General features: G+C 46.8%; 50 protein-coding genes and 7 pseudogenes (2 of these 57 running past the window's edge). 40 read left to right on the top strand and 17 right to left on the bottom strand.

What is annotated here, in order from left to right; all coding sequences use genetic code 11:
- Positions 1-650, bottom strand: the 5' portion of a protein-coding gene (locus NST99_RS33315; protein WP_341097438.1) for a DUF2252 domain-containing protein. It extends 706 nt beyond the left edge of the window; 650 of the gene's 1,356 nt are visible here — the first part of the coding sequence; the start codon lies at positions 648-650; its stop codon lies off the left edge, out of view.
- A gap of 357 nt (positions 651-1,007) precedes the next feature.
- Between NST99_RS33315 and NST99_RS33310 the strand changes: the two genes are divergently transcribed.
- Together NST99_RS33310 and NST99_RS33305 are read left to right on the top strand one after the other, a co-directional pair.
- Positions 1,008-2,816 (top strand): M3 family oligoendopeptidase, encoded by a 1,809-nt coding sequence (locus tag NST99_RS33310; RefSeq protein WP_341097437.1) that lies wholly within the window; start codon positions 1,008-1,010, stop codon positions 2,814-2,816.
- Positions 2,817-2,860: 44 nt separating this feature from the next.
- Positions 2,861-3,028: a CxxH/CxxC protein gene (locus NST99_RS33305; protein WP_063829780.1), complete on the top strand. Its 168-nt coding sequence runs from the start codon at positions 2,861-2,863 to the stop codon at positions 3,026-3,028.
- 112 nt (positions 3,029-3,140) lie between these two features.
- On the opposite strand, the gene NST99_RS33300 is transcribed toward NST99_RS33305, so the two are convergent.
- Together NST99_RS33300 and NST99_RS33830 are read right to left on the bottom strand one after the other, a co-directional pair.
- Positions 3,141-4,699, bottom strand: a protein-coding gene (locus NST99_RS33300) for an IS3 family transposase (RefSeq protein WP_341091255.1) whose coding sequence is annotated in 2 segments (ribosomal slippage) — positions 3,141-4,066 and positions 4,066-4,699 — 1,560 coding nt in all. Because the reading frame shifts where the segments join, the coding sequence is not laid out codon by codon here.
- Positions 4,700-4,830: 131 nt separating this feature from the next.
- Positions 4,831-5,364 (bottom strand): annotated as a pseudogene (locus NST99_RS33830) (transposase); the annotation flags it as partial.
- Between the two features lie 39 nt (positions 5,365-5,403).
- On the opposite strand from NST99_RS33830, the gene NST99_RS33285 reads away from it, so the two are divergent.
- The 4 genes from NST99_RS33285 (at position 5,404) to NST99_RS33270 (ending at position 9,946) form a co-directional block, all read left to right on the top strand.
- Positions 5,404-5,721: a GMC oxidoreductase gene (locus NST99_RS33285; protein ID WP_445745007.1), complete on the top strand. Its 318-nt coding sequence runs from the start codon at positions 5,404-5,406 to the stop codon at positions 5,719-5,721.
- Positions 5,722-6,103: 382 nt separating this feature from the next.
- Entirely contained in the window at positions 6,104-7,621 is a 1,518-nt protein-coding gene (locus NST99_RS33280; RefSeq protein ID WP_341097434.1) for a spore germination protein, read from the top strand.
- 9 nt (positions 7,622-7,630) lie between these two features.
- A complete protein-coding gene (locus tag NST99_RS33275; RefSeq protein WP_341097433.1) occupies positions 7,631-8,809 on the top strand; it encodes a Ger(x)C family spore germination protein in 1,179 nt (392 codons plus the stop codon).
- Between the two features lie 27 nt (positions 8,810-8,836).
- Positions 8,837-9,946, top strand: a complete 1,110-nt coding sequence (locus NST99_RS33270; RefSeq protein ID WP_341097432.1) for a GerAB/ArcD/ProY family transporter — start codon at positions 8,837-8,839, stop codon at positions 9,944-9,946.
- A 398-nt stretch (positions 9,947-10,344) separates the two neighbouring features.
- Here the strand turns inward: NST99_RS33270 and NST99_RS33265 are convergent, their stop codons facing one another.
- Positions 10,345-11,739, bottom strand: a complete 1,395-nt coding sequence (locus tag NST99_RS33265; RefSeq protein ID WP_341097431.1) for an MFS transporter — start codon at positions 11,737-11,739, stop codon at positions 10,345-10,347.
- A 136-nt stretch (positions 11,740-11,875) separates the two neighbouring features.
- Here NST99_RS33265 and NST99_RS33260 point away from each other — a divergent pair, with 136 nt between their 5' ends.
- Positions 11,876-12,226, top strand: coding sequence for an ArsR/SmtB family transcription factor (locus NST99_RS33260; RefSeq protein ID WP_341097430.1), 351 nt, complete (start codon positions 11,876-11,878; stop codon positions 12,224-12,226).
- A 120-nt stretch (positions 12,227-12,346) separates the two neighbouring features.
- Here NST99_RS33260 and NST99_RS33255 read toward each other — a convergent pair whose 3' ends face one another.
- Positions 12,347-13,396: a peptidoglycan DD-metalloendopeptidase family protein gene (locus NST99_RS33255; RefSeq protein WP_341097429.1), complete on the bottom strand. Its 1,050-nt coding sequence runs from the start codon at positions 13,394-13,396 to the stop codon at positions 12,347-12,349.
- Positions 13,397-13,819: 423 nt separating this feature from the next.
- Here NST99_RS33255 and NST99_RS33250 point away from each other — a divergent pair, with 423 nt between their 5' ends.
- Together NST99_RS33250 and NST99_RS33245 are read left to right on the top strand one after the other, a co-directional pair.
- Positions 13,820-14,617: a response regulator transcription factor gene (locus NST99_RS33250; RefSeq protein ID WP_341097427.1), complete on the top strand. Its 798-nt coding sequence runs from the start codon at positions 13,820-13,822 to the stop codon at positions 14,615-14,617.
- Positions 14,614-16,386 carry a sensor histidine kinase gene (locus tag NST99_RS33245; protein ID WP_341097426.1) on the top strand — a complete coding sequence of 591 codons (1,773 nt, stop codon included), beginning with the start codon at positions 14,614-14,616 and terminating at the stop codon, positions 16,384-16,386. Before NST99_RS33250 ends, NST99_RS33245 begins: the two co-directional genes overlap by 4 nt.
- On the opposite strand, the gene NST99_RS33240 is transcribed toward NST99_RS33245, so the two are convergent.
- From NST99_RS33240 to NST99_RS33230, 3 genes are read right to left on the bottom strand one after another with little or no spacing between them, the layout of a single operon-like run.
- A complete protein-coding gene (locus NST99_RS33240; RefSeq protein ID WP_341097425.1) occupies positions 16,373-17,065 on the bottom strand; it encodes a DUF4097 family beta strand repeat-containing protein in 693 nt (230 codons plus the stop codon). The two genes, NST99_RS33245 and NST99_RS33240, sit on opposite strands and share 14 nt — an antisense overlap.
- Positions 17,066-17,112: 47 nt before the next feature.
- Complete coding sequence (locus tag NST99_RS33235; RefSeq protein ID WP_341097424.1) at positions 17,113-18,054, bottom strand: ABC transporter permease; 942 nt, start codon at positions 18,052-18,054, stop codon at positions 17,113-17,115.
- Positions 18,051-18,962, bottom strand: a complete 912-nt coding sequence (locus NST99_RS33230) for an ABC transporter ATP-binding protein (protein ID WP_341097423.1) — start codon at positions 18,960-18,962, stop codon at positions 18,051-18,053. Before NST99_RS33230 ends, NST99_RS33235 begins: the two co-directional genes overlap by 4 nt.
- Before the next feature lie 167 nt (positions 18,963-19,129).
- Between NST99_RS33230 and NST99_RS33225 the strand changes: the two genes are divergently transcribed.
- The 3 genes from NST99_RS33225 (at position 19,130) to NST99_RS33215 (ending at position 21,707) form a co-directional block, all read left to right on the top strand.
- Positions 19,130-20,923 (top strand): hybrid sensor histidine kinase/response regulator transcription factor, encoded by a 1,794-nt coding sequence (locus tag NST99_RS33225; RefSeq protein WP_341097422.1) that lies wholly within the window; start codon positions 19,130-19,132, stop codon positions 20,921-20,923.
- 93 nt (positions 20,924-21,016) lie between these two features.
- Entirely contained in the window at positions 21,017-21,496 is a 480-nt protein-coding gene (gene rlmH, locus NST99_RS33220) for a 23S rRNA (pseudouridine(1915)-N(3))-methyltransferase RlmH (protein ID WP_076111861.1), read from the top strand.
- Positions 21,497-21,527: 31 nt separating this feature from the next.
- Entirely contained in the window at positions 21,528-21,707 is a 180-nt protein-coding gene (locus NST99_RS33215; RefSeq protein ID WP_341097421.1) for a cold-inducible protein YdjO-related protein, read from the top strand.
- 165 nt (positions 21,708-21,872) lie between these two features.
- On the opposite strand, the gene pyk is transcribed toward NST99_RS33215, so the two are convergent.
- The gene (gene pyk, locus NST99_RS33210; protein ID WP_341097420.1) at positions 21,873-23,303 is read right to left on the bottom strand and encodes a pyruvate kinase; all 1,431 of its coding nucleotides are present in this window, start codon (positions 23,301-23,303) and stop codon (positions 21,873-21,875) included.
- Positions 23,304-23,444: 141 nt separating this feature from the next.
- Here pyk and NST99_RS33205 point away from each other — a divergent pair, with 141 nt between their 5' ends.
- From NST99_RS33205 to NST99_RS33195, 3 genes are all read left to right on the top strand, one after another.
- Positions 23,445-24,347 carry a LysR family transcriptional regulator gene (locus NST99_RS33205; RefSeq protein WP_341097419.1) on the top strand — a complete coding sequence of 301 codons (903 nt, stop codon included), beginning with the start codon at positions 23,445-23,447 and terminating at the stop codon, positions 24,345-24,347.
- 463 nt (positions 24,348-24,810) lie between these two features.
- On the top strand, positions 24,811-25,098 hold the full coding sequence (locus NST99_RS33200; RefSeq protein WP_445745059.1) for a phosphoribosyltransferase-like protein: 288 nt from the start codon (positions 24,811-24,813) through the stop codon (positions 25,096-25,098).
- Between the two features lie 158 nt (positions 25,099-25,256).
- Positions 25,257-27,500: a U32 family peptidase gene (locus tag NST99_RS33195; RefSeq protein WP_341097417.1), complete on the top strand. Its 2,244-nt coding sequence runs from the start codon at positions 25,257-25,259 to the stop codon at positions 27,498-27,500.
- Between the two features lie 459 nt (positions 27,501-27,959).
- On the opposite strand, the gene NST99_RS33190 is transcribed toward NST99_RS33195, so the two are convergent.
- Positions 27,960-28,457 (bottom strand): DinB family protein, encoded by a 498-nt coding sequence (locus NST99_RS33190; protein WP_341097416.1) that lies wholly within the window; start codon positions 28,455-28,457, stop codon positions 27,960-27,962.
- Between the two features lie 183 nt (positions 28,458-28,640).
- On the opposite strand from NST99_RS33190, the gene NST99_RS33185 reads away from it, so the two are divergent.
- Positions 28,641-29,048 carry a hypothetical protein gene (locus NST99_RS33185; protein ID WP_341097415.1) on the top strand — a complete coding sequence of 136 codons (408 nt, stop codon included), beginning with the start codon at positions 28,641-28,643 and terminating at the stop codon, positions 29,046-29,048.
- A 16-nt stretch (positions 29,049-29,064) separates the two neighbouring features.
- Here the strand turns inward: NST99_RS33185 and NST99_RS33180 are convergent, their stop codons facing one another.
- Positions 29,065-30,828 carry a sensor histidine kinase gene (locus tag NST99_RS33180; RefSeq protein WP_341097414.1) on the bottom strand — a complete coding sequence of 588 codons (1,764 nt, stop codon included), beginning with the start codon at positions 30,826-30,828 and terminating at the stop codon, positions 29,065-29,067.
- 4 nt (positions 30,829-30,832) lie between these two features.
- Positions 30,833-31,540, bottom strand: coding sequence for a response regulator transcription factor (locus NST99_RS33175; protein ID WP_341097413.1), 708 nt, complete (start codon positions 31,538-31,540; stop codon positions 30,833-30,835).
- 199 nt (positions 31,541-31,739) lie between these two features.
- On the opposite strand from NST99_RS33175, the gene NST99_RS33170 reads away from it, so the two are divergent.
- Positions 31,740-32,750, top strand: coding sequence for a M23 family metallopeptidase (locus NST99_RS33170; RefSeq protein ID WP_341097412.1), 1,011 nt, complete (start codon positions 31,740-31,742; stop codon positions 32,748-32,750).
- A gap of 80 nt (positions 32,751-32,830) precedes the next feature.
- Here NST99_RS33170 and NST99_RS33165 read toward each other — a convergent pair.
- A pseudogene (locus NST99_RS33165) lies at positions 32,831-33,145 on the bottom strand (aldo/keto reductase); the annotation flags it as partial.
- Positions 33,146-33,348: 203 nt separating this feature from the next.
- Here NST99_RS33165 and NST99_RS33160 point away from each other — a divergent pair.
- The 3 genes from NST99_RS33160 (at position 33,349) to NST99_RS33150 (ending at position 35,871) form a co-directional block, all read left to right on the top strand.
- Entirely contained in the window at positions 33,349-33,915 is a 567-nt protein-coding gene (locus NST99_RS33160) for a TetR/AcrR family transcriptional regulator (protein ID WP_341097411.1), read from the top strand.
- 127 nt (positions 33,916-34,042) lie between these two features.
- Positions 34,043-35,164, top strand: a complete 1,122-nt coding sequence (locus NST99_RS33155) for an ABC transporter permease (protein ID WP_341097825.1) — start codon at positions 34,043-34,045, stop codon at positions 35,162-35,164.
- Positions 35,164-35,871: an ABC transporter ATP-binding protein gene (locus tag NST99_RS33150; RefSeq protein ID WP_341097410.1), complete on the top strand. Its 708-nt coding sequence runs from the start codon at positions 35,164-35,166 to the stop codon at positions 35,869-35,871. The genes NST99_RS33155 and NST99_RS33150 overlap by 1 nt, the downstream gene beginning before the upstream one ends.
- Before the next feature lie 204 nt (positions 35,872-36,075).
- Here NST99_RS33150 and NST99_RS33145 read toward each other — a convergent pair whose 3' ends face one another.
- Complete coding sequence (locus NST99_RS33145) at positions 36,076-37,995, bottom strand: sensor histidine kinase (protein ID WP_341097409.1); 1,920 nt, start codon at positions 37,993-37,995, stop codon at positions 36,076-36,078.
- Positions 37,988-38,701, bottom strand: coding sequence for a response regulator transcription factor (locus NST99_RS33140; protein WP_341097408.1), 714 nt, complete (start codon positions 38,699-38,701; stop codon positions 37,988-37,990). Before NST99_RS33140 ends, NST99_RS33145 begins: the two co-directional genes overlap by 8 nt.
- A 205-nt stretch (positions 38,702-38,906) precedes the next feature.
- Between NST99_RS33140 and NST99_RS33135 the strand changes: the two genes are divergently transcribed.
- From NST99_RS33135 to NST99_RS33105, 7 genes are all read left to right on the top strand, one after another.
- Positions 38,907-40,244 (top strand): ABC transporter substrate-binding protein, encoded by a 1,338-nt coding sequence (locus NST99_RS33135; protein WP_341097406.1) that lies wholly within the window; start codon positions 38,907-38,909, stop codon positions 40,242-40,244.
- A gap of 180 nt (positions 40,245-40,424) precedes the next feature.
- Entirely contained in the window at positions 40,425-41,393 is a 969-nt protein-coding gene (locus NST99_RS33130) for a helix-turn-helix transcriptional regulator (protein ID WP_341097404.1), read from the top strand.
- Positions 41,394-41,502: 109 nt separating this feature from the next.
- The gene (locus NST99_RS33125; RefSeq protein ID WP_341097402.1) at positions 41,503-41,631 is read left to right on the top strand and encodes a hypothetical protein; all 129 of its coding nucleotides are present in this window, start codon (positions 41,503-41,505) and stop codon (positions 41,629-41,631) included.
- A 166-nt stretch (positions 41,632-41,797) separates the two neighbouring features.
- Entirely contained in the window at positions 41,798-42,652 is an 855-nt protein-coding gene (locus NST99_RS33120; protein ID WP_341097400.1) for an ABC transporter ATP-binding protein, read from the top strand.
- Positions 42,645-43,301, top strand: a complete 657-nt coding sequence (locus NST99_RS33115; RefSeq protein WP_341097398.1) for an ABC-2 transporter permease — start codon at positions 42,645-42,647, stop codon at positions 43,299-43,301. Before NST99_RS33120 ends, NST99_RS33115 begins: the two co-directional genes overlap by 8 nt.
- Positions 43,298-43,663, top strand: coding sequence for a GntR family transcriptional regulator (locus NST99_RS33110; RefSeq protein ID WP_341097397.1), 366 nt, complete (start codon positions 43,298-43,300; stop codon positions 43,661-43,663). Before NST99_RS33115 ends, NST99_RS33110 begins: the two co-directional genes overlap by 4 nt.
- A 234-nt stretch (positions 43,664-43,897) precedes the next feature.
- A complete protein-coding gene (locus NST99_RS33105) occupies positions 43,898-44,278 on the top strand; it encodes a hypothetical protein (protein WP_341097396.1) in 381 nt (126 codons plus the stop codon).
- A gap of 114 nt (positions 44,279-44,392) precedes the next feature.
- On the opposite strand, the gene NST99_RS33100 is transcribed toward NST99_RS33105, so the two are convergent.
- A complete protein-coding gene (locus NST99_RS33100; RefSeq protein ID WP_341097395.1) occupies positions 44,393-45,745 on the bottom strand; it encodes an MATE family efflux transporter in 1,353 nt (450 codons plus the stop codon).
- A gap of 131 nt (positions 45,746-45,876) precedes the next feature.
- Here NST99_RS33100 and NST99_RS33095 point away from each other — a divergent pair, with 131 nt between their 5' ends.
- From NST99_RS33095 to NST99_RS33085, 3 genes are all read left to right on the top strand, one after another.
- On the top strand, positions 45,877-46,557 hold the full coding sequence (locus NST99_RS33095) for a TetR/AcrR family transcriptional regulator (RefSeq protein ID WP_341097393.1): 681 nt from the start codon (positions 45,877-45,879) through the stop codon (positions 46,555-46,557).
- A gap of 177 nt (positions 46,558-46,734) precedes the next feature.
- Positions 46,735-47,145 (top strand): contact-dependent growth inhibition system immunity protein, encoded by a 411-nt coding sequence (locus NST99_RS33090; RefSeq protein WP_341097391.1) that lies wholly within the window; start codon positions 46,735-46,737, stop codon positions 47,143-47,145.
- Between the two features lie 487 nt (positions 47,146-47,632).
- On the top strand, positions 47,633-48,427 hold the full coding sequence (locus NST99_RS33085; protein WP_341097389.1) for a class I SAM-dependent methyltransferase: 795 nt from the start codon (positions 47,633-47,635) through the stop codon (positions 48,425-48,427).
- A gap of 399 nt (positions 48,428-48,826) precedes the next feature.
- Here NST99_RS33085 and NST99_RS33080 read toward each other — a convergent pair.
- A pseudogene (locus NST99_RS33080) lies at positions 48,827-49,169 on the bottom strand (helix-turn-helix domain-containing protein).
- On the opposite strand from NST99_RS33080, the gene NST99_RS33075 reads away from it, so the two are divergent.
- From NST99_RS33075 to NST99_RS33035, 10 genes and pseudogenes are all read left to right on the top strand, one after another.
- Complete coding sequence (locus tag NST99_RS33075) at positions 49,095-49,517, top strand: hypothetical protein (protein WP_341097844.1); 423 nt, start codon at positions 49,095-49,097, stop codon at positions 49,515-49,517. The pseudogene NST99_RS33080 and the gene NST99_RS33075 sit on opposite strands and share 75 nt — an antisense overlap.
- Positions 49,518-49,659: 142 nt before the next feature.
- Complete coding sequence (locus tag NST99_RS33070; RefSeq protein ID WP_341097387.1) at positions 49,660-50,667, top strand: phosphotransferase; 1,008 nt, start codon at positions 49,660-49,662, stop codon at positions 50,665-50,667.
- Positions 50,668-50,828: 161 nt separating this feature from the next.
- On the top strand, positions 50,829-52,106 hold the full coding sequence (locus NST99_RS33065) for a discoidin domain-containing protein (protein ID WP_341097386.1): 1,278 nt from the start codon (positions 50,829-50,831) through the stop codon (positions 52,104-52,106).
- Between the two features lie 209 nt (positions 52,107-52,315).
- A pseudogene (locus tag NST99_RS33060) lies at positions 52,316-52,612 on the top strand (response regulator); the annotation flags it as partial.
- A 38-nt stretch (positions 52,613-52,650) separates the two neighbouring features.
- A pseudogene (locus NST99_RS33825) lies at positions 52,651-52,936 on the top strand (sensor histidine kinase); the annotation flags it as partial.
- 257 nt (positions 52,937-53,193) lie between these two features.
- Positions 53,194-53,388 (top strand): annotated as a pseudogene (locus tag NST99_RS33055) (macrolide family glycosyltransferase); the annotation flags it as partial.
- A gap of 273 nt (positions 53,389-53,661) precedes the next feature.
- Positions 53,662-54,468 (top strand): methyltransferase domain-containing protein, encoded by an 807-nt coding sequence (locus NST99_RS33050; protein WP_341097385.1) that lies wholly within the window; start codon positions 53,662-53,664, stop codon positions 54,466-54,468.
- 153 nt (positions 54,469-54,621) lie between these two features.
- Positions 54,622-54,831, top strand: a pseudogene (locus tag NST99_RS33045) (IS1182 family transposase); the annotation flags it as partial.
- Positions 54,832-54,957: 126 nt separating this feature from the next.
- On the top strand, positions 54,958-56,892 hold the full coding sequence (locus NST99_RS33040; protein ID WP_341097384.1) for a BglG family transcription antiterminator: 1,935 nt from the start codon (positions 54,958-54,960) through the stop codon (positions 56,890-56,892).
- A gap of 305 nt (positions 56,893-57,197) precedes the next feature.
- Positions 57,198-57,671, top strand: the 5' end (the start) of a protein-coding gene (locus NST99_RS33035) for a fructose-specific PTS transporter subunit EIIC (RefSeq protein WP_341097383.1). 1,509 nt of this gene lie beyond the right edge of the window; the window shows 474 of its 1,983 coding nt (coding positions 1-474); the start codon lies at positions 57,198-57,200; the stop codon falls past the right edge of the window.

The following is a 57,671-nucleotide window of genomic DNA, read 5'->3' as shown; positions in this document are numbered from 1 at the left end:
AGCTCGGAGTTCTCCAGAAATACTCTGCCGCTCTGCATTTGGGACGTGACCTTTTCCAGAAAATGACCCTGGCGGCGTTTCTCCAGCTTGCGGAGCAGCTTCTTCACCGGCCCTTTGGCCCGGTTCTCATTCATAACGAAGTTTCCGGGGTTGTCCTTGCCTTGACTGAACCGGCGGATTCCTCTGGAATAGGCCTGCACAAAACCTTCGATTACGTTAAGCTGCTCTGCCTCCCCGTATCCCAGCTGCCGTCCGACAAGCGCAATACTGCCTGCCATACGCAGTACATCGTACAGATAGGAGCCGACATAACCCTCATCGAAATCATTGACGTCATATACAATAGAGCCATCTTCGCTGCGGAAAGCCCCGAAATTCTCGAAATGCAGGTCCCCTTGAATCCAGGTCGGGCGCTCCACCGAAGTGTGGTAGGGAAAGTACTGTCTTGTGGCGTCAAAATAGAACAGATAAGAGCTGCCCCGGTAGAATGAAAAAGGGCTAAGCGACATCTTTAGGTACTTTTCTGCCCGCTTCGCGGGAGTCAGGCCCATAATGGTACCGTCGAATTCATCAAAAATGGAGATTAGCAGATCTTTGCGGAGTTTCGTACGGGTACGAATGACACCCTCGGTTATGGATTCATTGATCATGATAGGTACTCCTTTGCGCGAATAAATAGAATTAAGCTTATCATAACGCATTAACCCTGATATTTCCTGATGATCTTAGTGAATATCTTAGTAAAGATCGGCCATCTTCCTTTCCGCGAACCGCTGGTAGTGGGATATATCGAGTTATTTATCGCATATTTCACCATGAAGAAGCGTGATATACTTGAATGAATTTCTTGCAAAACATCGGAAGAGGTGGAAGCATGTGAGTTGCAACCGCAGGTTAGAGAGTTCTGAAAATACATTCAACTATACGCAGCCTGCTATATGTATTTATGGCTGGTTGCCGGGATACGTATAGCTTCAGCTGCGTCTATGATAAGGAGATAAATGCAGATGGACTTAACATGGGACCTGGAGAGCCTGTACCCCTCATTCCAGTCAGATCAATTTCAAGAGGACCTTAAACTTGCGGAGACCCTTGCCAACGGCCTCAAGGCATGGGCGGCTCTTCATTTAAAGGATAACGATAATGCGGCCAAACAAACGGAAGAGTTCCTGGAGCGTTACAACGCGTTTAAAAGAGTATATCTCTGCCTGTTCAGTTATGCGGAGCTGGTCTTCAGCAGTGACAGCGGTAATACAGAAGCAGTGAACAGCATGGATGAACTGGAGGATACCGCAGCCGGTGCGGGCGAAGCGTTGGTGAGCTTCAGCAAATGGCTGGCCCAAGTGAGCGCGGAGGATCTGGAGAACATCATACAATCTAGCGATTATCTTGCTGGACACGCCTTTTATCTGCGCCAGCTTCAGAAGCAGTCACAGTATTTGCTCAGTGAAGAGGCTGAGACGGTCATTGCCCGGATGCAGAATACCGGTGCCAAAGCTTGGGAAAGACTGTACATGAGAACCTTGTCTACATTGCGCGCGGATGTGGAAATGGAAGGTGCGATTCGTAGTCTGGCTCTACCGGAACTGCGAAATCTGGTCTATGACAGTGATCCACGGGTTAGAAAAGCGGCGTATGAAGCTGAGGCCGAGGCTTGCCGGAGCGTGGCGGAACAGAGTGCGGCCTGCCTCAATGCCGTGTGCGGAGAAGCGGCAGCAGTCTATGAGCTGAGAGGGTATGCTTCGCCGCTGCATAAGGTGCTGGCAGCTTCGCGCATGGATCAAGAGACGCTTGAAGTCATGCTTCAGGCTATAGAGGAAAGCCTGCCGGTCTTCGGGCAGTACTATCTCCAAAAAGCAAAGCTCCTGGGACATACGGGGCCGCTGCCATTCTATGATATCTTTGCTCCGGTTGGCGGGGAGTCTTCTGCCAGAATTACCTATCCGCAGGCGCAGGAGCTTATCGTAGCCGGATTCAGCACGTTCAGTGCAGAACTGGGAGAGTTTGCCCGCAAAGTATTCGACCGCCGCTGGATTGATGCTGAGCCAAGAGCGGGGAAGGGGAATTTCGGCCTATGCGTGGATATCTATCCGATCGGAGAGAGCCGGATTATGACGAGCTTTACGGGAAGCTATATGGATGTCAGCGTGCTGGCGCATGAGATTGGGCATGCATATCACAGCAGCTGCCTCGCCGGGGAGACGATGGTCAATACCGATTATCCGATACCGATTGCTGAGACGGCATCGATCTTTTGCGAGAGTCTGATTAATCAGAAGCTGCTTCAGTCCGCCCCGGAGGGGGAAGTCTTAGTTATCTTGGAACGAAGCCTCTCCGATGCCGGTTATTACATTGTTGATTTCTACGCCCGCTACCTGTTCGAAAGCCGGCTGTATAATAGAAGGAAATCAGGAGCGTTAACTGTTGAGGAGCTTAACAGTCTGATGCTGGAGGCAATGACTGCCGCTTATGGTGACAGTGTCGCTCCGGAGTCGATTCATCCATACCAGTGGATCAGCAAAGCCGGATATTATATGACAGGCAACGAGTTTCTGAATTTCCCTTATTCGTTCGGGCTGCTGTTCTCCAAAGGACTATATGCACAGTATAAGAAGCGGGGCGGGGATTGTGTAAACCAGTATCAATCCTTCCTGGCAGCCAGCAGCAGAACAACCATTGCGGATGCCGCGGAACTGATGGACATTGATGTGCATTCGCTGGAGTTCTGGCGGGATGCGCTGGCTCTCATTGCAGAGGATATCCTGCAGTTTGGGGCGGGTAGTTCCTTTTTGCCGGGAAGTGTGGTAGAACAATAGAAGGAGTATACGCCGCAGCGGCACAGAAAGGGATGCTTGATTGAATGTACGTAGTGTGTAAGGAACATGTGGAGCTGGCCATCGACAAGTTTGTGGACGAGTACGAGGATGCACCGGATATTGTGGATCTGAAGGAAACCGAGTTCTCGGACTGGGACCCGCCGGCGAAATGTGCGGAATGCGAGAAAAATGCGGAGTATTTGGTGGTCTAGGGACCTTCAATAAGTAATCAGGCAAGAGTAGAAAGGGGCTGTCCCAAAAAGTAGTTTTTCTACTAGTTGAACTGCACCCCGTCAAGTAGACAGCGTAAATAATAAAAGATCCTTAAGCGGCCTTAGTCCTGAATTCATTGGGACTGAGGCCGTTTAGTTTTGCCTGTAACCGTTCGTAATTGTAAAAATGTATGTAATTATCAATGTCTTTTTGGAGCTCTTCAAAGGTCCGGTAGGTATGCAAGTAATACTTCTCACATTTCAGTGTCCCCCAGAAGGATTCCATGGGTCCGTTATCAATGCAGCAGCCCACCCGGGACATGCTCTGCGTTAGTTCTGCCTCGTCCAGCATCTGCTTAAAGTGCAGAGAGGTATACTGGAAACCACGGTCGCTATGAAGTAAGGGGTGGGTCTCTGGTGCTGCCTGCAAAGCCAACTCCAGCGTCTTAAAAACCAGCGAATTATTATTAGAATGACCCAGAACGTAAGCAACAATGGACTTGTCATGCAGATCTTTTATTGCACTTAAATACGCCTTCCGCCCGTTACCATATTTAAATTCCGTTACATCGGTTACCCACTTTTGGTTTGGCATTTCCGCCTCGAATTTACGGTTCAGTACGTTCTCTGCAACCTGCTGAGGCGCAGAGCCTACGTACTTCTTCCTCTTTCTGCGGATGACGGACTGGATGCCTTGGAGCCTCATGAGACGGTACACTCGCTTCGCGTTAATGACTCTACCCATTTGTCTGCGCAAATGCAGGGTCAATTGACGATACCCAAAGATTCGTTCCACCTTCTCATACAGGAGAAGCATGGCCTGTGTAAGCTTCACGTTGTCGGTCTCCCGGGAACTGGGTTCACGATTCAACCATTTGTAGTAGCTTGACCGTGAGATCCCTGCGATGTTACACAAAAGCTGAATAGAGCAAGACTCCTCTTGCTGAATGGCCTGAATAGCCAGGTAGATGTTCTCCTGACGAACGTGACTTAGCGTCTCCTCCTTTCGAGTTCCTCTAACTTTTTTAGAAAAGCATTCTCTGCACGCAGCCGCGCATTCTCATATTCCAGCTTTTGCATCGCGAGTTTGTGGCGATCTGCTTCTGTGAGCTCTTCAGGTGCTTTGGTACGTCCTCTGCCGTCTCGTAATGCCTCTTCGCCCCCTATTTCGTACTTCTTCACCCAGCTATATATTTGTTGGTAAGAAACCTGGAAATGGTTTGCTGCCTTTGTGTAGTCTTGTCCATTCGACAGGCAGTACAGCACGATATCCATCCGTTCCTGCCAAGTGGTTACGCGTCCTTTGGTCATAGCTCTAGTTCCTCCTGAATTAGCTGTTAAGCTGCTGCTATGACCATTATACTTCTTAATCCAGTTGGCGAGTTGGGTTCGACTTGCGATCTTATACTTGTCGATGATTTGATATTGCGACAATGCCCCCTCCATATAATCTTTAACGGCCTGGCGCTTAATTTCCACAGTATATTTTCGGTTGCAGGACCGGACTTCCAGCCCCTCAAAACCGTACAATTGATAACGTCGTCGCCACTTCACTAGAGATGTTTTAGATAATCCGTACTTTCGAGCTGCAGCCTTGAGCCCGATCTGGCCGCATTCAACCTCTTGGAGAATCGTTAATTTTTCAAATGCTGTAAACTTCTTTTGTTCCATAAAAATACTCCCCATACAGTAACAGGTTTTTATTATTTCACCTGTCTACTATATGGGGAGCATATCAAGTAGAGACAGCCCTTTCTCATTTTCAAAACCACAAAAGGTCAACAAGAACAGCCATTCTCCCATCACTGGAGAATGGCTGCTCTTTGTTTTTGATCAATTGCAGCTTGCTTCAATAGATTATGAGCAAGGGAAAGCCAGCCGACCTCAAGCGTCACTTTATTCATGCCGCGAAGCAGAAATCGGCGGAAGCCCCGGTTATTTTTCAGTTATCCAAACACACTTTCCGGCTCTGTCATTCAACGTACGGCCAGGGCGTAGCCTTCCTCGCTTCGCAGGAGTTCCCGAGCCTGTTTCTGGTAACGCAGCCGTTCTAGACTAACAATGACTTCCCGATTTCCTGCTGCCTTCATGCCGCGTTCCTTCAGCGGACAGCCTTCACAGTTCTAGCTTCGGTAATGACGTTTCCGAATTTCATATCCACTCTCTAAGAGTTCCTTGCTTTCTCTACGAAAATGTAGCATGTGTCCGGCAGGGCAGGTCCACCTGTCTTCGGCCTCGTCGTACGTCCAGTTCTCAATCTTTCCGACATTTTCTTTCCAGGCTCTGCTCTTTTCTCTGTGGTAGCTGCCGTACTTCACGACCGCCTGAATCTGGTCAATCCACTCCTGAAAGACGAGAACGGTCCGATTCCGATCATGCATTATACTCCTAGCCTGAAGACACTGAAGAGGAGGGATCAACTGGCGAGATACGCTTCGGAAACGCTGAAGCAAGCCGGTGCCAGAAAGATTATCCGTTCAGATACCCCCTTTGGCTCCATGATCCATCTCGAATGCACGATGCGAATGGGATATGTCACCGATACGAACTGTGAGGCTTATCAAGTGAGGCGCCTGTTCATAGCCGACAACAGTGTGCATTTCAATGGCATCGGCGGCCCTAACCCTACTCTCACGACACAAGCGCTGGCTACCCGGACGGCAGAGAAGATTGTCACTAAGTATTTCAGCTAACCACCCATTGCGGTGGCATAATACAGGACGGCTCCTGATAAAGCGATAATAAGCAAAAAGGCGGCTGCTTTTCCGAGCACTTTCATTTTTCTTGCACCCCTTCCATATGCATTCTTTTGTTATGCATGAAGTATGCACGGCGGCAGGGAAAATATACCTCAATGGAGCCCCACCAAGGGACTATCTCAAATGCTTTGGAAAAAGCATAAGGGGATAGCCCCTTTTTCGAAATTCAATAATTTATTTCTGTATCGCTGCTTCGGAAGCATATGCTCCTTTTTAAGGACGGCATAACCGTTTCCACTTGCCTCTAACTCATGGTATTTTATTCCGAATAATCCAATAATGGATGGGGAAGATTATGTTTTGATAGGAGGAGCATATGAAAACGAAAAAAAGAGTAACTGATCCTTTCGGAAACAAACTGAAAGAATTAGATAAAACAATTGAGTTGAAGATTTCCAGCGAACTGGATGACAATGAAACGGCCCTCGCTCAATTGTTTGCCAATTGCTCCGATCTAGTCGTGCGCAAACTTCATATGTTTGGCTCCATTCCGGGTATGGTCGTTTATCTGGATGTATTAGTTGACGATCAACTTTGGGATGACGGTTTCTTGGAGCCTTTGATGCAGCCCGAAGCAGCGTCCAGCAGCAGCTCCTCCCACATCTATGAAATACTGAACTTCAAATTGGCTTCCATCGTACAACCCCGTATCGCTACCAATATGAATGAAGTCGTTCAAAGCATCGTTAGGGGAGAAGTCGTTCTATTCACCCAATCCTCCACGGAGGCGTTCTCCTTTGGGCTCAAAGACAAGCTGCATCGTCAGCTTGAGGAACCGGCAACGGAGGCAGTCATTCGCGGTCCGCGATACGGTTTTATCGAGAAACTCGACATCAACCTTGCCCTCATTCGCCATCGGCTCCGGACGCCCCGGCTAAAGACGGAGAAGCTCTGTGCAGGAAGGCTTTCCCAGACTGACGTGATAATTGTGTACATTGAAAATCTAGCAGAACAAAGCGTAGTTGAAGAGGTGAAAAAACGGATATCCAGCATTGATATGGACAGTGTGCTGGAATCCGGTTATATTGAGGAATTGATTAGCGACTATCCCTATTCACCCTTTCCCCTGATGCAGGCAACTCAACGGCCCGATTTGGTTTCAGGTTCCCTGATCGAAGGTAAAATTGCGGTCCTGATTGACGGTTCGCCGAATGTGCTCGTTCTCCCGATCACATTCTGGTTTGGTTTTCAGACAGCCGAGGACTATTATACTAATTTCATATACGTTACGATGCTACGATGGCTCAGATATCTATTTGCCTTTTTAGCGATGGCGCTCCCTGCCATATTTATTGCGATCACGACCTTCCATCAGGAAATGATCCCGACAAGCTTGGCCCTCAGCCTTGCAGCGGCGCGGGAAGTTGTCCCCTTTCCAGCAATAGCGGAAGGATTGATCATGGAAATTACCTTTGAGGCGCTGCGCGAAGCAGGAATCCGCCTTCCCCGTCCAGTAGGCCAGACGATCAGCATTGTGGGCGCACTTGTCATTGGACAGGCTGCCGTTCAGGCAGGTATTATTTCCGCTCCCCAGATCATCGTCGTATCCGTTACAGGTATTGCTTCCTTTCTCATCCCGAACCCGGGCATGAGCCAGGCGATCAGTATTATACGGTTTCCGCTTATGCTTCTCGCTGCAAGCTTCGGTCTGTATGGAGTTGGGATTGGCTTGATTTGCGTCTTGATCCATCTGGTAACCCTGAAATCCTTCGGTGTTCCCTATATGACACCAATTGCACCGTTTAACCCCACAGGACTAACGGATACTTTGATCCGTGCCCCATGGCGGGTAATGCGGAGGCGTCAAAAGCAAACACAGCGAAGAATGGAGTGAAAGGAGCAAATGACCAGAATACTCCAGACATTCAGGTTCCTGGTTATTTTCGTTATTCTCGGATTGATGACCGGCTGCTGGGACCGCAATGAAATGGACGATCTCGCTTTGGTTATGGCAAGCGGAATTGATCTTACAGATGACGGACAGCTCGAAATAACCCTTCAGATCGCCCTTCCAACGGGAATCCCCAGTGCCGTACAGTCCGGGGGGAGCGGCAAGAAATCAGTCATCGTCATCTCGGCCAGCGGGAAGAACTCATCGGAAGTGACAGGGAAACTGCAGCAGCAATTGTCTCGTGCCATCTATTTTGGGCATAGAGGCGTCATCATTTTCGGAGAACAATTCGCCCGGCATGGTATCAATCAGGTAGTGGATACATTTACCAGATTTCCTGAGAGCCGCTCCAATAGTTATGTGCTAACAACTTATGGAGAGACAGCCAAAGAAATTTTGAACACCCCCTATCAGCTTGAACTCATTCCGGGTATCGGTATCAACAAAATTCAATCCAGCAAATTAAGCTTTCCTGTCAAAATCGACGAATTCTTGAATGCTCTGTCCTCACAAGACAGATCACCGGTTACCGCTGCCATAAGGGTCATTCATAAAGGTACTGATAAGGAAACGTTCACGATTGACCGGGCTGCAGTTTACCATAGAAATCAACTATCCGGATACTTGTCATCCGACGAATTAAAACTATTGCGCTGGTGGACAGGGGGGGGACACCATTTGAGGTTTACTGTGCAAGTGGAACCTGAGAACGAACAATACGGAGGGACCGTAGGTGTTGAACTGCTGCAAAGCGGCATGAAAATGCACTTGGTAATCCAGAATGACCTCCCCGAAGTAAAGGTCTCGTTACATGCCACCGTCCGGGAGATCGATAACGATTCGAAGCTGGACCTGAGCAAAGTGAATCATATGAAACGTGTCGAAACCTTGTTGTCGAAGCAAATTCAAAGCGAGGCAGAGAGCATGTTAACGCATGTGCAAAAAGTGCTCCAGTCGGATATCCTCGGCATCGGAGAGGATGTCCACATCGAGTATCCGTATGCCTGGAAAAAAATGAAGGATGAATGGTTTGATATTTTTCCTGAGGTTCCCGTGACTGTCGATGCCCACATCAAGATTGAACGAACGGGCAAAACGCACTCCCCCGCGCATAAAGAAAAAACGGACTGACTATCAACCGGAAGAGGGCTCTTTGCGATGAAGATGAAATTGACGGGTATACAGGTTTTCTGGATCATCCTTATCATGGATCTCGGGATGACATTGGTCATGACGGTCACCCCAAGCCTACAGGCAAAACAGGATGCGTGGATTTCCGTTATCGTTGCCGGAGGTATAGCTTCGCTGATCGCACTCTTGGCGACGCAAGCCGCGAAGCTATACCCTGGGCAGACGTTTTTTGAATACAGTCATTTGATTCTTGGGAAATGGATCGGCAAAGCTGTAATCGTAATTTATTTGGTTCAATGGTATACGATTACCCCGATAATTCTCCGCCAATTCTCCGATTTGGTCCAAGTCATGCTGCTTCACGGGACACCGAAAGAAGCGGTCATGCTTCTGATGATCTTCGTGATTGTCTATGCAACCTACGCAGGCGGAATTGAAGGCATTGCCCGCTGCGGCGAGGTTCTGGGGCCGATCATCTTGCTCATGATTGGCCTTGTCCTGATCGCTAGCGCCAACAATATCCACTGGAGGAGCATCCTCCCGGTCTATGCGGATAGCGGAATGACGGGAATACTGGGTGGAGCGCTGGCACCAGCCTCCTACCTCGGTCATTCTGTTGAATACCTTATGTTTGCCGCATTTTTGACCCAGCCGCGCAAGGGGGCGTTGTACACGTTCGGGGCCGTCTTGACCTCGGTTTTCTTTGTACTGATAACAACGCTGATGGTGATCTTCACTTTAGGGGTCAATCTTTCCTCTAACATGTGGTACCCTTTTTTCGAAATGACCAAAAAAATATCACTGTTCGGCTTTATTGATAATTTCGATGCGATTCCGGTCGTCATATGGCTCGCCAGCGTATTCGTCAAATTTGCTGTGATGCTCTTCCTGATGAGCTATGGCACCGCCCAATTTTTGCATGTCCGCAACTGGAGGAACCTGATTTGGTTCATTGCCCCGGTTATGTTTGTATTTGCGTTAATTCCCCAAGATGTAACGGAGGCGACTTCAAATTATTTGCAGCGTTACTGGGTGCCGTTTGCGATGCCGGTGAATATGCTCGGCTTGCCCTTACTCTTGCTTGTAGTAGGTAAATGGAGACAAAGGAAACGGCCGGCTGCTGCGGATCATGCTTAAAACCGTATGTTCAGAGGAGATTTGGCAGGACCGCCTTACGTCCAGCCGATTCACAGCGGCGTTAACGACCCGAACGAGGTGGTTGTCTGAAATATCTTCTTCCAGATCCATAAAGAGTGGTTTCTTTTTGCGTATTTATAAGTATTGCAGTACATTTCCAATAAACAGCGGAGAGAACGAAATGATTGTGGAAAAGCGGTAGCGGTCGCCTTGGTCTCCGGATTTTCACCGCTAAGGGGAATGAAAAAAATCTGGAGAGCACAGCGATTGGAACAACGTTGCGTTCGCGGAGCGTACACCCAAGTGCTCACGGTAATCCTACTTAAAAACAGAGGGCTATCCCAAGCAGCCATTTCATGGCTTTTGGGACAGCCCCTTTTTTGTGGAAACATAGGGAATTAAGCATCCGCCAGTTCGCCGGTCCGGCTGCTACGGCGGTACATAAAGGCTGAAAGAATAGCAATTCCTGCCGCCAGTGAAAGTCCCCAGTAGATATTGGAGTAAGCCGACGAAAGCGATAATCCACGCTGCCACTCCAAGGCGCTGGCTGCCAGAGCTACGCTGAATGCCCCGCTGAAGAACTGAAGCAGCTGGAACAATCCCATACCGGAGCCGATCTGGGCAGAAGGGAGAATCCGCGAGATTTCATTGGATACACTGCTGGACAACGCCGTAAAGGACAGGCTCATGATCATATAGGTCAACATAACCGCAATCCAGGAGTGCGCGGCGAGCAAAGCAAACAGGACGGTGGCGGTTAGCACAAGAAGCGGTGCATATCGCAGAATGCCCCCATTGCCATACCGGTCAATAATCCGCCCTACCCCCCGGGAGACGATAATCGCCAGCAGTGAGCCCGGAAAGATAACCAGCCCGGCGTGGCTTGCACTGAAGCCGAAGCGGTGGGTCAGAATCTGCGGCAGCAGAAACAAGGTGGCAAAGCTGCATAAATAAGAAGCGATTCCGACCAGTGACAGGACCAGATAAGAGCGGTCACGGAACAGTGCAGGCATTACGAACGGATCGGGAGTGCTGCCAATGCGGCGGATGAACAGGGCAAGGGAGGCCACTCCGGCGATCAGCGCAATCCAGTATCCGCCGGTCAGAAACAGCAGAAGGCCGGTCGTTCCGATGCCGAGAAACAGTCCGCCGAGCGCGTCGAATGAACCGCGGCGGGGCACTTCTCTGGGCAACAGCACCAGAAACAGCGGCACCAGAAGCAGGATGGCGGCCGTAACGGCGAACAGCCAGTGCCAGCCGAGATATTCGACGATACTTCCGCCGGCCACCGGACCGAGACCCAGGCCAAGCGAAACCGCAGACATGATGGTCGCCATTGCTTTGCCGCGGCGGGCCAGCGGGACATAGCGGGTGAACAGCACGAGTGACAGGGACATCACCGCGCCTGCACCGGAGGCCTGCGCAATACGTACAATCAGCAGAAATACGAAATTCGAACTGAAGAAGCCGGCAATCGCCGCCAGGCCAAGCGTCAGCAGACCTATAGTAAGCAGCCTGCGAATCGGCAGGAAGTCGGAGAGCCGGCTGAATGTGATGGAGGCGATGGAGAACATGATCGAATACCCGGTTACGATCCAGGAAGCTGATGCAGCCGAGATGCCGAATGTTTCAGTCACATCGGGCAATGCCAGGTTGAACATAGCGGTATTCATTATAACGAGTACAATGGCGACACTGAACAGAACGGTCAGCAGCCCTTCCCGTGGAAGAGTGGCTTCCACCGAAGGGGCTGAGCTGTCCACTGCAGGTGGATATGTAGAGCTTGAGCTCATGAGAGGGCCACTCCTTTATTGTTTGATAGTTCGATTACTTACGAACAATTGAAATATAGCATGCAGTAAGGTAAAATGCAATTAGGGATTTTAAAATATTTTGCACCCATCTGCACCACAAAGGGGATATTTATCTATGAAGATACTGTATCATCCAGACCGTAAAGACATTCAACTGGCTTCCGTATTGTATGCGCTCAGCGATCCTCTTCGATTATATGTTGTTTCGGAAATCCGCAAGCATGGTGAACAGGCCTGCAACAGCTTCAATGTCCCTATCGCCAAATCGACCATGTCGCATCATGCCCGCACGCTGCGCGAGGCGGGAGTCGTCCATACCCGTGCCCAGGGAACACAGCGCCTGCTGTCGCTGCGCTCTGATGACCTGGACGAGCGTTTCCCGGGCCTGCTGGATTCCATATTGGAGGCCTATGAATCGGCTGGTGAGTCAAAGCTGCTGTTTATGGAGAAGACGGAAGAGCACTAGCGGCAAGCTTTCGAAAAGGAAAAAGAACCCTGCCATCAGCAGGGTCCAGTTCATACTATGCAGATTAAGGCGCTTGCCTCAGGCGTATCCTATCATGTTCATTCTTCTTTTCTTGAGCTGTTAGCGGTTTGCAGCGGTCTTGCCGGTTACAGTCTGGCCCTTCAGCGGATTAAGATTGTCCTTCCACCGGATATGGAGGGACCGGGAGCCGAACAGGTCGGCTCCGTTCGATACCTGGTAATGCAGATGCGGCTCGCTGGAGTTGCCGGAATTACCAAGCTTCCCGATGATATCGCCCGTTTTGACCGAATCGCCTTTTTTTACGGTTACCGAACCTTGCTTCAGATGGGCCAAAAAGCTGTATTCTCCGCCGTGGTCAATCACGACCAGATTGCCTGGGGGTTCTTTTTCATTCATCACGCCCACAGGGGTATTATCGGGGATGTCATTTATGACTTCGGTGACGATTCCGTCAGCAGGGGCGGTGACATTCTTTCCAAAGGCATGGTAGCTCTCATTGCGCAGCGGATCTCCTTCGTATGAAAGTCCATTCACTTCCTGCACGAAATCATAGGCGTAGCGCTGGCTTTCGTACTCATAATGATAATTGTTCAGCACGTTGTTGCCGCCCCAGAATACAAACCAATCCCCTTGGAACGGCAGCGTCATGGCAGTCCGGGTCAATAACTTATCCGTCTCGGGATAGGTGGTCAGCTCCGTGATGTTCAGGCCATGAATGATGCCCGCTTCATCAAAAACAGCAATAATCCCCTTATGGCCATCATCGCTTGTCCATATCCGGTGTTCGGTGCCATTCAGCCGCATCACAGTGGAAGGCTCAAAGGCAGTGACCCCTTGAATAAACGCCGAACCCATCTCTTTGACCTCCTCTTCACTGATTTGCTGCTTGAATTCAGGGCTGAACCGCTCATAAATCCCGCTGAAATTGCCGCTTAACAGGGCCCCGGCCAAATTCTCCGGCTGTACGGGCAGTTGTCCGCTTTTGCTGGTTTCAGGGGATGCGGAAGGCGTAACTTGTGCTGCCTCCTCTGTGGGGCTGGCAGATGCTGATGACTCCGGACTGTTATTCATCGAATTCTCTCCTCCACAGGCTGATAATAAGACGGCCAAGACCGTCGTACCAGCCATCATTTTGCTGATGCTTCGCATATGTTGTTCCTCCCGGCAGTGCTGTTGTCCTATCGTCTCTTTATTGTAGCTAGTCAGTATTTCTGCCAGTATAACACTGCATTAACGGTTGCTTAACTTTGAACAACAGTTTTGGCAGACGAATTAAGCTATTGTTAAGGTTATGCGTCCAGCCTGGCGGAGCCAATCATGTTATGATAGTTGCGATTACTAGATAGATTGAACTTGAGAATTACATTTAAGGAAAAGTGCGGAGGGGAATTTTGGAACTGTAGGAGCGATAGCGTCCGCCTTTAGGTTTGGATTTCTACCGCGATTCGCGGTTAAAATCAGGAAATCCAAACCTAACAGCGGCCGGAAGTCCAAATATTCTCTGTAGTCACGGCCATTCCCAAAATAGAAGAATTATAAGTTCAATTTATATAAATCGAAAGGGGAACTGGCATGAACCATGCTGCCATTCTGCTCGTCGATGACGAGGCGTCCATTGTTGAGCTGATCAAGACGGTACTTTATAAAGAAGGATTCACGGATATAGATTCGGCGGGTACGGGTGAAGCTGCTATTCTGGCCTGCCAGAGCAAGGTGTATGACCTGATTGTGCTGGATGTGATGCTGCCGGGGCGCAGCGGGATTGATATTTGCCCTTTCCTGCGGCAGACGACGAATGCGCCGGTGCTGTTTTTGTCTGCGCGTATTTCGGATTTTGACAAGCTTACCGGCTTTGCGGTCGGCGGCGATGATTATATCACCAAACCGTTTAATCCGCTGGAGCTGGTGGCCCGGATCCGTTCGCAGCTTCGCCGTTATCTTGGTGACGCGGGCGGGACGGAGCCTGTTCAAAATAAAGAGGGGCAACACGGACAGCCTCCCCAGAGAAATGCCAGGCAGGAGCGGCAGCCGGTTCAGCAGAACATTAGCTATGATTTCGGAAGATTTCAGGTGGATGAGACGGCGGGCGAACTGAGAGTGGAGGGTGAAGTGGTCACCTGTCCGGCGCTGGTGTTTCAGTTGCTGTTATTTTTCTGCAAGCATCCGAACCGGCTGTTCACCAAAAGCGAGCTGTACGAGCGGGTATGGGGCGAGGCCGCGCTTAGCGACGACAATACAGTTATGGTGCATATTCACCGGATCCGCGAACGGATTGAAACGGAGCCTGCCAATCCCGTGTATCTGGTCAACGTTAGAGGACTGGGGTATAAGCTGGTACAGCGCAGCGGGAGGGAAAAGGGACAGGCATGAAGATGAAAAGGCGTCTGACACTCCGGTTCGTGCTGCATTCGGCCATCGCCGGATTGGTTGTGCTGCTTATTGCGGCAATCACCGTTATGTGGGTGCTGCTGCGGCTTTCGGAGATTAATCTCACCGATAATTTTGTTTCCGTGGGTTTGGAAAGGCTGGTTGAGTCCTCCGAGTTCGGAGCGGACGGCGTTATCTTCGACCCGAAGCTGCTGGAGCAGGTCAAGCAAAATAAAGGCTGGCTGCAAAGCCTGGATGAGAACGGAAAAGTAGAGAAGTCCTATAACACGCCTTCTGATGTTCCCGCGCAGTATAATCCGGGGGAGCTGGCCGCCTATTGGCAGCAGCAGCAGAATTTCCCGTATGATGTCTACCTCTGGATTCAGGAGAAACACGGCAGAATATACACGCTTCTCTATGGGGTGCCTCAGGTGCTTAAGCCGCTATTGCAAGCGGTCAGCGAAGAACCTTCCTCCTATGCGGAGGGGAAGCTGCTGCTTTCAGCTAAGACAGAAAGCCGGATCCAGGCGCTTGACGGTTATGTGCAGCTGCTTAATCCGGAGGGCAGTGAGGTAGCGGCTTTTAACCGGCCGGACTCTGCTCCAGCCAAATATACTGTACAAGAGCTTGCCTTGCGCTCGAAGTATGAGGGAAGATACGGATACCGTATGGCGTTTGACTATAATGAAGATACCGGTCAGACCTGGGTGGTAAGCTTGCCCAATGATATGGCAAAGTCATCGGGCAAGGCCCCCCTGATCTCTGCAGAAATGCGCATTGTACTGACTGGAATTGCCGGGATGCTGGGGGCGACGCTGCTGATCTTTGCGCTGCTGTCCTTCTTGAACGCGCGCCGCTTCGGCGCTCCGATGTTCCATATGCTGGCCTGGCTCGATTTCCTCGGGCAGGGCTTTTATGACGAACCGGTGGACCGCAAGGGCCGTCCGCGCAGCCGATTGAAGTCAGGCAAGTGGAAGCGGCGTTATACTATCTTTGCCGATGTCATGCTGTCATTGGACCAGCTGACCGGAATTCTGCGGCGTGACGAGGACCGGCGGCAGCGGACAGAGACCCTGCGGGAAGAATGGATTACCGGCATTACCCATGATTTGAAAACCCCGCTCTCCTCCATTAAAGGTTATGCCCATTTGCTCGCAGAGGATACTTATGACTGGTCCTCTGAAGAAGTCCGCAAGTTCTCTGCAATCATGCTGGAGAAGTCGGCGCATATGGATACGCTGATCAGCGATTTGGCCATTACCTACCGGCTGAGGTCGGGTATTCATGTCCCGCAGACCGAGCCCGTGGAGATGAGAGCCTGGCTTGGCAATGCGCTGAAACAGGCCGCGGCCAACCCGGAGTATGGAGAGGGTCGGATCATTTATCAATCCCCTGACACAGAAATTACCGCCAGGATCTATCGGCCTTGGATGGAGAGGGTCGTCGGCAATTTAACGGCCAATGCGCTGCTGCATAATTCTTCGGACACGCAGCTTACCGTAACGCTGAGTGCGATGGATACCGGCGGATTGGTTATTATTTTCCGCGACAATGGCCAGGGGATGGATGAGCAGACGGCGGCGAATTTATTCGAGCGGTATTACCGCGGGGGAGATACGGCTTCCACAACGAACGGGTCCGGTCTGGGCATGGCGATCTCCAAGGGATTGGTCGAGGCGATGGGTGGACAGATCACCGTGAGTTCCGCCCCCGGCAAAGGAACGGAAATCCGGCTTATCTGGGATGGTCTGGCGGCTGTTACTTTCGGCTAACGTTTCCGCCAATGGTGCCAAGCTTAATTTCACCGTTCCCGGTCTGGGAAATCACGGCATCGCCCGTAATATGATCCATATCCAGTGACCCGTCTCCGACAGCAACCTCGGCCGAACCTGCTACTTCGGTTACCACAACATGTCCATTGATATTATCGATATCAACATCGGTACCAATATTGCGCACGGTGATATCGCCGTCTCTATTGGAGAGTGTTACCGGACCTTTGGTGTCGATAACCTCCAGATCACCGTTCACGTTGTCCACTTTCAGTGAGGCCGAGAGATCAGCAACCTTAAGTTTGCCGTCTCTATGTGAGTCCAGCTCCACAGCCAGTTCACGCGGAAGTGTAATCTCCAGATCTACGGACCCGGAGCCCATAGCCAGCATCTGGCTGCCAAAGGAAGCATCCAAATATGCAGTAGCCTCTTCTGCCCGCAGCTTCAGCTTTAATTTATCCATACTTATGCCTTTGGCGGTGACCACGGCGTTGACCTCAATCGTATCCGTGTCTGCACCGTTTACTTCAATTTCCCCGTTGCGGTTGTCTATGACCAGCTTCGTCAGCTTGGCTGCATCCAGTTCAAGCTTCTGAGTTGACGATGTTTCTTCGCCTTTGCTACAAGCGGTTACTAGCAGCAGGCAACCTACGATCATTAATCTCGATGTCCAGCGCATTTGAATTCCCCTTTTCTAAATTTAATATGGAAGAGCATTGTGTGCCGTTATGAGACATCACGTTTGACGAACAGGGTGTGCGAAAGAAGATGCATGACTGCCAGATGAAGCCCTATAAAAGCCAGAGAGAAGCCGAGCGTCATGCCTTTCACCGCCGGATCACCCAAGAAATAACCGCTAAGGTCGGAATGGGAGAAAATAAAGAAACGGGTCCACGTCCAGCCGTTCATAGCGATGGAAATAACAAATCCGGCCACGGAGACGAACAAGGGAATGACGATAGCAAAGATAGGACTGCGAAAACCCGCAGATATCATAAAAGCCAATGTAACTGAAATGAGCAGAAACGGCAGATGGAACAAGTAACTGCCAAGGATTGAAAGCAGCATGGGCGTTTGGTGCACGGTGTGATCCCGCACATACATATAGCTGTCTCCAAGACCGCCCCAGCCGAACATGATTCCCCCGAACAGCAGGGAGAGCAGAAGGCCGAGCAGCGTCAACCCCAGTCCGAACAGGATCGCAGCAATATATTTGGCGGTATAAACCTCTGTCCGGCTGGCCGAGCGGGTCAGCAGCAGCTTGATCGTGCCGGACACAAATTCGGCAGCTGCAATCTCTCCGGCAATAATGATTGAGATCAGCGAGACGGCAAATATAATGTTTCCTGAAAGATCCCCCGCAAAGCTCCAGGCATTCGTCTCAGGCGGCAAATTATGCTGCAGGGAGTACTCGTTCAGCAAAATGTTTTTCTCCGCCTGCCGTATTTCAATCTGCAGCGCATCCGGTTCGGCAGCTTCCTCTGCCAGCCGGTGATTCTCCTGTTCAAGCTGCGACCTCCAGTCTGCCGCTGCGGTGGCCCCATCTCCAGCACGCACATTGATGATCTGAAGGATGACGAAGACTGCAACGAGAGCAATGAGCACCCAGGTGCGTTTTCTTTTGTAAATCTTCATATTCTCATTTCGGATATAGTTAATCAGCTTCAATGTCCTTGCCCTCCTGTAATCTCAAGGTATTTGTCTTCAAGCGTCCGCTTCACCGTATTCACCCCGTATACGTTAATGCCTGAATCCAGCAGCTTCTGGCTGATTTCGGGAATGCGGTTCTTGGGTAGGCGTACACGAAGCTGATTGTGGCCGGCAGTAATTTCCGCGCCTGACAGGAAAGCTTGCAGCACCTGCACCGCCAGCTCCGGCCGGTCCACCTCGAACTGGACGAGCGCGTCATCCTCCTGAACCAGCTCCGATAAGCGATGCACGCCGATCAGCTTGCCTTGCTGGAGCACGGCAACGCGGTCGCACATCATCTCCATTTCGGACATCAGATGGCTGGAGATCAGGATGCCGACATTCTCCTGGCGGGCCAGATTCTTCAGATGCTCCCGCAGCTCGTGGATGCCCGCCGGGTCAAGGCCGTTGGTCGGTTCATCCAGCAGCAGTAAAGAGGGCTTATGCATCAGCGCTACGGCCAGGCCGAGACGCTGCCGCATCCCCAGCGAGTAGGTGCTGACTTTTGCAGAAATGCTCAGCTCCAGTCCTACAAGCTTGATGACCTCCTTCAGCCGGTCCTCAGTGACGCCCGGACTCATTCTTGAGAAGAGGATCAGATTGTCATATCCGGATAAATATTTGTACAGATCGGGCTGTTCCACAATAACGCCAACCTTGCCCATAGCTGCGGAGAATTGCTGCCGGGTGTCGATTCCGTCAATAATGACCTGTCCTTCCGATTTGGAGACGAGCCCCACGATCATGCGGATTGTCGTTGTTTTTCCAGCTCCGTTGGGGCCCAGCAGGCCCATGATTTCTCCTTTTTCCATTTCTAGTGATACATGGTCTACAAGAGTTTTGCGGCCAATGACCTTGGTCAGATCCCGTATTTGAAGCAGCGGCAAAGCTACCCCTCCCTTTTCCAAATGATTGTAGTAGGATATAATTCTGCATATCGCTTAGCTGAATCCCGCTGCCCTTAACCTACCAAGCGGACTGTCATATTGAACAGTTACTGCGTGTCATATGCTGGATGTGACAACAGATCAAGCTGAATTGGAGATGCTGATTGATGCGTAAAAATAAAGCCCGGCGGGCGTGGCAAGATCTAACCGTTCTGCTCTTACGCCTGTTATGGAGCATAGCGGTCATTATATTGATGTATCTGGATAAGCCGGATTTCCCGCTCAGGCTGGTGCTGCCAGCGGTATTGCTGGGCGGCTTAATTCCTGCATGGGTTGGACGGGATTTCAAGACGCGGTATGTTCTTCTGGAATTTATATTCGCAGGCGGGATCGCGCTCGCGCTGGCATATTATTTTGACTTAACGCGATTATTCCTGCCTGCCGTAATGATGCTTGCCTTCCATACCCGGGGCAAGGCGCACTTATATACGCTTCCAATCACCTTATTGCTGTACAGCTTAAGCGCCGGACCCGCGATAGGGGAAGGACTGTCGCACCCGCTGATCTGGAAGAGCCTGTCGGACGGGTTGTTTGTCTACGCAGCCGGATATGGATTGCAGATGGGAGCGAAGTCGATCAACGCGATCCGGCAAAAGCTGACGCTAGTCAACGAGCAATATGCCATTCTGGAGCAGTATTCCTCTCAGATTGAACGCATGACCCTGCTGGAGGAACGTTACCGGATGGCCGGGGAAGTACATGATACAATTGGACACAGCTATACTTCGATGATTCTGGGTCTGGAAACGCTGAGGCCGCATGTAACCACGGAGGAAGGAGAGCATAAGCTTCAGGGTGTTCTGGAGCTAGCCCGCAAGGGGCTGGAGGATGTGAGGCGGCAGGTCCATCAGATGGACCCGCTGGAGGAGCCGGTGACCTTGGACCGGGCTTTGATGCAGATTGCCGGGCAGTTCGAATCCAATACGGGGGTCGCATTGTCGTTCCGCACGATGGGCGAGCCTTATGCGGTGATTAAGCAGGCCAAACATACATTATGCCGTTCGCTGCAGGAGGCACTGACCAATGCCAGCAGGCATGGGCAGGCGAGCGCCATCCGGGTGGTCCTGCAATATGATCCGGCCCAGCTCATGCTGCAGATTCAGGATAACGGCAAGGGAACTGCACAGCTGCGCTACGGCTTCGGCCTCAACGGTATGAAGGAGCGTCTAGCGGCATTGCAGGGCAAGCTATATATTGATTCCCAGGAAAATGACGGTACATTGGTAACCTGTATGATCCCGAATCAGACGCAGGAAGGGGAGCGGCGGATTGATATCCTGCTGGCTGACGATCAGCCGCTGGTCCGCGAGAGCCTGAGGCTGCTGCTTGGAGAGGAGAAGGATTTCCGGATCCGTACTGCCGCGAATGGCAAGCAGGCGCTGGAGCAATGCGCCGCTGAGCAGCCGGATATTGTCCTGATGGATATTCACATGCCGGAAATGGACGGCCTGGAGGCTACCCGGCAGCTTAAGGAGAAGTGGCCGGAGATCCGGGTCATTATCATTACAACCTTCGAGGAGATTACCTATGCGGCGGAAGCGCTACGGCTTGGCGCTGAGGGCTATCTGCTAAAGGCACTCCATCCGAAGGAATTGGCGGCGACGATCCGCCTGGTCTACGGAGGCGGGACGATGATCTCGCAGGAGGTGGCCCAGCAGCTGTTCCAGGATCAGCAGTTGGATACTTCACTGAATCCGTATGACCTGACCGAGCGGGAGCTGGAGGTTCTGCAAGAATTAACGGAAGGGCTGCGCAATAAGCAGATTGCCCAGAAGCTGCATCTGTCAGAGGGGACCGTCCGAAACTATATTTCGGCGATTTATTTGAAGCTCCAGGTGGGCGACCGCGACGAGGCCGTAGAGAAGAGCAGGAAAGAGCAGCTGGTGCAGCCTCGGGCATAGAATTGATTTAAGACTGATGGCTGGCGGATGCCTTACTAATCATACAACGAAGAATACAGCAGCCGGCCCGGAGGCCGGTGTATGGAGGATATTATGTTAATTCAAATTATCGGCGTGGGCAAATTGAAGGAGAAATACCTGATCGACGGCATCGCGGAGTATGCCAAGCGGCTGACGCCGTACCTCAAGCTCCAGCTCATCGAAGTAGCCGATGAGAAAGCGCCCGACAACCTAAGCGCCGCAGAGGTTGTCCAGGTTAAGGCACGCGAGGGCGAACGCATCCTCGCGCACATCAAGAGCGAGGCGCATGTTATAGCGCTCGCGATCGACGGCAAGCTCTGGAGCTCCGAGGAGCTTGCCGCAGAGATCGACCGGCTCGGCACCTACGGGACGAGCCATGTCGCCTTCGTCATCGGAGGCAGCCACGGGCTCTCCGATGAGGTCCTGCGCCGCGCCCAGCAGCGCATGAGCTTCGGCCGCATGACGCTGCCCCACCAGCTCATGCGGCTGGTGCTTGTAGAGCAGGTGTACCGGGCGGTGAAGATAAATCGCGGTGAACCGTATCATAAGTAGGGGCAAGTTTTTGAGTTGCAATTAATGCTTTTTGTACTATTTACGGAAAAAGCCATTACTTGATTTACCGGGGGAACTGACAGCCATCTGGTCGTGCATCAAAGACGGCTGTAACGGGTGGACGAGGGACAACTTTGTGTTTATCGTCCAGCTACCTGTATCCAATGTGGAAACCCCACAGAAAAAAGCGAGAAGATGCAATCGAACGTAGACAATACGAGTCCCGACCAAACCAAATGGTAGAGGATCACCGACAAGCTCTGCAGGGTCCATTGCACAAATTCTTGCCGCCGAGGGAAGGTTCGATAGGGGCGCAGGGTAAACCAAAAACAACCGTAGCAGGTACGATTGGCTCCTGCCACGGTTGTTTTACTTTTTAGAGCGCTTCGCCTACTTGGTGAACCCGCAGCAGGTTGGTGGTTCCGGTGCAGCCTGCAGGGACACCGGCGGTGATGACCACCAGGTCGCCATCTTGTACGTAACCGGCCGACTTGGCCAGTTCAACGGCGGCTGCTACGGCTGCATCAGTGTTGGAAGCGAACTCGCTGCGGAGCAGCGGGGTTACACCCCAGGTTAAGGACAGGGCGTACAGCACGCTCTCCTTGGTGGATACGGCGATGACCGGTGCAGCCGGCTTGTGCTTGGCGATCATCCGGGCGGTAAAGCCGCTTTCGGTCAAGGCGAGAATGGCCTTGGCGGAGAGCACGAGGGCGGTGTGGGCAACGGCTTCACCGATGGCGCCGGTTACGTCGGTGGCAGCCTCGGCACCCTTGCAGCTGCAGCGGCCGTAGCGTCCCAGGACGGACTCTGCGCGGGCGGCGATGCGGGCCATGGTCTCGACGGACTCCAGCGGGTATTTGCCTGCGGCGGATTCACCGGACAGCATGACGGAATCGGTGCCGTCGAATATGGCGTTGGCGACGTCGCCCGCTTCCGCACGGGTCGGACGCGGGTTCATCTGCATGGACTCCAGCATGTGGGTGGCGGTGATAACCGGTTTACCGGCCAGGTTGCACTTCTTGATCATGTCTTTCTGAACCAGCGGCACGTCTTCCACCGGCAGGTCTACGCCCAGATCTCCGCGGGCAACCATCAGGCCGTCGGCTACGCTCAGGATGGCGTCCAGGTTCTCCACTCCCTCGTCATTTTCGATCTTGGCGATGACCTGGATGTGGCCGGCCTTGTGCTCGTTGAGGATATGTTTGATCTCGAGAATATCTTCGGCTTTGCGGACGAAGGATTGGGCGATGATGTCGATGTTCTGCTCAATGCCGAACTTGATGTGCCGGACGTCCTTCTCGGTTACGCCGGGAAGGCTGGTTTTGACGCCGGGAACGTTGACGCCCTTGCGCTGCTTCAGCTTGCCGCCGTTCTTGATGAGGCAGTTGATCTCGGTGCCTTCGGCCTTTACGACCTCCAGACGGACCAGACCGTCATCGATCAGGATGATGCTACCGGGCTTCACATCTTGGGGAAGCTGCTTGTAGGTGACTTGGATGCGGTCCTTGGTGCCGAGCACTTCCTCGGTGGTCAGAACCACGGTTTCACCCGGTACCAGCTCCGCGTAGTCCGAGGCCATTTTGCCGATGCGAATTTCCGGACCTTTGATGTCGAGCAGGACGGCAACGTATTGGTTCAGCTCCTTGGCTGCTTTCCGGATGCGGCGGATGCGCTCCGCGTGCTCGTCCAGCTCTCCGTGGGCGAAGTTCAGGCGGGCGATGTTCATGCCGGCTTGGATCAGCCTCCGGAGCATTTCGGGGCTTTCGCTGGAGGGACCGATGGTGCAGACGATTTTAGTTTTGCTCATGGCTTTTTTCTCTCCTTATTATTTAACGTTGAACTCTTGTGAAAATTTTCCCTAACCCATACAATAAAGCATAACGATTCATCAGAAAAATATATATATATTCGTTATTCATCAATTTTGATGTAGAAGGTAGGTCATCTTATGAATCTTCACGCCCTTAAAATATTTCATACCATCGCCGAAAAAGGCGGAGTCACCCGCGCCGCGGAGGAACTACGGATCAGCCAGCCTGCGGTTACGGCCCAGGTACGCAACCTGGAGAAGGAGCTGGGCATCCAGCTGTTGGCCTCCAAGGGGCGTGGCATTCTATTGACCGATGCGGGTCAAATGCTGGCCAGTCACGCCAAACGGCTGTTTGCGTTGGAGCGTGAGCTGGATGAAGCGGTTCGGGAATACAAGGCAGGGTTCAGCGGTATCTTGCGGATCGTCGCCACCTATCTGCCAGCCAATCTCCTGCTGCCGGAATGGCTGGCTCTCTACAAACAGGAGCATCCTTCCGTGGAGGTTGTCCTGACCACTGCCAACTCCCGGGAAGCGGTGGAAGGGCTACTGCAGTACGATGCGGAGGTCGCCGTCTATGGAGGCGGCTGGGAAGAGCAAACGGGCATCGAATGGGAGGAGCTTCTGGAGGACGAGCTCTGGTTTATCGTCCCCAAAAATCATCCATACGCCGGGAAGGAAATAACTTTAGCGGAAATGATGAAGGTTCCCTTCATTCTGCGTGAAGAGGGAAGCTCTACCCGGGAGCGTCTTTTCTCCTTGTGCCGGGCTTTGAACGTGAATCCTCCCAAGGTCGGTCTGCAATTTAACGGGGTGAACGAGATGGTTCGGGCCGTCATGGCGGGCTACGGAGCCATCTTTATCTCCTCCCTGGCCGTAAGGGACAATGTGGAGCGCGGGGATGTGGATCGTGTGATGGTCAACGGCGCTTCGCTGTTAAATCCGATTGCCGTCTGTACCCGGAAGCAGGAGACGTTGTCGCCGGCAGCGGCAGCATTCCTCTCACTGGTCCGGGAGCAGTCGAAAGGATGGGCAGGAAATTAAATGTTCTGTCACTCCCTAATTATGAAGCATGCTTTTGAACAAACTAACATTTTTCTTCTTGCAAAAGGAGAATGGCACAATAATAGGCAAAAACATGCCGTTAAAGACAACGCGGTGAACCGTATCATAAGTAGGGCGAAATTTATTTTTGGTAGGTAGAGGATAAGAATAGTCAGTTTTCGACAATTAGAGATAAAGAATATATAGGACATGACCGCTAAAACTTAGTTTTAGGGTTATTTGTCCTAATTACTACCATAATGTGGTACTATTGGGGTGTTTGACAGAACGGTTTAGCTTTATGAATAAAAGAACGGTCACGATGATTTCGAGTTGATGAAAATTGAGAGCGTAAACGAGATTATTTATGGAGGTTAATCTATGAAGTATCCTGTGAATATAAGGAATATGATATCGGAGATTGAAGAGGATACTATTACATCTTTAGACTCGAAATGACTCTATTCCTCACGATCAAAGAAAAGGAATTTTGGAACGATTGAAGCATTATGGCTCGATTTGTTCAAAGAAAATGCCAATAGGCTATGAGGGGATGGGTGCTCTATTAATATTCTATTACAACACCCCGAAAACAACACTACCAATAATATGGGGCAGCCAAAATGGTTGGATTCCATTATTCCGCAGAGTTAGTAGAATAAATGGTATTGAATCATACTATAAACAAATATCAAATAAACTTAAACCAGAAGCAAAAGAAAAAGTAATTAATTTAGATTTTTTTCTATGAAAGCCTATTAACTCAGGAGAGTCTTTATGAGAGTAGTTGGCTTTTTGCATATGAGTGTTGCAACCAAGGTTGGTTGGGTAAAAACAAGAATGAAAATTTTATAAAAAGTGACAATTTTTTTGAACAGCTCGCAATTTATGGGTCATAAGGAGGAAAAAATGACTGAATTACTAGCTCCAGCAGGAAATATGGAGGCTTTAAAAGCTGCGATTTCTAATGGTTGTGATGCAATATACTTAGGAATGCAAAAATTTGGTGCACGTGCATACTCATCTAATTTTGATTTTGAATCGTTAAAAGAGGCTGTTACGTATGCGCACCTGAGGGACGTTAAACTCTATGTTACAATGAATACCATCGTTTTTGAAAATGAAGTTGAAGAGATGAAAGAGCAGATACACGAATTAAATAAAATCGGTGTTGATGGCATTATCGTCCAGGACCTGACTGCTTTCGATTATATTGTTAATAACTTTCTTGATATGGAAGCACATTGTTCAACTCAAATGGGAATAGACGATTTAGACGGAACTTTATTATTTAAAGAACTTGGTGCTAAAAGAGTTGTTCTGTCCCGTGAGGTTGAGATTGAAAAAGTAAAAGAGATCAAAAGAATAGCTGAGATACCTTTAGAAATTTTCGTTCACGGTGCTTTATGTGTATCTTACTCGGGAAACTGTCTAATGTCAGGATTAATCGGCTATCGATGCGCAAATCGCGGAAGATGTGTTGGTTCATGCCGTAAGGAGTATGAACTAATGGATAAGACAACAGATACATCTTTAGGGAAAAACTATATTCTATCTACTAAGGACTTAAACACCATCGATTATATCCATGATTTAAAAGAAATCGATTCTTTAAAAATAGAAGGTCGAATGAAAGTGCCTACGTATGTTGCTAATGTTGTATCAAAATATCGCATGGCCTTAGATAATAAAATAACCGAAGAAGATAAAGAAAATCTGAAAAAAACATTCAATAGAACGTTTACTAAAGGATATTTGTTTCACGAAGATAAGAAAAATATTACAAACATCTTAAGACCTAATAACTTTGGTTATGAAATTGGAACAATTAGCAAGATTGTTAAAGATAGGTATGAAATAACACTTACACGTACTTTAAATCAAAACGATACAATCAGAATAAGTCACAACAATGAAGATGTTAATTTAACGGTTGCCAAACTGTACGATAAAGAGGGCGAATTAATCAACAAAGCAGATGATGTCTGCTATATCAAAATCAAAGAAAAGGTGTCTAAGGGAGATTTAGTATATAAAACGAAGGATTATTTCTATAACAAAGAATTAGAATCATCACTGGAAAAAGAATTTAAGCGGTTTAACCTGGATATTAGAGTATATGCATGTCCAGACTCAAAGCTTTTCATAGATGCGGAGGGCTTAGGCTTTAATTATTTATATGAAAGCGAGGAAATACTAGGCGAAGCCATTAATAATCCAACAACGAAAGACCAGGTAATAAAGCAATTTTCAAGATTAAATGATACTATATTCGAACTTAATCATGTAGATTTTGAGGAATGCAATGCATTTATTCCAGCTAAACTGTTAAATGCAGCAAGAAGAGATATTGTACTGGGCTTATATGACTTAAAGCTTAACAGCCAAAAGAAAAGAACCAAGGCTTTGAAAGCAAAAGAAAAAATAAGCTTTGCCCCTGAAAAACCATACCTTACGGCCTCTGTAACGACTAAGGAGCAGTACGATGCTTGCGTGAGCTGTGGAATTAAGGAAATCTATTTTAAAAACGTTGTTAGAAGAAATCAGAATGATTATAAGGAAAAAGAAGGGCAGCTGCTAATCGGAGGATATGGTGGAATTTATCACTACAGAGAAACTAATCCGTTTGTTACGGACTATTCTCTAAATGTTGTTAATGCTACTAGTTGCTATGAATTATATAAATTAGGTGCAAAACGAGTCACTTTATCTTATGAATTGAATAAGAGCCAAATTGAAGATTTAATGAATGCCTATGTTGAAGAAAATGACGGCTATCCTGCACTGGAAATGATTGTATATGGTAAGGTTCCTTTGATGTTTACAAAATATTGTCCGATGAAAAAAATGAATCAATGCAGAATTTGCAAAACGAAGAGCTATGAGTTAAAAGATGAGCACGGAACGTTCCCTATAATTTCCCATAATGATTGTACAACGACTCTCCTTAATGGGAAGACGCTTAATCTTTTAGATGAGCTACAAAACATCAAAGGAATCGAGGCGCTCAGATTAAACTTCACAGTTGAATCAAAAGAGCAGGTTGTGAAAGTCATTAATATGGCGTCAGGCAAATTAAATGGCTCAATGAATAATGCTGTCTTTAATCAGGAAACAGACACAAGAGGACATTTTAATAAAGAGATTGTGTAGGTAGCCAAAGGGATGGTTCTGGCGATATATAATGGCGAGATCGAAACCAACAGCGGCAGCGGTCAGATTATGGCGTACATAAATGCCCGGACGGCAGACTCTGCTATTGGGGTATTCCGCGTACAGAGTGTTATGGTGAAGAGTATTTCTTTGATAATGCCCCGGTTAACTTTGGTGGTTATTTTCAGGATTTTAAAGATTTGGTTATTGAACACAAAGAGTATTTGTTCTCTGGTGTTGGACTAATCGATCAACGAAATAATCAATTTTGCATGTTAGTTAATCGTGGAAATGATTTTCGTATAATTATTTTGGCGTCGAATGGTAAACTTATGCTTCGTTTATACCCTTTCGTAAAGCTGGCAGGCGCAGCAACTGTATTAAGCAATGTAAGTACGGGAACCGGATGAAAGTCTTGTGGTGGGAATTCTACCCTAACAAGGGCGTGATTCCCAATAATTAGGCCGGATAGCCGCCTCCGGGCGGTGGCCAGGCCCCATGCAGGCGACGGAGCAGAACGATTTCTCCTAGATGGTAGGAGTTATGTGAGGCGATATTGCGTAAAATGCCTCCCTTGGTCTCACCGGGAAAATTCGCGAGTGGCTCGTCGAGCTGGGCGGTCTGAGCCATAGCGACGGCCTTCTCAATTCCTTGCAGCAGATGCGCAGTGACATCCCGAAGCTGTGCCTCATCCGCCGGGGCGTCCTCATCAGGCCAGCTTTCCTGAATACTTCCAGGTTTCTGAGGTTTGCCGCCTTCCAGGTGGGTCAGCATGAAATCCTGCCAATAGCTCATATGCTTCAACAACTGGTAGATCGTATACGGGACCCCTTCCGTGTGTTGCCCGGCAAGCTCCAGTGTAATATCCGGCAAGGCTCTGGCAATCGGAATATGGCCACGTTCTCCAACTAAAGATTTCACAAGTGCTTGACTAAAAGCTGGATTGGATTCGGACATCAGTAGGCTCCTTCTTATGATATGTATTAGTTAACGAAAATACATTTTGTAAAATTTAATTTAACGAAACTAAATATACCTGTATTCAGTATAATAGTCAATCCTAAAAAATGCTGTAGTTATCCATTCTGATAGCGGGTATCTCAGTGTATTTTCCCTGACTTTTATTTATGAAAAAGCCGGATGAGTGCGGATATTTCTTCTATCACTGAGGATGATTGGTCCAACACAGAGGCCAAAATTCATCCTTATCAAAAATCCAAGACACTCGCTGAAAAAGCTGCCTGGGAATTTATTCAACAGGAAGGGAAGGGGTTAGAATATTCTGATTATGTGGATGTCCGAGATGTTGCAGAGCTGCATAACCTGGCAATGGTCCGTCCCGAAGCAAATGGAGAGCGGTTTATAGCTTCTAGTGCAGAGAATCTTTCAACACTTGAGATTGCAAATATTCTGAGGAGAAAGGAAGTTCCAATTAAGAATGATTGCAACTCTCCTGAAAGTGATCAAGGGACAGATGAAGGTATAAGTTATTATAGAATCAACTATTGGACCTGGCGAAAAAATAGACTAAATTACTTCACACCATAATTTAGGATGAATTTTATTATCTTGTCGTGCTAAAGACTAATGAAATTGTCGTACCAGTCCCCAATTGACTCTCTATTTCGATCTGCCCCCGGTGTTGGATCACAAGCTGCTTGGAAATTGCCATACCGAGTCCAGTACCTTGGATTAATTCATCCGTATTGGTGCCGCGATAGTAGCGCTCGAATAGCAATTCCTTCGTTTTTTTATCTATGCCTACTCCGTTATCTTGTATCTGGATTACAAATTGTGAAACGTTATTCTTACCTATAGAAACGTTGATCGAAGTACCTTCAGGATTGTGGAGGGCAGCATTTGCAAGCAGATTCTCCAGAGCGCGTCTGAAGTATCTGGCATCTATCGGATAGGTAATCGGTGCTTCCGAAGCCTTATAATGAATTGGAACATCGGCGAATTGAGGATGCTGTTTCCACTTTTGAATGGTTTGATCGATGAATTCATTCATGTCTGTCGGGATGAATTCAAAAGCAAAGGCTTCGTTTTTCAACCGATATGTTAAGGTTAAATCGTTGATCATTTCATCCATATAAGTGGATTTCTCACGCATAATAGCTGCAAATTCACGAATTTCTGCTTGTGACCATTCATACGTTCTCGATTCCATTATATGTGCGTACCCCATTATGGAAGAAAGCGGCGTCTTCATATCATGCGACACACCTGCAATCCACTCTTCTCTTGTGATCTCCAGCTGCTTACGAATATGCTCGTTCTTCTGTAATGTCTCTGTTAGGTGTGCTAAGGATTCTATCAATTCGGCATGTACGCGGAATCTTTCTTTTAAATGTCCAGATTGCTTACGGCTAAGAGGCATCCCATTTGAGTTAGGACTGATCGGTTCACGTAATTCGCCCTTGGCCAAAGAGTGAAGCCAATCAATCATATGCAGAATAGGTGTCCCAAACCGGTGACCGTACCAAAGAGCAAGAAGCAAGAAGAGAATAAGAATCATCACAAGCAAAGCAGCAGATTTCCAGAAGAATAAAGTAATATCTTCCTTATACGTATCGCCATTGACCCATGAAGCCACCGTTGTAGACAGGGGAGCATGAATGATCCAGGTGCTGCCTGCCGCAGAATCATAAACCGTAAATGATTGCATGCCATAACGTTCCGGATATTGGTTACGCAGCATCAAATCCTGAAGGCTATAATGATCTGGCGCTTCGCCCCTTTGTCCGTAACCTCCTAGTACCTTCCCATTATCATCGAGCAGCTCGATCCAGCCATGAATATCATCAAGCTGCTGCTTGAAGCTCCCGTTCACTTCGATCTTGCCCGCTCTCCATGTCACTTGCTGCAGCAAGTTTTTTTTGAGCATGGCAATATCATTCTTCACTCCGTATAAGAGGGTATAGGTTTGTCCATCCAGCTCTTGAATCCATGCATATAGTCCGTAAGGGAAATCCATCTCCGCTTTCCAATAGCTCATCAGCTCACCAGGAGTGTAACGTTCGGGTACATCAGCTGGAGTATTGTAAGCGGCAATAGTTTCTCCACCCTTACTTATGACCTGTAGCCAGCCCCCCTGCTCGCGTACCTCGGCAAGAAGCTTCGGATCAAATTGTATTTTACCGTCATGATGGGTAATGGAGTCTGTGAGCACAGGCAAACTGGGTTTAATGAAGTCTAATTGTTGATCAAGCCGCTCCAGCTTTACAATGCTTAAAGTAAATGTACCTAAAAACAGAACAAATAGAAGGACGCCGATAAACAGCAATTGCCTAATATATTGAAGGATAAACCTTTTCTTGATGTTCATCGCATTAACCCTCAGATTCACGAACAAGTTTGTACCCTAAGCCACGTGCCGTAATCAAATATACTGGCTCACTGGAATTGGGTTCAATGCGCTCGCGAATACGATGGATATGAACCATGACTGTATTGTCGTCACTAAGACTTTGCTCGCCCCAAACCTGCTCATACAGCTGCCTTTTACTGAATACCCGGTTGGGGTTTTGGCAAAAAAACAAGAGGAGCTGAAAGACCTGAGCCGGACAATCGACCGTGATATCATTCACGCGAAGCTCTCCGGCATATTCGTCAACTTGAAATGTTCTGTAAGTGTATATCCGGTTCATATTGGGAACATCGGCAGTTTTGAGATACCGACGCAGCTGTGCCCGGACACGCGCAATCACTTCTAGCGGATTGAACGGCTTCGTAATATAATCATCGCCCCCAACGGCAAAACCGGTCAATTTATCAAAATCGCCTATCCGAGCCGTTAAGAACAGGATAGGGGCATCCGTCGTTTGCCGAATCCATGGACAGATTTCGAAGCCGTTTTGCTTCGGCAGCATAACATCAAGTAGAATGAGATCATACTTGGTGGTTTGGCAGGCTAATATGGCCTGTTCTCCTGTTGTGGCCGTATCAATGAGCGGGAATCCCTCTTTATTTAACACTGTTTTCAATAGCTTTAGAATGGACGATTCATCATCCACAATTAGAATCTTTGATTGATTCATCTCTTCCTTAGCTCCCTATTACATAACTTGGTATCCATTTAAATATATCATTTATTTTGTTTCAGCAGCACAATATGGATATTAACAGAACCTTAATTCTCCAATCGCTGATTAATACAATCATAAGGTTTCGTTTCGCAGGTGTTAAACTTCATCGCATACACTTATCCGTGAAACCCATATAAAGGAGAGGAAATGGATGAACAATATCATTAGCAAAAGAAGCCTGATGCTGCTTAGCCTCGCTGGCACACTGACTGTGGGCTCACTCGCAGCCTCGGCGTCGGCTGAGTCCGCCAAGCCTGAGGTCGTATCAGCAAGCTCTGTCCCGAAAGTAGCAGTAGCGACTTCTTCCATCCGGCCGGACCAACTTTTAAAACTGTTGCAGCAAGAGAAATATGAACAAATTTATGGACAACTCGGAGCCGAATTCAAGAAGCAATTCTCGTTAAAGGATTTCAAGAAACAGGTCAGCATAAACCACAAGAACGTCACATCCTATAAACTGGTTAGTCATTTTCTCATAAACAATACCAGCTACTATGCTTGGAAGGACCCCAAAGGGGAAAAAACGATACAAGCTCTGTTTGACAGAAAGAACAAGATAGAGGGTCTAATATTTAGTACGATGCAGCAGTATCCTGAGACGGATGCGAAGCGTACTCAAACGACTTTTGAACTTCCTTTTCAAGGGAAATGGTTTGTCTATTGGGGGGGCACGAATGAGCTAATTAATTATCATTACGGGGCCGAGCAGCAGCGGTATGCGTATGATCTCATCGTGGTGAACAATGGGTTTAGCTATAAAGGCGACGCCACCAAAAATGAAAGCTACTTTGCTTTCGGAAAACCTATTCTGGCTGCCGCAGCGGGCAAAGTCGTGAAAATCGTCAATGACGTCCAAGACAATAAGCCTGTTGGTACGGAGAATACGGAGCAGATCGCCGGGAACCATGTCATTATCGATCATGGCAATGGAGAGTTCAGCTACTACGCTCATCTGCAAAAAGGATCGGTCAGCGTCAAAGCCGGCGACGTAGTGAAAGCCGGAGATACACTGGGTAAATGCGGCAACTCGGGTAATTCCAGCGAACCACATCTTCATTTCGAGGTTGCCAACAGCGCGGAACTGTACACTACGAAGTCACTGCGCGTTCATTGGAAGGACGCCGATGATTATGAGCAAGGTGCATATATATTAGCGCCCTAATCGGACTTCAGTACCGAAGAGTAGAAGATGATTCAATAATTAAAAATGAGTTTGTCTATGACCGAGGTTTACAGGTCGAGTCACCAGCTGCCCATCCTCTTGGCGACATCCGGATCGTGGTACGATAAGAAGAGACTTTCCCGCGTATCGAGGGTTGAAATTTGTTCCATATCGTCGGCGCGGAGCTCAAAATCGAAAATGTCGATGTTTTCGGCGATCCGCTCTTTGCACACCGATTTTGGAATGACAACGACTCCACGCTTGACCAGCCAGCGAAGCACGACTTGGGCGATGGACTTGTTGTGTTTTTCTGCGATCAAGGCCAGCACTTCGTTGCTGAACATGTTGCCCCGTCCTTCAGCGAATGACGCCCACGACTGATGCTGAACTCCCTGCTACTTCATGAGCGTACAGCGCAATCAAAACAACATTCGGATGTTCGACGGGGAATCACCTCACGCGCTATTTACCCAAGTCTACTTCCAGGAGATGAATGCCTATGGCACCAACTAAACATATGATAAACTGATAATAAATAGAATTAGAGAATAGGACAACTTTTAACACAGATCTTAAATGATAAAAAGGAAGAGATTCAATGGGAAGAAAACAGTCTTTTACGGAGACAGAGCTGCTGGATACAACAAAAAAATTAGTGCTTGAGTATGGGTACGACGGTTTTCATCTCAAGCTGCTCTCACAGCATCTGTCAGGAGCCCGAAGCACTATTTATCAATATTATTCTAATAAAGAAGAGATTGTGGCTGCTTGTATGAAGCGCGTAATGGCAACGGTATTAGCAAATGCATCAGCCATTGATGAGGCTGATTCCATGGACGCCCTCGAACAGCTACTTCTCGTTTACGTAGAAGAGTCTGCGCTACATCAGCTTTTAGGAAATGCTGCTAAAATTAATACTGCTAATTCTTCTGCAGCAGCGCGAGATCTTGAATTTATTGAGGAAGCACATAAGACTCTTAAAATACAATTGTCACGTTTGTTTGAACGCGCACAACAGGAAAAAAGCCTGAGACAGGATATCCCACTTCCTGTACTTATTGGTGTTTTTTTTAACTTAATTGATACGCCTAATATGTTGAATATCCCTGTTCCTGCTTGGGGAAAGCTGTTGTTTCAAATGTGGATCGGAGGAGCCAAGAGCTAGCCGCAGTCTTGGATTTAATTTGACACAAGTGTCATTTATATTGTTTAATTAATGTGTCGAGTGTGATAGTGTTTTTAATTTGACACAAGTGTCAAAAAAATATAGGGATAAGGAGTTGGAAAAGAAAATGTTTTTAGCTATGAAAGAATTGATGCATAGTAAAATGAGATTTTTAATGATCATCATTATTTTTGTACTAATTGCTTGGTTGGTATTTATCTTGTCAGGTTTGGGGAATGGATTATCTACGCTAGCTGCGTCAACATTCAAGACTATGAAGGCTGATTATGTCATTTTTGAAGAAGGGTCCCAGTCCTCAATGAGTAAGTCGCTGCTGTCTGATCAATTAATGGCGGAGGTGGAGCTACTACCAAATGTGAGTGCTGCCGCACCTATGGGAAGTACGATGGCAACAGCGTTGAAGGAACAAAGCACCAAGAATGAAGATAAGCTGGATATCGCGATTATAGGAATTAACCCAGGAAGCTTCTTGGAACCGGCTATCGTAGAAGGGGAAGGCCTATCTTCTGAGAACCCTACTGGTGTCGTAGTAAATTCGTCCATGAAGGATGAGGGATATAACATTGGTGACACTTTTCAATTAGATGCCACGACGGAATCATTGACGATTATCGGATTTGTCGAGAATCAGACCTATAACCACGTTGCATCAGTATTTACTCCAATGGTTGAATGGCGGAAGATTACCTTTGCGGCTCCGGGTTCGGATAAAGGAGTTGCAGGGCCCGTTAATGCGATTATGTTACAAGGCAAGGATATCGATCCAGATTTAATTAATAGTAAGCTATCAAATACGGATACGGTTAACCGAGCGGCAGCCGTTCAAGGAATGCCAGGGTACAAAGAAGAGAACGGTACTATTTTAATGATGCTTGCATTTCTGCTCGCTATCTCCGCATTCGTGCTTGGGGTGTTCTTTTATGTAATTACGATGCAGAAGACCAACCAGTTCGGCATTATGAAAGCTATAGGTGCTAGTAACAGATTCTTGGGCAAAGCCATTGTATCGCAAGTGTTTGTGCTTTCGCTGACTAGTATTGTAGTTGGAATCTTACTGACTTATGGAACAGCTGCCATTATGCCGAAGGGTATGCCGTTCAAGCTGGAAACTAGTCTTGTCGTCACGTATTCTGTTATTTTGCTAATTATCGCTATGTTAAGTTCGATGGTATCTGTTCGCAAGATTACAAAGATTGATCCGCTCAAAGCGCTCGGGAGGGTTGAATAATGACTAAGGGATTGCAATTGAGTAAAGTCACAAAGTATTATGCCGAAGGAAGCAATCGGATCGCGGCACTCGATCATGTGTCAATATCAGTGGAACCGGGCGAGTTTGTTGCTGTAGTTGGACCGTCGGGTTCAGGTAAAAGTACGTTTTTGTCTATTGCTGGAGCACTACTTAAGGCTTCAGAAGGAGAGGTTAAGCTGAATGGACATAATATTTCTACACTTACTGCCAAAGAACTAGCGAATATAAGACTACAAGAAATCGGATTTATTATGCAATCATCGAATTTGGTTCCCTATTTAAATGTTCTTGATCAATTGCTAATAGTAAAAAGGATGTCGGGAAAGGTTAACAGGGAGGATAAGGAATTCGCCACTAAGTTGCTGGAAGAGTTGGGTCTGGGCTCGAAGTTAAAAAGCCTTCCGGAAGAGTTATCAGGTGGTGAGAAGCAACGGACAGCGATTGCCCGTGCTTTAATTAATAATCCCAACATCATCTTGGCGGATGAGCCGACAGCAAGTTTGGATACCAAGCGCGCCCATGAAGTGGTCAGTCTAATTGCGCAAGAGGTGAAGTCACGCCAGAAGGCGGCGATTATGGTTACCCATGATGAGCGTATGCTTGAATATTGCGACAAGGTATACCGGATGGAAGATGGGAAATTGTCGTTGGCTGAATCGTCAAGATCAGAGGTAGCCCATGTTTGAGTTCTTTCTTTTCCTTCATCTTACAGCACTTTCCTTCTAGAAATGTAGAATATAACAGGACGGAGGCCATCCCGCAAAGGATGGCTTTTAAACTTGCCGCTACAGATAGCACGGTGAGCCTTATCATAAGTTGGGCGAAACTTGGTTGTAGGAAGCCCGAAGGGCGAATTCCCTGACGATGTCCACTACAATTTAGGTTGAATTCTACAAGGGCTCACTTTGGCCGTTGGCTTTTCGTTTATAGTTTTTCTCGACAGGAAATTGGAAGCCCCAGTCTCCGGCGAGCACACGCTGCTGAGCCGGGCCCTCGAACAGGACTAAACCTTTTACGTTGACTTTCAACATGAACTTGTCTGGAGGCGGGGTCCCGTTGAAAGAATAATTGATGGTGCCGTTCTTGGCCAACGTTACACCTGAATCCGTGGTGATGCCGGGAACTGCCTGTATCGTTGCAGAGTCCAATTGAAAAGTCGGCTTCACCGATTGTTCCACCCATTGCGACTCCGATATCTGGTTAGAATGTTTCATGGAGTATTGGATAATTAGGCTTTGACCGTCGAATAAGTAATGATGAATGAGAAGTGTATAGCCTTTGTCTGTTTTACCGGTTATTAAAACCATCTCGTTATTTCTGCTTGTTGGCATCAGCACTGAATCGCCATTTTCATCCAGCTTCACCATAAGCGAGGAGATAAATGAATTCTTAACGCTGAATACCACCACCGCACAGACGAGGAACACGATCATCGAACCTGCGGCTACCCTAGATTGGAATAAGCTTCGTTGCTGAAGTGATATTCTTTGTTTTGGCGTTAGGCCTCGCTCGGGGAGCACGGTCGGTAACCGTTTAAATTCATTATGGACTATATCCGGAGCAGCCGCATGCGCCTGATTAAGGTCGGAAATCGAGAACCTTGTCTCAAATGTAGTTGCCTTCTTGCTGCTGTGTGCGGTGATACTCCCTCCGTGTACCTCGATAATGCTTTTCGCGATGGCCAGTCCTAGACCTGTCCCCCCGGTCTGCTTCGACCTAGAGCGCTCCACCCGGTAAAAGCGTTCAAAAATAAAGGGCAAGTCCCGTTCTGGAATGGGGTCTCCATAATTTTGGATCCGCACGATCAGCACATCTCCATCCTTAGCAATATCGATATCGATATATTTTCCCGCCTGCCCGTACTGGATGGCATTGGCGATTATATTCTCGTACGCCCGTACCAACAACCCTCCGTCCGCTTGGATCTTGAATTCTCCTTCTTGCATGTTCAGCCTGATTTCCATACCTGCGTTCTCCGTAACCGGCACGAATTCCTCTTCCAGCTGAAAGATCAACCCGGCGATATCGAGCTCGCTCAGTTCCAGAGGCATGCCGTTGTTGATTCGCGTATATTCAAACAGTTCGTCGATCAAGCGCCGGAGCGACAAGGATTTCTCATAAGCGATGTTGATGTAATAACGCATTTCCAGTTCATCCTGATACCGATCCTCCTCAATCACTTCGAGAAAACCGAGAATCGAGGTCAGTGGAGTGCGCAGGTCATGCGATACACCGGTAATTAAGTCGTTTTTGGTCTTTTCCGCCTTACGCTCCTCTGCTATCGAATGCTTCAACTGTATACTCATCTGGTTGATACTGAACGCGACCTCGCCCAATTTGTTACCTGGAATTTCTGGAATTTGATGGCCGAACTGCCCGTTAGCAATCTTCTCCAAACCACAGGTGATTTCCGCCAGATAATGATTCCATTCGCTGCTGAGCTGATTCACACTCTCTGCGACAACGCTTAACTCATCCGTGCCCTTTACCGTGACCACACGCCCGAACCGGCCTGCCAATATTTCCTGTAATCCTGCGTTGATTTCGCGCAAATCCCGAACCAGACGGAGGCTGGCAAGGAAAAAAGTAATGGGAAAGAGAATGATACCGGTTATGATCATCATGCGGACGGATCCGGCATGCTCAATGCTCCAATTGACCGGGGCAGCCACGTATTTGACTTTTTGCAGCTCTCCGGCCATGAAATATCCGAAAAAAATAGCCGCGCCTGTTAAGGCCAGGCTTGCAACCATGATCAGCATTAATCTCCAACGAATCGTATACAGCCACTGTAGTTGAATCCTACTCACCCCTTGCTTTTAGATCGCTTTCGATTTTGTATCCAATCCCCCAGACGGTTTTGATTATCCTCGGTTCGCGCGGCTTAGCTTCTATCTTTTCACGAAGCTTTCGGATATGAACCATGACACTATTCTTTGACTCCATAAAGGGCTCGTTCCAGACCTCCTCGTAGATGCGATCCATGCTCAGCACCATTCCTCTATTGACTGCCAGCATGTGAAGGAGCGCGAACTCGCGGGGAGTCAGCTTGATCTCCTGCTGGTCCACTGTTACCGTATGGGACGCGATATTAATAACGACGTTTTCAATATGTATTTCGTTCACGTTAGCCGCAGCGGAGTTGAACTGGTTCATCCTTCGAAGCTGCGACTTGATGCGTGCAATCAGCTCGAGCGGGTTGAATGGTTTGGTTACGTAGTCATCGGCGCCGATACTGAGGCCTGATATTTTATCGATATCCTGGTCTTTAGCCGAGAGCATGATAATGGGAATTGGATTTGTTTCTCGTATTTTCATACAGGCTTGCAACCCGTCCATCTTGGGCATCATTAGATCCAGTACAATTAAATCGACCTGCCGGGTCTGCAGAACCTCCAGGGCCTCCAGTCCATTTGACGCTTGCAGGAGCCTGTAGCCTTCGTTATTGAAATAAATATTCATCAATTGGATAATTTCCGCTTCGTCATCTACCATCAAAATTGTGCTTTCCGCCATAGGTCCTCCCTTAGTTCTCGTATCTTTCTTAAATTAAAGAGTAGAACAATAATTATAAGCGATATTTCTTATGCAATGGATAACGCCAGCAATATTTAAGGAAATGATAAGAATTTCGGTAGCCGGCTGATAAGCTTTCTCTTCTATACTTGGTTCAGCACAAGTGAATAATCGTTTAAACAACAAATGAGTGGAGGTTATATTTTTGAAGATTAATCTATTAAAGAAGGCTTTAATCGTTAGTTTGAGTGCTATGCTATTGGTGATTTCAGCAGGTTCTAGCCTAGACCCAAAAGTTTCTGCTAATTCAAATACCCAGGTAGACACGAAACAAACGCTAAAGGTGCTCTACAAAGAGAAATATTTTTTCGATGAGGAATTGTTCAAACAGCAATTTCCCAATACTCAAATTCAGGAAGTTAAATGGGATGGGAAATCGGATTTAAAAGCTTTTATCGCCAAGCAGTCACCTGACGTTATGATGTTGAACACTCTTGAATATCAGCAGCTGTCCAAGGAGAATCAGTTAGCAGAACTCGGCCAGTTAATTAAGGCTGACAATTATGATACTACAACAATGTATTCTGGATTGCTGGACGCACTCAAAGTTAATGGAAAGCTTTACGGGTTAAGTCCAACCTTCAATACAGAGTCCATTTTCTACAATGCCGACTTATTTGAAAAATATAATGTTCCATTGCCGAAGGACGGAATAACTTGGCAGGAAATATTGGAATTAGCCGCTAAATTCCCGACTTCCGGAAATAAAGACACCCGCATCTGGGGACTTTACTATCCTCTTGATAATTACACCTATCTAATCAATGACATAGCAACTTCCGAAGGGTTAACCCGGTATAATCCTAATACTCTTAAAGCAACTATGAATACAGCGGCTTGGAAAAGGGTATTCAGTATGGCTATTACTGCAATAAAATCCAATACCATAGAAGGATCGAATACAACTGGCTATTCCAATGATCCTTTCATTATGGGACGGGCGGCGATGACGGTAAGTACTCAAAGTATGGAAACTTTAAGAGACTTAACTGCGGATAAAGCTGCTGTAGCCAATTATAAACCTTTTACTGTTAAAATAGCCGCGGGTCCTGCAGATCCTAAGAATCTGAAAACAACACGGAATATCCATCTTCCTTCGATCATGACGATTAAAACTAGTTCTGCTAATAAAGATCTTGCTTGGAATTTCATCAAGTTGTATAACGGAGCGGATTATGCTAAATCCAAATCCATATCAGATCGGTTTTTAGGTTATTCCCTAACCCGTATGGATTATAGTAAAGAGTACCATGGTTATAGCTTAGAGACCTTCTATAAATTAAAACCAAACCTGGAAACACCGCCATATGTTAATCCAATAGGGAATCTATTTAACGATTTACAGTATTCAGTTATACTGCAGAGTGAACTGAAACAGGTATTAAGCAACAAAAAGACACTAGACAAAGCGCTAGTTTCAATTCAAACACAAGTTCAAAAGAGCCTTGATGATGCTGTGAAAAAGCAGAAAGCGAAGAAATAACTCAGGAGCTAGGCGTACCCGATTCGGTCATCATGGAAGACAAACGCTTATTAGCTTAACCCGAGAAGCCACTCCTTAGTTTCGGTTCGGATTTCTCTTTTCCGCAAGTGAAATCAAGCAATGCAATTTCCATTACTCTACAATGACTATAGAGTGGTTGAAACGAGGTGAACAGGCCGATTGTACGAGTGGCACAAGCAAATCCAAATAATCGTTAATGAAATTGACGAGTGTATTAAGAATCGTAACAGTGAAGCAATAACGCTACGATTTCTTTCTCACAAGTTAGGTTATTCCGAATTTCATACTACGAGAAAATTCAAGGAAATATCGGGTATGCAATTTAGGGATTATCTGCGGCATAGAAAATTAGCCTTTGCACTAAAAGAGGTTCGGGATAGTGAAAAAAGCATTTTGGATATTGCTTTTGATTATGGTTTTTCATCACATGAAGCTTTTACCAGGGCTTTCAAGGGAACATATGGTGTAACTCCAAGTGAATACCGAAAAAAGCCTATGCCTGCAGTCCTTCGTACAAAAATAAACTCTTTCGACCGCTACTTTTTCGGAGTTGGAGAGATGGGTATGATGAAATCTACAGATGATGTTAACATTTATTTTGTAACCATTCCCGCACACAAATTTTTGCACATTAAAAACTATGAGAGTAATGGGTATTGGGATTTTTGGCAAAAGCAAAGCCTTATTCCGGGACAGGACTGCGAAACAATTTGCGGCTTACTCGATAGTATCAAGGGCAAATTGGATGATGATGGCGGGAGTGAATCTAACGGTGGCAGCGGTCAGATTATGGCTTACATTAATGACCCGGATGGCAGACTCTGCGATTGGGGGATTCCACGTATAGAGTGTTTTGGTGTACGTCTTCCTTTTGACTATAAAGGTGAAGTACCACCACAAATGCTTATGATTGATGTTCCCGAAGCCGAGTATATTGTTTTTGAACATGGGCCATTCAATTATGAGCAGGAAAATCGTAGGGTGGAGGAAAAGATGGAAAAGGTAATGGCAACTTTTGATTTTGCAGACACTGGTTACTGCTTTGATACTTCCCCTGGGAGAATCATTTACGTTTATCACGATCCGGAGCGGTTTTTGAAGTATATCAGGCCAGTACTGAAGTCATAATCAATAAAAACCACCTGCACAATACGGTTGGTGCTATGTGCTGATGAAGAAAATAAATATAAGTAAAGTGCCCCTATTGTTGTAGAAAGTCGGAGAGTGTTGTAGGGATATGAATAGCTCGACATTGGGTGTCCCAAGTCATAATGACGAAGGGACGCCCTTTTTTATTTTAATGAAGGAGCTGGAGATTGTGCTGAACGGACAAGGTTATATGACTGCTTTAGTGATTTTATTGTAAACCGTACCGTAATCCTTTTAAAAAAGGGATTATCACTATTCGGGGAAGGGATGTGTGGCGCTGGCTAGCTCTCCTGTCGTTCTGCGTCTTGAACCAATTGACTTTGTAAAAGCCTCATGATATATTGTGCATACACGGAATACACAATTTGTTGAGGAGGTATGGTATGCTGGCATTAGATATTAGAAATTTAAATAAAAAATATCCTCACTTTCAGATCAAAGACGTATCTTTTCAATTGGAGAAGGGTTATATTATGGGTTTTATCGGGGTCAATGGCGCGGGAAAAACAACCACGATAAAATCGATCTTGAACATGGTTCAAGCCGATAGTGGCGAGATCAGCATTTTTGGCAAGAACATCGCTGAACATGAAACCGAATTGAAGCAGGATATTGGATGCGCATTCGGTGATATCGATTTCTATACACGCAGCAAGATAAAGACGCTAACCAATATTACAAAGAAGTTCTATAAGAATTGGAATGATGAAACTTACTACAATTATCTAAAAAGATTCAAATTGGATGAAAATAAAAAAATAGCGGAACTGTCTACAGGAATGAAAGTAAAGTACAGCTTGACCCTTGCTTTATCGCATGGCGCAAAGCTGCTTATCCTTGATGAACCGACCAGCGGACTCGATCCTGTCTCGAGAGACGATCTTCTAGATATCTTTCAGGAGCTTATCATTGACGGCGAGATCAGTATTCTTTTCTCTACCCATATTACATCCGACTTGGAAAGATGTGCAGATTATATAACCTTCATTGAACACGGGCAAATCGTCGCCAGTTCCGAGAAAAACGAGTTTAAGGAGTCCTATCGTTTAATCAGCGGCAGCGAGGCCCAATTGAGCGAAGTAAAGGAATATTTGATTTCCTACAAAATCAACTCGTTCGGCTTTACCGGATTGATTCATGCCAATGATGTCGATCCATCCTCCAGCCTAAGGGCAACCACGCCCAGCCTCGATGAAATCATGATCTACTTTGCGAAAAAGGAGGGTGTATATGTATAATTTAGTGATGAAGGATTTGAAATTGGGAGTAAATCCCTGGTTCTTTGCATTACCCTTAATTCTGGGCGGCTTAATGCTAATTCCCGGTTGGGTCTACTTTCTTGTCCCGCTATATTTCTGCTTCATTACCGTACCGAACATGTTTGGCGGATTTAAAAGTCAGAACGATTTGATGTTTAGTACGATGATGCCAGTGACCAAAACAGACATCGTGAAGTCCAGGATAGCCGTTGTTGTCATTCTTGAACTAATGCATCTTCTTGTTGCGATGATCTTCGGTATATTTACGTTTCGCTTATACCCCCATCTGACTTACATTTTCTATGCACCACACATGGGTTTTTGGGGATTATGCTTTATCATGCTTGCGATTTTCAACATCATATTTATATCCATGTACTACAAGACGGCGTATAAGTATGGCGTGGCAACGACCACATCCACTACGGCCGCTATACTTTTTGCCGGAGTGGCCCAATGGGCCGGAATCCAAAATCCTTGGATGAACGACATTTTCTATGGCTCCGGGACGGATAATAAAGCGCTGCAGCTATCCATTCTGATCGCGGGCCTCGTAATTTTTATTTCATTCACCCTGATTGCCTATCGGATTGCGGTAAAGAGATTCCTAAGAGTGGAGATATTATGAACGTAACGATTTCGAACACATCCGAGAAGCCGATTTATCAGCAGCTTTACGAACAGATCAGCGCACAAATTCTGAAAGGTGAGCTGGAAAGCGGCTATTGTTTACCGCCCATTCGTCAGGCGGCCCTGGAACTTCATGTTAGTGTTATCACCGTAAAGAAAGCGTGGGAAGAACTTGAGCGAAGCGGTTTGATCAATACGGTAACAGGTAAAGGATGTTTTGTAGCCGAATTCTCGCCCGATGAGATGCTGCGGATACGCAACGAAATGGTCCTGAAGCAAATGGACAGCGACACATCATATTACAAGTCCTTTGGCCTCACCCTTGATGAAGTGATTGGGCTGTTGAACAAGATTTATTAACAGTATAGACAAAAACCTTCCACGATCCCTTTCGGCGTTTGTGGACTTGTTTATAATGATATATGGGTCTTTGGTATGGTCGAAACAAGCGGCCGACTGAGACTATGCGACGATTTTTATCCGATATGCGTTTGGGATGTTGTCATGGCGGGGGTGGCCGGGTAATAGACATGATTAGAACTTTAAAATTTGGCTGAATTTGGATTAGGAGCCAAGTAAACGGAGGGAAAGATCATGGCGGCACAGACAGTATCAGGCATCAGCCCGGTACAGGCCATTGCAGCTTACGGTGGCACACAAAGCGATGTCAGTTCCCTGGAGAAGCAGCGGAACCGGTTGCTGATGGAACTGGACAAGGTGAATGCAGCGCAGGGCGGAGAGATGCAGACTCCTTATCGCCGGGAGCAGCTGCAGCGGCAAATTCGACTGATGGAGGCCCAAATGGTGCAGAAAAGTGGGAGTAGCGCCCCGGTCGATTTTGTACTGGCTCCTCCGCTTCAAGACCATCTCCCGCTCTGGCGGACGGAAGGAAAGGGAGGCCTCAAGGGCATTGGTCTGACTGATCCCCGGACGGCGACAGTAAACTCAGAGGGCCATTTCAACGCGTTGATTTAGACAAAAAAGCGAAGGTGCGAAAAGCGTCCGGTGATGAACCGGCTGCTCGCACCTTCTTTTTTTTAACGAGGAGGCAGAACTCCAAGGTTGGCTGATCTGGCTGTTATATAACTTCTACTGCAGCAAACTATCCAATTCCGGCTGCAATTTGTTCCGCAGAACATACAGCATGACGGCACCGACAAGGAATGCGGCGGCATCCGCAATGACAATCGACCAGACTACCCCGTGGAAGCCGTTCATTTGATTGGCAATATAAAGTACAGGAATCAGCGTAACTCCTTGAATAATTGACATAATAAACGCGGCCGTTCCTTGCGCTGTTGCCTGGAAGACCCCGGTAAACAGAGTGGTCATTCCTGTAATGAATAAGGATAAGAACGTCACATGCAGAATGTAGCTGCCCATCTCAATTAATTGCGGGTCATTTGTAAATAGACCAATTAAATGGTCGGAAACTAAATAGACGATGATGCCGAATACGGCTGCTAACCCCACAATCACTTTGGTCGTAAATCCAATGGTATTCTTCATGCGCAATTTATCCGCTGTAAAAGAGAAGGCAATGAGCGGCACGACCCCCTCGCATAAGCCCATCAGAATAAACTCAGGAAATTGCAATAAACGTGATGAAATTCCGTAAGCCGCTACGGCCGAATCCCCGTATTCGACAAGAAAATGGTTGAAGATAAGCGACATTGCCCCCAAAAAGATGCTCATAATAAAGACGGGAACCCCGATTTTGAATACATTACCCAGAATGTCTTTGGTAGCCTTGAACCATTTTACGGAGACCGTTAAAAATTGGCTTTTATATCTCATATGGAAGGCGTAGTATACACTCGCAACCAAGTTAGAAACGACCGTAGCTGACGCAACGCCGATCACGTCCCAATGGAACACGAAGATGACGAGCGCATCGAGAATGATATTTACAACAACACTTAGAAGCATACCGATCATCGAGGTGATGGCTGCACCCTCCGAGCGCACGATATTCTCCAGCGTGAAAAATAATACGACGAATGGTGAACCCATAAGCATAATAGTGACATAGTCCTTCGTGAATCCGAAGGAGTCAGGCGTTGCCCCCAGGCCATGAACGATGGGATCGATCAACGGAAGACCCGCGGCCATCACGATAAGACCAAGAGCTAAGCTGCTGTAAAAAGCGAATGAAGACACATGCTTTACGTCATCATACTTTTTCTCTCCTAGCATACGGGAGATGTAGGTACCGCTGCCCATGCCAATCAAGTTGCCCAGCGCCATAATGACTGCGAATAGCGGCAAGGTTAGCGCGAGTGCGGTTAACATAGCAGTATTATGGAGTGTACCAAGGAAATAGGCATTCAAGATGGAGTATATGACATTCATTGAGGTGCCTAGCATCATCGGTATAGCGAAGTGAGCTACGGCCTTTGCGACCGGTGCTTTTTCAAAATAATAGAGGTTTTCTGCATCCATGTTGGATCACCACTTTCTTTATTTTATTCAATCTAACGGCGTTAGATTGAACCTTACAGTGTTAGATGATATCATGAACCTATAAACCTGTAAAGCATAAACTTACACTGTTAGATAAAGGGCGGATAACGATGAAAAAGCAGCAGCCTCAAATTTCGGAGGATAGGATTCTGGAAGCCTCGTGGGAGCTTCTTGGAGAGGAGGACATTGAGAAATTCAGCATGAGACGATTGGCCGACAGGCTGGGGATTCAGGCTCCCTCCCTGTACTGGTACTTTAAGAGCAAACAGAATCTTTACCAGCGCCTGGCCAATCAGGTATCGAAGGTGATCCTGGAGGAGTTCCACTCCGAGGGGGATTGGAAGGAGCAACTGACAGGGCTTGCGGTAACAGTACGGAGCGTGCTCAGCCGATATCCCTGCTCTACGCAGCTCATGATGATGACGCTGCCCCACGAACCGGACATCATCCGGTTCACCAACCGTATGCTGCTCTGCGTGGAATCGACACCGCTCGCGCAAGCGCAGAAAATGCAGGTGGTTACTACGCTTGTGAACTATGTCTTCTACTTCGTTCTGGACAATTATCAGCATGAGCGCAATGTCTCCGCGATCCTTAAAGACCAGGGGGCGCCTCCGGGTGAGGAGCTGATTCGGCTTCTCGATTCCATGAGCGAGACGGATACGGGACTGTTCAGGAGGATGTTTACGAGCGGGCTATTCGAGCTAATGGGAACCGACGGGGCGTTTGAGTTCGGGCTGAAGCTGATTCTGCTCGGGATTGAGCAGGTGATAAAGGAGCAGGAGAAGTAGAATGTGTAAAACCGCTCATCCGGTTATCGGATGGGCGACGCACTATGTAGGTTACGGTGAACCGTATCATAAATAATGGCAAAGTCATCGTTAATTTAAGCGGATTAGTTTTACATGGAAAGACCTGATTGTTAAATAAAGCATGGATTTCATCCTAGTGAAACGAGGATATTTTGTATGGGAAATTCTTTAATTAAATTCGATATAACAAAATCTTTGCAGGAATTAGATGGAGATGATTGGGGTGAGCCTACATTCAATTCTAACCTTGTTAAAACCGTTCATCGTCTTAGAACAGTACCACTAAAAGATTTCACTAATGAAGACCTAAGGTTAATGATTGGTCAGAAATTCTGTTTAGCGTATCTTGTCCCTATTGTTCTTGAACGATTAGCCGTGAACGAGTTTGTATCAGGTGCGAGGTATACAGGTGATCTGCTTTGTGCCATGTTAGATATAGGATATGACTTTTGGAAGGAACACATTGATTTGCATTGGGAGTTTAATTCAATCGTTATTGGTGTCAATCACTGTCTTGAAGTATTAAAACCATTGCTAGAACAGTATATTCCTCCCAAAAGTGAGTAGTCAATAAAATAGCTAGTTCTATTAAGAAACCACTCGATTGCCAGGAGTGGCTATGTCTTTTATATATTGATATATATTTTGTGGAAACTTTACTTTGTGTTAAGATACATTGCGGTGAACCGTATCATAAGTAGGGCAAGTTTTTTATGGCTTTCCTTGCAGGGAGGGGAGGGGGATCCGCAAAAAGGTTTGTCGCTGAAAGCAATGTGGGATCTATTTTAGTGAAAAGGTTCTACAGAGCATGGCCGAATTATCCTAATTTTGACGAATCCTTTTAAGCTGACGGGAATAACTATAAAGAACTTTTACATTGATAATGAAATTTTTCCAATTATAATCATATAGAAACACAGTTTTTATTTATCCCGCTTTCCATTAAATGTTGAAAGGATGATGTTAGATGATTAATATAACAGAATTGTCCACCCGCATAATTTCTTGGAGGGTGACTATACTTTAACCCTCCTAAAAAATTGGAGGTAAATCTGTGAACAGAGATTTTATCGCAAAACATTGGTATGCCAGTGTGTATGAAAAGTTTGAAAACCAAACACATGACATCGATTTTCTATTAAAAGTACTTGCAGAGCAAACAGGCAACCAGTCACAAAGTATTCTTGAAGTTGCCTGTGGTGGTGGTAGGATATGTGTATCACTTGCAAAGGCGAATCATACTGTTACAGGCTTTGATGCAGATGAACATATGCTCCTACGCTGTTATCGCCGGATGGTGGGTTTGCCTAATATACACTGTTATCAGGCTGAAGCGGCGATTTCTGATTGGGGTCTCGGTTTTGATGTAGTAGTTATGGCAGGCAATATCTTGATTAACATTGAAAGCAAAATGGATTACAAAGAGGCACAGAAGACCTTTATTAAAAATGCTGCGGCGTCGCTTCGTACTGGTGGACATCTTTATATGGATTTTGACTTATATTATAATCCAGCAGCCTCATTCAGCAGGTTGAATGAGAGTAGCTATTTCCAAGGAACAGACGAATTGGGCACGACTGGTCGCACTGTTAGCTATGGCAGCGTGTATGATCCTATAACCCAGATTTGTACCGGAATTGGTCACTGGGAGCTTACCACAAATAGCGGTGAGCAATTTATTGTACCCAAGCGGTGGCATAAGCATATTCCTACACAAACGCAAGTTTACGGTTGGCTGTCCGATGCTGGATTTACTATAGAGCGTACCTATCAAAATTATACGGCTGAATCGATACCGAAGCCGATTGTTGAAGCAAATCGTGCTATTATCTGGGCAAGAAAGTTATAGTTTGACATGTACGTATGACGTATCCTTTTGCTAAACTAACGGCTACGATAGTAGAACAAAGCGAGATCAAATCCCGCAAAGGATAGACCTAAAACTTGCTGATACAGACAGCGCAGAGGGCAAGGTCCTTTGTGAGTCAGCTCGGAAAAGATTCGTCTTAACGTAGAAAGGGAAGGGGCAGGGCAATTCAACCGCAACCCACATGGTAACGGAAACGAAGGTCAAACTCCAGTCTGCGTTATAGGCTGGTAAACTGAAAAAGAGTGGCAGTCGTTCTTTGGATTCGATTTTTGAAGCTTTTTAAAAGAAAACAAACTTTCTTAGAGAATATACAAAGGGGACTTCCTCCTATTGAGATATTCTTCATTTTATTCTCCTAAAAAGATCTTCCTTCTCATCCTAGTCTATCCCCATTGCAGCAATCACTTCCCGCACAACCCGGGTGATTGCTGCTATTTCTTCTGCACTCTTATTGCTAATCAAAGCCATATGCTCATCGAGCGCCTTTCGGTGCTCGGTCTCATCATCGAAACGAAAAACTTCAATGGCGGGAACTTGAAACGCTGCAATGATTTTTTTCCAGCGTCTCCAAAGAAATGTTTCGATCTCCGCGTTCGACACCGCCTATGTAACTGTAGTGAAGCGATGCTGCTTCTGCCAATTGTTCTTGAGTCCATCCTTTTGCTTTTCTAAGCTCACGTATGCGATTGCCGACGTTTTCTATACGGCGGATATCCTGCATAACTATGTTCAGCGTATTTATGAAGAGAGGCAGTATTGCAAGGCGATGGGACTGACTAGACCCCTAATTAAGATGCAGCATCTGCTTGTTTATTATTTTGGGTTTAGTCAGCAGATGCGGGGAATTGCATATCAACAGCTAGGGGATTATGAGCAGGCCAAAGATAGTATTTACAGATACGCAGAACTTGGCTGGTTGGAGGATTTGGGGAAAAAAGGACTAGAGATCGCTCGTGAATTTCGGTTCTTAGCAAAAGTGAATTTAACGCTCTTATTTAGTTTGACTATTCTGAGGCCCCATAATATTCTTAATTATGAAGCATATAACAAGGCCGAAACATGGCTGTGACCTGACCATTTAGAGGCGTATCCCCCGGAAAGGGGAGAACTGCCTCTTTTTAACATTGTTTCATTATAGTTTATAACTCAACTACGCTCTCTGCGCAGTTTCGCTGTTCGGGGGCAGAGGCATTTGGAAAGGTTGGTTTTAAATGCTCTTGACGACTGAGGACCAAATAGTCAACGAAATCGCGGACTGGCTGAAAAAGCATTTTTCGGCTGAGCTGCTGTCTGCCGGGCGTGTTAGGCGTGGGCTATTGAACGAGAAGTGGATCGTCGAGACGAACAAGGGGTGGCTGTTCGCCAAAAGCTATCACCCTGAGCGGTTTAAGATGGGTGATCCGGAGTTTCGCGGCAAGATTGAAAATGCGCTGCAACTGCAACTTCTTTTTTATCAGTCGGGTGGACCGTGCCCTGAGCCGCTGATGCTGGAAGGGCGCTGCATGCACATTCTGCCGTGCGGAAGGTACATGACCGTCATGACATGCTGTCCGGGCGCTATGGTGCCTGCTGGCATGATCGGTGAGCATAGAATGCATGCACTCGGACGGGCTGCCGCGGATATGCATACCGTCTGGGATTCCGCGGCGGCATTGGGGTTCGGAGCAGCAGTGCCGCCGGAGGAACCGGTTTGGCGGTTGTCTCGCGAGGAGGTGGAGCGAACCTGGGAGGTAAGCTGGGATGCGGCCCGTGACTCGTCTGAGCGTGTCCGGAATGCACTGCAATTACAGAAGGCGATTGTTGATTCACTTGGAGATGATGACTTTAAGCCTCTGACTGCCGGCTGGGCCCACCTCGATCTGTGGGCAGACAACCTGCTTTTCGAAGGAGACGCTCTGGCAGCCATCGTTGACTTCGACCGGGCACGCTACTCGTTTCCAGCGCTGGACCTCGGGCGGGCTGTCCTTTCCGGCACGCTCAGCGGGCGCGGATTCCGCAAGGATGCAGTGGTCGCTTTCACTGAAGGCTACCGTAGTGTGCGGCAACTACCGCCAGGCTCGATTTTGAGGGCAATCAAGTACGTCTGGTGTATCGAATCGCTTTGGTGGATCCAGCCGTCGTTCGAATCGTCCAGCGCGGTACCTGTCCGTTTTGCCGAAGAAATGATCCACACTGCGGAGCGGTGGGAGCAACTTGACGCTCTTCTTGGGGACATTTAGCTGGATGTACGCTAACCTAGTGCCCGGATACGGTAGTTGAATCAAGCGAATTCCGAAGAAAGGGGACTGAGCAACAGGTTGCCGTGGCTCTTTCACCCTGACTTCATTGAGTTAGACCTATTCCAGTAAAGAGGTGTTCAGTTATTCGTAAATTTACCAAAATGTTATGTGTCTTTCTTATTGCAGGAGTATCTGCTCTTGTTGCAATACCTATCCAGACGACAGCCAATGGAGGCCCTGGGGATATATCACCAGATGTTCAAGGAGGGGGAATGAAGTTCACCCAAAAGAAAAACATTATCCTTAAAGAAGAAAATCTATCTTTTATTATCAAGGGTGATACGGTAGAAATCACTGCAGCATATACTTTGTTTAATAAAGGCGGAGCTGATAAAACGGCGTATATTTTTCCTATTCATTTCTACGTTAATGAACATGGTTGCGAACCGAATTGTGACTTCAAAGCAGATAACTTTCGGATTACAGATGGCAATAAGTTACTCCCAATAAAAAATGAACATACAACCAAAACTGTAAATCAAGTAATAGAAGATGAATATATCGTCCAAAAAGTTACCCGCGAATACATAACTGAGATTAATTTTGCAAAGGGAGAGACCAAAAAGCTTACGGTGCGATATTCGGTAAACGCTGGATTTTACGACTGGATGATTTCCGGCCAGCCTTTAGTAATTTTCGGGGATAGACATTTTAGCTACGATGTAGCACCAGCAGGATACTGGGGGAATGGGAGAGCCGGCAAACTAAACATCACATTTGATTACCGCGACATTATTAGGAAAGGCGGCTCTCCCATCCGTCTCTCACTTCCATACGGAAAAGAAACAGAAAAAGGATTACTTAAACTCCAACTGGAAAATACTGAATTGAAGAAACTTGGCCAGCTTGAGTTTAAGTATGAGTACGAGGCGTATTTATTATCCAAACATATTACAGCCTCAAAAATACCGATAAGTCAGTTCAAGAGCGCAATTGCTTCTACTGAGTTAGGGAAAGAGTACAAAATTACGAATATGTTTGATGGGAAGCTGAATACAGCATGGGTTGAGGGCGCCAAAGGAACTGGAATCGGGGAGACCATTACTTTAGAGTTGAAACCAGGTACATATGTTGACGGGGTGCGGATTATCAACGGTTATATGAAAAGCAAGGAGAGCTATGAGAACAATGCAAGAATCAAAACCATTCGTTTATCGTACCTTATGCGCAATTCAGAATGGATAACGGAAGATGTTGATCTTGCTGACTTGCCTTTCGATTCCAAGAAAGCTGCAGACCAGAATAGCATATATCTTCTTTCGCAACAGATCGGTCAGATCGGACAAGAAGTCAGCAAGATTAAATTAACCATATTATCGACCTATCCCGGGAAAAAGTTTGCTGATACCTGCGTGTCAGAATTGATTGTACTTAAGTAATTTGTTTGTTGGGAATCGGCTCAAGCAGAGAAGATGCTTGGGCTTTTCTTTATGTGCAGCGTTTTGCCGAAGAGAGGATTCACTGCGGAGTGGTTTTGGGGTATGTAGTAATTAAATGGACTATTAAAGAGAAGCAATGGGAATAATTTATTGAATAAGATAAGATTATGATAGGGTGACGTTGGATATGGTTTTTGAGGCGGGAATATATGACTACCGAGATACTTATTGTAGACGATGATAAAGAGATTGCCGAGTTAATCGGGGTGTATTTGCGCAATGAAAGCTATCAAATTTATACAGTGCAGGATGGACTTGAAGCACTTCAATTCATGGAGCGTCACTCTATTGACCTCGTGATATTAGATATTATGATGCCCAAGATGAATGGACTGGATGTTTGTAGAGAAATTCGAAGAGAGCATTAAATTCTAGTCTTGATGTTAAGTGCAAAAGCAGAAGACATGGATAAAATTGTTGGTTTTGAGCTTATTGCTAACGGTTACTTTGATTTTATAAAATAGAAGAGAGAGCGGAAGCTGGTTTAGATGAACTTGTTACCCACATTAATAATGTCGTAATTCAAGCCAAGAAGGCCATTGCGGAAGAGCGAAGATCAGAACAGATTAAAAATGATTTGGTGACGAATGTTGCCCATGACCTTAGATCCCTCTAACCTCTATCATCGGATACTTGAATCTTATAAATGAAGATGAATATAGGGACGAAGTGGGGCTTCGAGGTTATATACAGATTGTGTATGCAAAGGTTGAACGCGTACATCATTTAATAAAGATTTGTTTGAATATACCTATGTTCAAAACAAAGAAACCCTTGTAAGCGAATAGAGTAGAAAAGTCACGTTCAGAATACACGGGTGGAACATTATTTAAAAAACCATAAAATAAATGCTAAACGCTACTATTCCGTTGTCAGTAGCGTTTTTGTATAGTCGGAGCATGCGAATTTTGCAGTGCTTTGGAGATAGTGCCAAATGAATATACCATACCTCGAATGAAAGCTGCACCGGTCAATATGCCTTATATTAGAAGGAGTTAGAGAGCAATATACCTAAGAAGTGGTGTATGTGGCGCTTGTTTTATTTATTAATGGCCGATCAGAGGGACATATCAATCCAACGATTGGAGTTGTGCAAGAGCTTATTCTGCGTGGAGAAGAGGTAGTGTACTTTTGTATAGAAGCTTTTCGGGAACGTATGGAGAAGACGGGGGCTTCGGTACGAACATTTGACGATCAAAAATTTATAAAAGCCTTTATCTCAGTAGAACTTATTGATGGGAAATTATACTTTATGAGATACTCTGGCAATCTTCATATTGAGATCTATCCGGTAGGCGAAGGGAGATTTGCCCGCAGATATTCAGACCAGATCCATCCGTACAGTATTGCTGAGAACGAAAACGGCAAAATGACATTTTTCGGGTACATCAAGGATAAAACCGCAAACAAGTAGTTTGGGGCCGCAACGTCCTGCAGAGGGAGCTTGGTGCTAGGTCGCGAATATTTTGTAATTTATAGAAAGGGTGATGTTAGTGTGCCGAAACTATTATTTGACCCAATGAAACATCCCGATTGGATTCCGCCGCAGACTACAGCGTGGTACGCAAATTTAGCGTTGGAAACCGGAGGATACAAGTATCCGTGGAAGTCGGTGTTCGATGAACCGCGGGCCGAGGTTATCTTTGCAGACAAAATTGCAGCCTGTCTCCATGAGAACTCACGAGTATTGGATGTTGGCTGCGGTCACGGTGAATTCACGAGGACGTTTGCTTGCAGAGCAAAAGAAGTCGTGGGGATTGATGCCGTCGAGGGATACATTGCATCAGCAAAAGAGGGCGCAGCCAAATCCCTTACATTTCTTGTAATGGATGCTGAGGAACCATTACCATTTCCTGTGGACTCTTTTGACGTCGTCTACACAAAAAAGGGACCGTGGCTATTCCACAAGGGAAATGATGAGGGGCATCGGGTCATTAAACCCGGCGGTATGGCGCTGGGTTTGTATCATTGCGGAACAGACGGGGGACTTCGAAGTCACTTTCCCGGGTTGTATTCTCCACTTCCGGACAACTACCTGGGGGAGATTAAAGCGAAATTTGAACGCCAACTGACCGAAAGCAATCTACAGAAGGTTGAATTACAGATATTTGAAGAGGTTGAATATCTGTCGAGACCTGAGGATGTATTGATCAAGAAATGTTTTGGCCAGAAGGAAACATTGAAGGAAGTTGTCTGGCAGGAATGCCTGAAAGATGTGGAGGAAATATTCCTTCGCCATGCCACCTCAAGAGGCCTAAAGGTCGTCAACTATCATGCCTTGATGATCGGGAGGGCTACATAAGCGAAGCAATGTGCCTTGAATTTCCTCAAAGGGACAGCGTAAGTCTTCAAAGTACAGGGGGCGTCCCAAAAACCATGTAATGGCTGCTTGGGACGCCCCTTGGTTTTGGAGTAGGATCCACATAGGAACTTGGTGAGGACGCCCCGCGAACAAGGTATCCTTGAAACGGTATTCACCGCCGTGCTTCAATTTCTGGCGGACGAAGAATACGTCTCCCTGGAGCATTATTTCGTGGATGGTACCAAGATTGAGGCTAATGCCAATCGCTACACCTTTGTTTGGGGCAAAGCCGTGACTAAACACAAGGCCAAGCTGCAAGAGAAAGTGCAGGTATTGTTTGCCAGTATCGAAGCCGCAGAGCAAATTATTTTGTAGTAAGCTGTATAGTTATGCTGTGTATTCCAGTGAATGAAGGGCAATTATATATTATGACAATGTGTCCCTGTTCTTGGTGCTGTCTTCAAAACCATGAAGGAATAGAGGAATTTAATGAATAAAAGACAAAAGAAAATTCTTAGCATTTTATTAACTCAATCGAACCAATTGTTGTTAGTACAGAATCTTGCTGATGAGATCAATTGCTCAGAGAAAACCATACGGAGCGATCTGAAAATAATTGGAGAATATATAGAAAAGTACGCCAATGCGAGCCTAGTGAGACGACCTGGCCGGGGCATTTATCTAGACATTGACGAAACTGATCAAGCTGAGCTATTCCACCGCCTTTATGAGGAAGAAAGCCCGGTTCGACAGGAATCTGACGAGGAGAGAGTACTGCATCTAGCCTATCAACTGTTGATGGACACCAAGCCCGTTACAATTCAGGACCTGGTCTCGCGGTATTTTGTAAACAAAGCGGTTATTCGTAAAGATGTGGCCAAAATTGAGGGGTGGCTGCATCGGTTTAATCTACGGTTACTTTCCAAGCAGCGAGTTGGTCTTGTTATTGAAGGCTCCGAGAAGAACAAACGGAGGGCGTTAGCTCGCTTGGATCAGTTAATAGACAGTTCAGAGTTGACGGGGCAGATGATAAAAAAACAGTTCGAGCCGCATGAGATTACTGGCGTATACTATGAATTTAGAGAGCTGCAAAAGCGGCATTCGCTGTATTACACGGATGAAGCTTTTGAAAGTTTGATGTTGCATGTCCTACTGATTGTCAAACGAATGAAACTTAAGCAGCCGATTTCTTTATCGGATAATGAAATTTCATTTTTGCAGAAGAAAGTGGAATTTACCTGGGCTACAGATTTTCTGTTGCGCTTGAAACAGCTGTTTGCCATGTCTTTCCCTCGCGAAGAAGCCGCTTATTTAGCCTTACATTTGCTTGGTGGAAAATTTCGCTATCGTCAAGAGGGCGAAGAAGATTTGGCGGACAGACATCCGCTCTTACCTGATTTGATCGAGCAGTTAACGCGCCGAATGTCGGAGCTTAACATGATTGAGTTCTCTCAAGATCTGATTCTGATGAATGGATTGAAAGTCCATTTATATACTACTTTGAATCGTTTCGATTACGGGTTATCCGTTTCCAACCCGATGTTGGTGGAGATCAAGAAAATGTATCCCTATATGTTCGATCGGGTCATTATGGTGCTGGAAGAGGTGAGAAAATCACTTCATCTATCCATTCCAGAGGAAGAAGCGGCTTATTTGGCGTTGCATTTCCAAGCTTCCGTCGAAAGGTTTCATCAAGGTCAGAGTAATCCCAAAAAGGTAATTGTTGTATGTCACATGGGCATTGGCATGTCCCAATTGCTGCGAACGAAAATTGAACGAAAATTTCCGTCTGTGCTGGTGGAAGCCTCTATGGGCAAAGCGGAAGTTCAAGATTATCTGCTTTCCCATCAAGTTGATCTTGTCATTTCTACTATTGCGCTGTCGGGGTTGGAAGTTCCTTGCACTCTTGTCTCCCCCCTACTGGAGGCGAGAGATGTGCGAAAGCTTGAACTAGAGATTAAGCAACTTGATGAGCCTGACAGCAGACAAGAATCTGTTTTTCTAAAGTACACTTCACCATTTCTAGTTTTTCTCCAACAGGATGTTCAGCGTCCGGCCCAGATTATAGCTAGGTTGGGGCAAATATTGATGGATAAGGGATATGCAGAGACAGGTTATTCGGAGAGCGCTCTGATGAGAGAAAGTATGTCCTTTACGACAATAGGGGGAGGGATTGCGATTCCGCACGGGAATCCGCAATGGATCAGACAGTCGGTTATAGCCATCGCCACTTTAAAGCAGCCAATCCTCTGGGGAACTGAAAAGGTCGAACTCGTATTTATGCTTGCATTAAAAAGTGACGAACGGGAAGATGCGAGGCAGCTGTTTAAAGAGTTGTCCTTGGTCAGTGAACGTCCGGCTTTTGTCAGCGCGTTGTCCAAAGAGACCGATGTGATGAAATTTCTAAGTAAACTGAAAGGGTAAATAATAAATGAATCCGAGACGGCGATAAAAATGTGCAACGAAGAGATTGAACGGTTGAATACAGCAATCTACACTGGTGGCGGAATAGATTAAACGGGAATTTGACGTCAGCATGAGTGTACGTGGAATTAGTGCGATGCTAAAACGGATGAAATAAGGATCATGAGCCATGAATAGCTCTTTATTTTATGGAACATTAAACTAGGTTTTGCCGGAAATAACGGTAAAACTTCAGTCCGATAATAGTTTATTTGCCGTTTATACTATGAATGTAACGGGAATAACTATTGTAAAGGAGAATGATCATGAAAATATTAGCGATTACCTCATGTCCAAATGGAATTGCACATACCTATATGGCGGCTGAGAACCTTCAGAAGGCTGCTGATAAACTGGGAATAGAGATGAAGGTTGAAACTCAGGGTTCCATTGGAGTGGAGAATGAGCTGACCGAAAAGGATATCCGTGAAGCAGACGGCATCATTATCGCGGCGGATAAAACGGTGATCAAAGATCGTTTCGTCGGCAAAAAGCTACTCGTCGTTGGGGTACAGGAAGGGATTCGCCATCCGGAGGATCTGATTAGACAGATAATGAGCGGTGATGTGGCGGTCCATCGGGCACAATTACGGTCGGCTGATGATATCAAGAAAGAGAAGAAGTCGAAACAGAATTCATTTTACCGCCATATGATGAACGGTGTGTCTTATATGGTGCCGTTTATCGTGGTCGGCGGATTGCTGATTGCTATAGCGGTGTCCCTAGGCGGAGTGAAAACC

It is taken from the genome of Paenibacillus sp. FSL L8-0470, assembly GCF_038008625.1.
In the GTDB taxonomy this organism is placed as follows: domain Bacteria; phylum Bacillota; class Bacilli; order Paenibacillales; family Paenibacillaceae; genus Paenibacillus_AQ.
This window is presented reverse-complemented; position numbering and strand designations above follow the sequence as displayed.

What these genes read in the sequence shown, in the direction of transcription:
- NST99_RS33310 (WP_341097437.1), top strand. Translation starts at nt 1,008, where the DNA reads ATGGACTTAACATGGGACCTGGAGAGCCTGTACCCCTCATTCCAGTCA.
- NST99_RS33305 (WP_063829780.1), top strand. Translation starts at nt 2,861, where the DNA reads ATGTACGTAGTGTGTAAGGAACATGTGGAGCTGGCCATCGACAAGTTT.
- NST99_RS33285 (WP_445745007.1), top strand. Translation starts at nt 5,404, where the DNA reads ATGCATTATACTCCTAGCCTGAAGACACTGAAGAGGAGGGATCAACTG.
- NST99_RS33280 (WP_341097434.1), top strand. Translation starts at nt 6,104, where the DNA reads ATGAAAACGAAAAAAAGAGTAACTGATCCTTTCGGAAACAAACTGAAA.
- NST99_RS33275 (WP_341097433.1), top strand. Translation starts at nt 7,631, where the DNA reads ATGACCAGAATACTCCAGACATTCAGGTTCCTGGTTATTTTCGTTATT.
- NST99_RS33270 (WP_341097432.1), top strand. Translation starts at nt 8,837, where the DNA reads ATGAAGATGAAATTGACGGGTATACAGGTTTTCTGGATCATCCTTATC.
- NST99_RS33265 (WP_341097431.1), bottom strand. Translation starts at nt 11,739, where the DNA reads ATGAGCTCAAGCTCTACATATCCACCTGCAGTGGACAGCTCAGCCCCT.
- NST99_RS33260 (WP_341097430.1), top strand. Translation starts at nt 11,876, where the DNA reads ATGAAGATACTGTATCATCCAGACCGTAAAGACATTCAACTGGCTTCC.
- NST99_RS33255 (WP_341097429.1), bottom strand. Translation starts at nt 13,396, where the DNA reads ATGCGAAGCATCAGCAAAATGATGGCTGGTACGACGGTCTTGGCCGTC.
- NST99_RS33250 (WP_341097427.1), top strand. Translation starts at nt 13,820, where the DNA reads ATGAACCATGCTGCCATTCTGCTCGTCGATGACGAGGCGTCCATTGTT.
- NST99_RS33245 (WP_341097426.1), top strand. Translation starts at nt 14,614, where the DNA reads ATGAAGATGAAAAGGCGTCTGACACTCCGGTTCGTGCTGCATTCGGCC.
- NST99_RS33240 (WP_341097425.1), bottom strand. Translation starts at nt 17,065, where the DNA reads ATGCGCTGGACATCGAGATTAATGATCGTAGGTTGCCTGCTGCTAGTA.
- NST99_RS33225 (WP_341097422.1), top strand. Translation starts at nt 19,130, where the DNA reads ATGCGTAAAAATAAAGCCCGGCGGGCGTGGCAAGATCTAACCGTTCTG.
- rlmH (WP_076111861.1), top strand. Translation starts at nt 21,017, where the DNA reads ATGTTAATTCAAATTATCGGCGTGGGCAAATTGAAGGAGAAATACCTG.
- pyk (WP_341097420.1), bottom strand. Translation starts at nt 23,303, where the DNA reads ATGAGCAAAACTAAAATCGTCTGCACCATCGGTCCCTCCAGCGAAAGC.
- NST99_RS33205 (WP_341097419.1), top strand. Translation starts at nt 23,445, where the DNA reads ATGAATCTTCACGCCCTTAAAATATTTCATACCATCGCCGAAAAAGGC.
- NST99_RS33195 (WP_341097417.1), top strand. Translation starts at nt 25,257, where the DNA reads ATGACTGAATTACTAGCTCCAGCAGGAAATATGGAGGCTTTAAAAGCT.
- NST99_RS33190 (WP_341097416.1), bottom strand. Translation starts at nt 28,457, where the DNA reads ATGTCCGAATCCAATCCAGCTTTTAGTCAAGCACTTGTGAAATCTTTA.
- NST99_RS33185 (WP_341097415.1), top strand. Translation starts at nt 28,641, where the DNA reads ATGAGTGCGGATATTTCTTCTATCACTGAGGATGATTGGTCCAACACA.
- NST99_RS33180 (WP_341097414.1), bottom strand. Translation starts at nt 30,828, where the DNA reads ATGAACATCAAGAAAAGGTTTATCCTTCAATATATTAGGCAATTGCTG.
- NST99_RS33175 (WP_341097413.1), bottom strand. Translation starts at nt 31,540, where the DNA reads ATGAATCAATCAAAGATTCTAATTGTGGATGATGAATCGTCCATTCTA.
- NST99_RS33170 (WP_341097412.1), top strand. Translation starts at nt 31,740, where the DNA reads ATGAACAATATCATTAGCAAAAGAAGCCTGATGCTGCTTAGCCTCGCT.
- NST99_RS33160 (WP_341097411.1), top strand. Translation starts at nt 33,349, where the DNA reads ATGGGAAGAAAACAGTCTTTTACGGAGACAGAGCTGCTGGATACAACA.
- NST99_RS33155 (WP_341097825.1), top strand. Translation starts at nt 34,043, where the DNA reads ATGTTTTTAGCTATGAAAGAATTGATGCATAGTAAAATGAGATTTTTA.
- NST99_RS33150 (WP_341097410.1), top strand. Translation starts at nt 35,164, where the DNA reads ATGACTAAGGGATTGCAATTGAGTAAAGTCACAAAGTATTATGCCGAA.
- NST99_RS33140 (WP_341097408.1), bottom strand. Translation starts at nt 38,701, where the DNA reads ATGGCGGAAAGCACAATTTTGATGGTAGATGACGAAGCGGAAATTATC.
- NST99_RS33125 (WP_341097402.1), top strand. Translation starts at nt 41,503, where the DNA reads ATGAATAGCTCGACATTGGGTGTCCCAAGTCATAATGACGAAGGGACG.
- NST99_RS33120 (WP_341097400.1), top strand. Translation starts at nt 41,798, where the DNA reads ATGCTGGCATTAGATATTAGAAATTTAAATAAAAAATATCCTCACTTT.
- NST99_RS33115 (WP_341097398.1), top strand. Translation starts at nt 42,645, where the DNA reads ATGTATAATTTAGTGATGAAGGATTTGAAATTGGGAGTAAATCCCTGG.
- NST99_RS33110 (WP_341097397.1), top strand. Translation starts at nt 43,298, where the DNA reads ATGAACGTAACGATTTCGAACACATCCGAGAAGCCGATTTATCAGCAG.
- NST99_RS33105 (WP_341097396.1), top strand. Translation starts at nt 43,898, where the DNA reads ATGGCGGCACAGACAGTATCAGGCATCAGCCCGGTACAGGCCATTGCA.
- NST99_RS33100 (WP_341097395.1), bottom strand. Translation starts at nt 45,745, where the DNA reads ATGGATGCAGAAAACCTCTATTATTTTGAAAAAGCACCGGTCGCAAAG.
- NST99_RS33095 (WP_341097393.1), top strand. Translation starts at nt 45,877, where the DNA reads ATGAAAAAGCAGCAGCCTCAAATTTCGGAGGATAGGATTCTGGAAGCC.
- NST99_RS33090 (WP_341097391.1), top strand. Translation starts at nt 46,735, where the DNA reads ATGGGAAATTCTTTAATTAAATTCGATATAACAAAATCTTTGCAGGAA.
- NST99_RS33070 (WP_341097387.1), top strand. Translation starts at nt 49,660, where the DNA reads ATGCTCTTGACGACTGAGGACCAAATAGTCAACGAAATCGCGGACTGG.
- NST99_RS33065 (WP_341097386.1), top strand. Translation starts at nt 50,829, where the DNA reads ATGTTATGTGTCTTTCTTATTGCAGGAGTATCTGCTCTTGTTGCAATA.
- NST99_RS33040 (WP_341097384.1), top strand. Translation starts at nt 54,958, where the DNA reads ATGAATAAAAGACAAAAGAAAATTCTTAGCATTTTATTAACTCAATCG.